The following is a 57671-nucleotide window of genomic DNA, read 5'->3' on the forward strand; positions in this document are numbered from 1 at the left end:
GTTCCTGCATTAATGACAGAGCGCGTGCAAGCGTGTTCAAAGATGTTTCAATTACCTAAATTTAAAATTGAAGCGTTGTTGCGCGGCATTGTTGCATTAGACGCCAATACGATGCAAAGAATCGCTGATGAGCTTGAAGTGAGTTCAGATTGGTTGTTTGGTGATGCGAAAGAGAAAGCGACACACCATTAAATAACTAAGGCCTGAATAATAACGACTCATCATTCAATACGCCTACGGTGGCAACACCGTGTGTCGCCAGCCAACGATTTACCTGTTTACGTTTGGTGTAAATGGGTAAATCATAACACATCGCCGTTTTAAGTATCTTGTTTACCACTTTATCAGACAGAAAATACTCGGGATAATTTTTACGTAAGTACTTTTTCAGATTTTTACCTTTGTCTGATAACCAAAATCCACCACCAAGTGATGCGGAAATGCAAATTTTTTTAATGTCTCCAAAACGTGAAAAACTAATGAGTTTGTGTATCGAGCGTTTACGAATGTAATGAGTTGTATGATGACCAAAAAATTGGGTTTTGCTATAACGTTCGGCAACTAAGCCTTTGGGCTTAATGAACCAGCCCGAAGGATGGCGTTCGCTTTTCTTTTCCAGTACCCCACCAAAAAAAAACCAAGTTCCTGCATAACCAGAATTTCTACCCGTTGAGCAATACCAAGGGGTGTTATTAATGACGGTGATTAAGCGGTGAGTTCCATTTTTCCACAAATTTGCTGAAATCATGGTGTACGAATGAGATTTTGAACGCCGATCGAAAATTATCATCGAAAATCAGTCCAATTTGGGTTAGTTAACTGAATGTCGCCAGTTTTTTTAATATTTAATACGAATATTTCTGATGCATTTGTGGTCATTCCCGTCTGGCAGGAATGACCCACTCCCTGATGCTCTTTAAGTCATTCTTTTTATCAAGACAGTCTGTGATACGTGTTAAGCCCATGGTTGAATACATCAGTGAGGTTCGCAACGCTGGGGATTGTCGAGTTACCGGAGAAAAACGCCAACCCTGCTTGGATCCCGCGTGCAATGTTGGCACCGGCAGCCAATTGATTTAATGAATTAGGGGCAATTGCTTCAAACGCATGAATTGCAACATCCGGTAGATACTCTATTGCTGCAGCTTCTGGGTTATTGATGTATTGAAACATAACAAGCCCAGCAACCAGTGCATTATAGCCTCGATAGACGGTGCTCCAGCTTAATAGGTTATACATACTTACAGGTTGTTGAGTCGCTTGTTGTTTTGCATAAGACATATCATTACTCCTTAGTATTTATAGATTAAAAAATTGTCCTTTCGTGTGTCATTATAAAGTAAGTTGTAAGTTTTTAAATAAGTCTAGCTCCCTCCGTAGATGATGGGGGCTTTACTTCAGTGCTCGAAATCAGCTCATTTTGTCTCAAGCGAGCGACATGTTAATGACCTGGTTCGCTAATGAAAAAACCTTATATTTTTTCCAAAAAATAAAGTTGAAGTTGAAAAAAAACTAGTTAAAATAATGACTTGCCGCTGGAAAACCTTAGTTAGAAAAGGAGGTAACATTTTCAGTAGCGCAAATCAATTCATGGATTAAATAAGCACTTAATCCCTTATTCATATTTCTTTATAAAAGGATTTAAAAATGCCTGGCTCAACCTCAAACATATTAGATCGCCTTCAAGCACGTGTACCGACCTCTTCTGCAGCCCATCGGAATGCGCAAAGAAGTAATGGAGGCTTATTAGTGACGCAAGGCACAGTACAAGCAGGGATGCAAATTACGAATACAATGAGCCCAATTCCTTTAATACCAATAGCTTTTGCACAGGTACTCAATTCCGGATATGCAGTAGCGCGTTCTGATACTCATCTTAATGAAAAATTGATTCAAGGGCTGCAGGCGATATTCTCGGCAGTGATCTTAGGGTTGGCAATCAGTTTGGTATTTCATGACGAGCAAATAGTGCAGCAAGTCATGTACTTATTTCAACTCCTCTACGGTTCATTATTCCTGGTTACATGGGGAGGCAGTGAAGTTTCTAAAGATCCCACTTCAACAACTACAGCCAATGCAGTGGCTCCGCAGCTACTTAAATCCATAATCAAGAGACCTGTTGATGAAGATTTAGAAAAAGGTGAGAAAAGTGAGTTGGAAGACGAAGTTGATGCAAGTGATGAGGAAAACGTGCACGAGATGAAAAAAATGTCTAAGTCTTAATGATGGTATTTGGGGGAGGGGCATTCTGTTTAAGATAGCCCCTCAGATGGTATGTTTTGGGACTATTTTACATTTGGTGAGAAGGTTGTTGATCCTCTCCAAGTTTGATACCGGTCAGTGTTTGTTGAAATATATCGAAATTATTGATTTTTGAACGGGTATTAATTATTGGGAACATAATATGTTGAAAAAAAGCCGCTCTTTTTTCAATTTCTTCAGCATAAATTTCGGCGACTAGTTCGGGCTCATTTCTAAATTCACCACAGCCCCAAGCTCCAAGTAGCACATTAGGTTGCTCTGCAAGAATTAATGTATCCAGTTGCGCTGCAATCCGTCGTCGCAAATCATCTTTATGTTGTTTGAGCACTGTAGGTTCTTGTGATTGTGATTCAGCAAAGTGTTCTGGAGCCGCAGATCTTAATTCATAAAAGGGAAAAATATGTTGGTCTGGAAGAAATGCGAAACTTAATCCAGAATCCGCAACCATATTTGGGGTATATTCATCCATTGCTAATGGAAGTGACACGATTGGACCTCTAAAGCAAATTCTGGGCTCTTCACTGAAAAACGTTTTATTTGCGTCCGGTGAATAGGCTTCTTTACAGCGTTTCTTTAGCATTTCAAGTTCCATTGGCAGCATTTTCTTTCTGCCTTCTACCAACTCTCTTCCTTCCGGAGTATAGAGGAATGTGTTTTCGTAATCCCTATCGCATATCACTATTTTATCCTTTAAGGATAGGGCACATGTGGTTCGGTGCCACATGTTTTCTTCTTGAGCACTTCCACCTTGCAATGCCGCCCCTCCAGGATAGAGCGAATTTGCCATGTTTAATACAGCATATAGTCTTCCATACTTTCGGGTTGCTTCTAGTGCTACATCACCCCAATCTTGATTTACCACCTCAACTTCAGAAGGAGGTTCTGCTTTGTTTGCTTTCCAATGATTTAGATTTGCTGTTGCCTGCTTTTTTAATTTTCTGAGTTTTACTGGGTCGGTTATTGTAGTTAATGTTTGGCCCATACTCTCATGACGCCAACTCTCTCCAGAAAGAGCGCCTCTGACTAGGCTTGGTTTTTGTGCTTCATACATATCCATAATAGCGGAAAACTCTGGATTGCTAGCAGTTTGCAGACCCCTTCTTCTAAAAAATTTTAGAAACATAATTCAAAATCCTTACTCTATTTGCACTCAATATATCATTTTTATTAAGCAATCTGATCTATACCTATTGCTTTAAATGAATAGGCAACAAAATTTGAGCACAGGGTTCTGCTGGAACCATCTTACTCAAGCGCCACAAGAGGCGATTCACAAACGAATCAATATGATTATACATTGATCATAGTGTATATGTTTTTTAATTCAAGAGAAACACTAGTCTTGTTAAGACAATAAACCATTCTTTCTCTTTTTAAGGGGGCATATACGAGAATCAGTGTTAAAAAAATCGTCGATATTGAGCTGAATTTATATTCCTTCAGCATTAAATAAGTTATATTAATGAAATCATTGAACAAGGAGAGTTTGTATGATGAAAAGCTGTGTAAAAAATATGATCGGAGTAGTTCTATTTTCTTTTTCAATTCATGCCTTTGCTGATGACACGATCAAAGTACAAGTCAAAACTGATGAGCAAACAGCAGCAGCTTTAGGTTTTATTGTGGATGGTAAAAAATCAGGTGCGCGTGGGAAATCCTATTCAGGCAAGGGACCTGCAAATAAGGTATATGTCTTTGGATACCGAAAAAATTCTGCATTTGGCAAGGATATTATGTGTGGTTCCCAAAAGTTGGCAAAAGACAGCACGGTGACCTTAGTAACTACAGGTGAGCATTGCACTATTCAAGTAGATTAAACGAAATCTAAAAGAATTGTTTGCAGGATGGACGTTTTCTCATATTTATCTGCTGAACTTAAAGAGCAGATAATCCTGCATCTGCAATCATCCGTTCGTAAATCAAAACCAAAACTGAACCTTGATGAATCTCCAAAACAATTTCTGAGTGCAGGGTTCGATTGAAACACGATGTTTGTCCTGGAAAAGAAAGCGTTGCGTTGTTGAGCTCCCACTGAAGTCCTGTTGAAGAAACAATTGCCGAGGGTATTCCCATTAACGAGATTTTTGTATGGATAGGTAATGCGCAATGCATACGGGAGTGTTCATTGAGAACAAAGCCACGCAGGGGCGGGGCATACAAAAGGCAGTTTGTTTCCATAAAGATATTAATATTATTCAAGATATGATCCAAATGCCCGCCATTTATTCCTACAATGATGGCGGGTAATAAATCATTCTCTTTTAAATAACTCATCGCTTTTTGAAAATCACTATAATTTTGATCTACTAAACGCAGAGAACGATGGTTTTCTAAAATGGCAGGCCGTACAGAGTCCAAATCCCCAGTGATTAATTGTGGGTGGACTCCACGTTCCAATAAGCTATTGGCTGCACCATCAGCTGCAATGACAGGCAAGTTCAGGCTAATGAAAAAAGAAGACTCAGGTAGATCGCCATTGAGGCAGAGAATCGATTGATAGCCTGTTAAATTAATTACATCGTGCATCATAATATCTTTTTAAAAGAATAAGCAGCAAACTGACAATCAAACCGACTACATTAGAACTGATTACAAAAAAGGAATCTGTATTGCTCCCATAAATAATCCATGCGACAGAGCAGATGAGGTAATTAATCAACATAATCATGGACAGATCTTGAGTCGATTTTGTTTTTAAGGATTTGACAATTTGTGGTAATAAACCAATAAATGAAGTAATAAACGCTATAAGACCTGAGAACATAACAATAGACACATTTTCCTCCGCTCAGACGAATGAGATCAGGTTCAAAGGGTTGGTTTATCCTCTCAGCCATAACCGGCACCCCTAATGTATAAATATTATTCTATCATGAAAGAGTCTAACCACCAAAGGTGAATTTAGAAAATAACCAATTGTTTTGTTCTGTGATTCATTTTCTCACTTATGATGGCTATTTTTTTATAACTCATGTGGCCAATTATGAGGAGGTCAGAGAGAGCGGCACAGGCTATGGGTTTTGGGGGAACATAACAGTGGGTTGTTCTGGAGGTTGTTTGCTCTTCAAAAATGCCTGTTCAATCAAAATCATTAATTGGGTTCTCGCCTCTTTTGACGGTAAGCATTTATCAAGCTCAAGAGGTAGAGTCTGAGTAACTTCAGGCTCTTCATCTTCAAGCTCAAAATGATCTGCCGAGAGCACTCGACCTTTCATGATTCCTTCTTTGATAGAGCCACATGTTGAAAAGGAAAAATATGTGTCAGACCAAGGATCAACAATATAGTCATCCACAATTAAAAAAGCATGATTTATACCAAATTCGGCTATTTGAATTTTTCCCGAAAATCCTCCGGCTCTTAATAGTAATCCGCTGGCGGAGGCCATTTCTTGACAATTACCACAGCCGGTTTCCATAGCGTTTAAACCTTGTTCATAGAGGCTTGATTTTTTGTTTTGATAAGCTCGTATTGTTTGTTCAATTTCTCCACTTTCAGGATAACCGTCAGGTTTTAATGATTCTCGGGTCGAACTTTTAGGAATCAGGTATTTAATAAGTCCAAGTATTGCTTCGATTTTTGTGGTGGTTGAGGACTCGCTTTCAAAACGAAATGTAGGAAGATTATTTGCCATAATAATTAAGATTATTATCCACTATGTATATTATATAGTTCATGTGTGCTTTAAATTCCAATCAACCTTTTGCCAGGATTTCTGCTGGTAGGATTTTCTCTAATTGGCAGACGCAATAACGCTGCCTTGCACCATTGGTAATGTCGTGCCTCTCTTTTATTTTCTTTCTACATGTCACAGATAAAACACTATGATAATTTTGATTTTTTATTGTGCAAAAAGCGAAGTTTTTTTATCTGTTCAAATGGTTTTCTTTTTAGCATAATGGGCGGCGGTGTCAGTTTGGTTTAAAAGTTTTTTATCTTCAAATTGTCATTAGAGTAAGTTATTGATCCTTAAAGATATGTTCCTTGAGGATGTTTTTTTCAGATAAGGAATGAAAATGAAAAGATTTGCTGTGTTAATCGCGGGATTGGCTCTAACTGGGTTGGCAGTGGCTGACAAACCTAAAGAAGAGGTACGTCATATTGTGACGCTCAATGGCCTGAAACAAGGTGATGGACGGTATATTCGTACCGATGTTGTTGAAAATGGTAAATATAAGTTTGGCTATTATTTTTGTGGTACCCGTCATAGCGTAGTTTATGGCGATATTGTTTTTGCTGATGAGGTGAGTGAGAACTATCGCGTAGAGCGATCCCTGAAATTTTCAATTTGTCAGGATGAGACTTTAACTGATTGCCAGGAATTTGCATCGGACCAGTTTACTATTTTTAAGAATAAAGATGGTTATCTGGAGACCGACAGTCGCCCTATTGTGCCTCTTAGTATTGCATCAGTAAAAGATGCGTATAAAGCATGTGAACCTAATCCAGCAGAAAATAATCGGATGAAAAAAATAATCCATGCAGGCAGCGATTATCTGATTCGTCAAGGTTAATTGGATATAGCTTGGGGGAGGCGCAGTAACCTGGGTTTCTGAAATGAATGAACACTTTAATCCCTGCTTATGCCGCGCTTCCCCAACGCTACATAAAAACTTGTTAATAACTGCAGATTTTTTTGCAGACCTAGAGCAAAAGCACAAAAATTTTACTATAATGCCCCGCTATTTTTTTATAAATTGAATATTATGTTGCAAACAAGAACCTCCATTGTATTTATTGGCTTATTAGCGGCTTTTTCTTTACTTACCTTTGATCTTTATCAACCTTCGTTGCCTTATCTCACCAATTTTTTTGATACAACACATGACTTAAGCCAATTAACCTTAAGTATTTATCTGTTTGTTTTTGGGGTTACTCAATTAGTCTGGGGACCACTCATCGATCATTTTGGGCGACGTCGTTTATTGCCTGCAAGCTTACTCATTGCAGTTCTTGCCAGCTTAATCTGCGCTTTTGCCCCGAATATTTCTGTGCTCATTCTCGGAAGGGCATTACAGGGGTTTGCCTTGTGCAGCGCTAATCTGATTGCGTTTTCAATCTCGCGAGACTTTGAAGATACGGTAGAGCGGGCCAAGGTTTTATCCTATGTGTCTATGATTGTTTCAATATCTCCCATTCTTGCTCCAGTATGTGGTTCGCTGATCTTTACCTATTGCAGTTGGCAAGCGAATTTTATGTTGATGGCTGTAATTGGCCTGGTGCTCTTGTTGCAAGCGCGCAAAGGATTATTTGAGTCACCATTTTGGACTCAACCCCAAGAACCTTTTAAGATAAAAAAGGTAATCAAAGCCTATCAAGACATCATTCCATCGCCTACGCTTTGGAGTGGTTCTTTTATTATGATGTTTAGCTTTGCTGCGGTCATGCTTTCCGTGATTAATTCATCCTACATTATTATTGATCAACTGGGTTTTTCACCCTTAATGTATGGCATTATCTTTATTATTAATGGATTAAATATTATTGTTGGGAATTACTTAGGCATTTGGCTGCGTAAGTATTTCAGTATGGCTGCCACCATTTATCTAGGTAGCTGGTTTATTATTAGCGGAGGTTTTGCGATGTTATTGTATGCAAACTTTGCTGAATTTGATTTATATGCTTTGTCTTTTGCATTAATTTGTAACTTAGGAATTAGTTTAACCGCACCGGCCACGATGTCGATTATGCTTGCAGACTATAAGGAAAATACTGGTCTCGCATTAGCCATAATTCATACCGTACGTATGTTTGGTTCATCTGTATTCACTATCATCAGTGCTTATTTACTGGTGCAAACACTTACGGCATTGCCTTTAGGCTTAATTGTTTGTGGACTCGGTGCTCTCTACAGCGCTTGGTATTTTAATCGCGTGACGATGAGTGACTCTGAGTTGGATGGGGCGGAAGCTGCTTAGTGCGTTAAGGTTCTAATATAAAAATTGGCAAAACGGGTAAACAGATTGTACACTTAAGGTGTTTAAAGGCTCATTCTTACTCAGGAACCTGACTTTATCAAGCATCATGGAGGATATAAATGAGAATATCGCGATCTGTTGTTGTTGGAGTTTCATTGCTCCTTTCATTAAATCAGGCTAATGCACAAGATCTTGACCCTAATGCGGACAGTAATAATATCACTAATTTTTCTCAATTAGTGAAAGCAGTTGAAAGTGGTGAAGATGTTCGAGGAATCATTCATTTTGATAACTGTGAAGCAACAGGACCACTTGCTACCCAAGCTATGAGACGATTAGAGGGGGCTACCACTCGTTTTAATTTCACCAACTATTTTCATGGTCAGGAAACTATTAATAACATATTGATAGATACGGTGACTACGTCTATGAAAATTTTTATACAAAACCCCTCAGGAGAATTCCTAACGTTATCAGGTCGTTTAAGTGTTTTTGACGATAATACAGTGACACTACACGTGAATTTTTTTGATCCCATTTTGCATAAGCAACAAATGGTAGTCGATTGGACTTGTAATTTTAATAAGGACGACGGTAAAAATGGTTTGGTGTTGTTTAACTCTTAGAGTGAACTACGAAATAAATAAATTGCCCCTCCTATTTTCCGTTCTTTGCTGTGGTGTACTTCGGTATGCACAGCGAAGAGTGGTCTTCTCATATTAGTATTTTAAGCCTATATTAGCTCTACGACTTACCAGAGCTAATTCTTAGAATTTAATACCGTATCTATGGTATCATTTTGTTTTAATAAACAATGATTGTGCACAATGAAAATAAAAGTTTTTTTTTATAGTTTGTTTCTATTAATGAATCTTGACGCAGTCGCTGCACCTCGTTTTATGCCGGCTGAACCGTCGTCTGCAACCCGTTATGAAATCAATGGGCCTGCTTTATGTGCTACCGCCAAAGAGACTTTGGCTTATTTAAATAAAGGCAGCCATTATGATCCTCGGGTTATTCATGAAGGCAAAGTGTTTAAAATCCCTCTTGTGCGAGTCAAAGCAACCTTAATATTTATTTGCCAACACCAAAACGAAATGAATAATCCTGCTTTTGTTAAAGCACACTTTGATTTTATGCGTTGGTATCCTGATCAAGAACAAGCGAAGCCACTGAGTATGCAAAAACCGCTTCTTGCGCATTTACCCAAAGATAAGATTTTAATGACTAAGTATTATGTTCATCGTGCTAAGGCATCAACTACACGCAACGCGGTTTATCCCTTTGCCCTTTATGGTCTTCCTAAGGATGAAGAATTACTGACTTTGGAGGAGGCAGAGGCTAAGCCTGGACTGATACGTTTCCAATATGGCAAGCAGGCTATTTTAAAAGGCGCATTAGCGAATAAAAATGTACCTGCTTTGGGTTATTTCAATCGAGAAGACATCGAAGCAGCATTAATGCAAGGTACCGTTGTTGCTGATTTTGGCTTGAACCATCCAACAAAAACCTTTAATGTGCATCGTTGTAATAACATTGCATATGACAAAGCCAAAAATCCCTATCAGCAAGAGCGTTATTGGTATTTTAAACCAGTAGCAGGCATCAAAGGCTATGGAAAAGATGCAGATCATAAAATTACTGTGAATACAGAAGTTACTTTTGCCGCTGATCTTACGCAGTTTGGTTTAGGTAAATTATTGATGGTGCAATACCCTAATCGTTCAGGAAACATGGTGACACGAGCTGGCATTTTTGCTGACACCGGAGGCGCATTTGAAAATAATTTGTATCAAGTTGACTTTTTAGCGGGCAGTTATGCTGGGAGAAAAGCGTTTGCGCAGGCAACCCATCATTTGCCAGATTATGTAACAGCATACTTTATGGTATTAAAAGAATAATATGAAAACTCTTCTACTTTGCTCATTTTTTATAAGTTCGCTGGTACATGCCTTTTCTTGTAATGACGCGCAAAAAATTCATAAAGCACCGATTCAATTTGATCTCCAACGTGTTGTGTTAACACGTCAGTATCAATTAACTCATTATGGAATCGATTCGAAGTCCATTGAAATTGAACCGAAAATGATTGTTTTGCATTGGACATGTATCCCTACGTTCAAAGCAACTTTTCGTGTATTTAATCCACCAACATTCCCCAAAAACTCACCGCGCATTAAAGAGTTGCCTGGAGACTTGAACGTCTCTACCCATTTTGTAGTAGATCGAGATGGAAGCATCTATCAACTTATGCCGGATCATTGGATGGCTCGGCATGTTATAGGCTTGAACCATTATGCTATTGGTATTGAAAATGTAGGTGGGATTGATAGCAAAGATGATCTCACCGAAGCACAGACAAAAGCAAACGCATTTTTAGTCTGTTATCTCAAAAAGAAATATCCGGAAATAAAATATGTTATTGGCCACAATGAATATTTAAATTTCAAAAATACGCCTCTTTGGCTCGAAAAGGATCCCAATTACCAAACGGATAAAGATGATCCAGGCCCCGATTTTCTTAGGCGAGTTATGAAGTTAGTACGTGGCAGCCAAGGCTGGCATCAACATCCAGAGCATCGACTTCAGGTTGCTGGCAGGAAATATCATGAGCAAGAAACCAGCGAAATCAATGCTTTTTTTAGCTCTATAGGGCTATGAGCAACTACGCTTAGTATATAATAAAGTTTAAAGACGCAGTGCAAATAATAGTGCTGAACCTAAATGATCTGATTCAATTCATGGAGTGAATATGTCTGATAAGTTATTGGATGTACTGGTAGTTGGCGCCGGCCCCGTCGGTTTATTTTGCGCAAATGAACTAACCCGCCAAGGTTTGAGTTGCCGGATCATTGATAAAAAGTCGACGCTCAGTGACAAGTCTAAAGCGTTGGCCATTCATATTCGTACACTTGATCTACTTAGGGATTGTAGTTTTCTTGATGAAATACTCATTGAGGGACAAAAAGTAGATGGAGTTATGTTTAAGTCTAAGGGAAAAGAGTTAATTCATGCAACGTATGCCAATGTTGAAGCAGATTATCATTTTGTTATTGATCTCCCTCAAAGTAAAACGGAACATATTTTTCATCAAGGATTAGCTGATAGAGGTTTGCAGGTTGAATGGCAAACTGAACTGATGGAAAGCGAACAATCAGCAACCCATATGGTATCTACTTTAAAGCATGTTGATGGCAGTATGGAACAGGTTCAATCGCAGTGGATTATTGCTTGCGATGGTTCACACAGTACCCTAAGAAAATTAGTGAATGCAGAGTTTATAGGCTCTTCCTTCAAACAAACTTGGTGGCTTGCTGATTTGCTTATTGATTGGGAGCTGCCAGAGAATAAATTTATAATCTATGTGAGTGCGGAAGGGCCACTAGCCTGTTTTCCAATGGGAGAGAAACGTTATCGTTTGGTCATGACTGCCCCAGAAAAAATCATGCATCAAGAACCTTCAATCGAAGACATTACAAGGGCTTTTAAGGCGCGTTGTACGGATTCAGCAACCCTACGTGATCCTATTTGGATTAGCCAATTTGGTATTGATCACAAGCAAATTCAAAACTATCGTTACGGACGCGTATTTTTTGCTGGTGATTCAGCGCATGTTCACAGTCCTATGGGTGGGCAAGGTTTAAATACGGGGTTGCAAGATATCTATAATTTGGCCTGGAAATTAGCGCTGGTGCAAAAAGGACTGGCAACCGATGCATTGCTTGATAGTTATCATTGCGAACGTCATCCCATTGCTGCAGAGGTATTAAAAAATACGGGAGCAATGACTCGTTTGATGATGATGAGTAATCCGTCGATGATTTCTCTGCGTAACTTCTTTTTACGCATAGCCATGTCGTTCGATTCGATTAAAAATTTTGTCATGTATAATTTGGCCGAGTTGTCAGTAAGCTATGCCAAAAGTCCAATAGTTAAAGTACTCGGCGAAAAGACAAAGTTTCATGTTGGTGAGCTTCTTATGAACTTCCCTTTACTTGATGCGCAAACTAAAGAAAAAAGAGAGCTGCAGCAAGCGACGCAAGGAACGCTGCATCATTTATTGTTGTTTGTGGGACTTGCTGATAATAACGCTCTGTCCGCTTTCGCTGAACTTGCTGCAACTGTTACGCAGCAATTTAAGGGGCTAATAAAAACTCATATTATCCTTCCGCATTCGGGAATGAATATAGCTGACAAAGGGATTTCAATATTGATTGATGAACATCAAAAGATGTACCAGCGCTTTAAAATCAGTCAACCTACCGTGGTGTTGATTCGGCCTGATAAATATATTGGTTTAACCCAGATGCCAGTGAATAAAGAAGAGTTAATGGAGTATTTAGAACATACCTACTTCCTTACGAGTTCTAAAATTTGATGCAAGATAGCCAGCATGATAAGTAAATAAAATAAGCCTTGATGGTTTTTTTGTGACTCTGTATGATTTGCAGCCATATTTTATAGGATTTAGGATTTTTTTAATGGTCGCGACTTCCAAACAGATAAAAATTGAAAAGGAGAAAAAAAAACACGCTTTGCAGGTCGCAGAAGCACTTACAAAACAAATCAAATCTGGAGAAGCGACAGGAGTTTTATCTGGGATTACAGATAATATTATTAAATTTGCTTTAAAAGCATCTGAATATATTGTGCAGTTTCAAGAGACTATGCCCATAGGCAACAAGAATGTCCCGATAAAGTTATTGGGTGGTTCTGCAATCCCTATTTATTCGATAACGTATAAAGATGTACCTGTTGTTTTCCGGGTTATTTCTGAACATGATATTGATTTTCCTGCATATATCAGAGCGCGCAAACATAACGTGTTAAACAAGCACTTCCCTGAACAATATGCGCTGGAAGAGTTCATGCATAGAAGCCAAAAATATTATTTAGAGGTTGTGGAATATTGTGGACGACAGGATTTGCGAGTAGTAAACAACGATTTTGTCAGTCGTATACAGTATGTTAGAAATATGTTGCAAATAATGGCTGATCTGCGTGCCGCAGGTTTTTGTTTTACAGACTTTAAACCCGGCAATTTTGTGATTGCTGATGATGGTCGTTTGGTTCTTTCAGACGTGAAATCTTTGCGAGACGTAACTGGAAAAGATGCGATTCCAGTAAATGAGCTGAGTAATAATATTTCTGTAGGGTATCAATTCTTGCTTGATTCGGTGAGTAATAACCCCGGCTCAAAACCCATGGTTTCTATACAGGAAATTGAGTACGAATCCCGTTATAGTTTGGGGATAAGTATTTATGAAGTGCTTACCGGTCATTTTATTGTATCAGAACATATGAAGGCACAGGCTGCAATCAAAGACTTAGTCAATAAATCAGAAACGGATGCAGACGAGCGCCCCTTCTCTTCTTTTTTGCAACAGCAGGCAACCACAGGCTTAGGTGAAACTCTTGAACGAATGCAAAAAGAGGACTTAAGTGAACATATGAATTTAGAGCATGAAGTGTTTCAAAGTCCTGTAGGTTTTGCTTTAAAAGAGATCATTCTCTCATTGACAAGTAAAACAAAGACACAACGAATGGAGGCGCAAGAGGCATTGACTCGTTTGGATCTTGCGATTGGTTTTACTCAGACCTCATCAGCACCGTCTTCTACTGAGGATGATCAAAGTGTGGAGGCATCATCTTCTAATTCTCCTGGATCTGTGAAAACCCCTGAGTCGAAGAAAATCGTGAAACAATATTCTCAAGCGGAGCTCCCCACAATGTTTAAGAGAGCCTCATCGGCTCCTGCACCGGAAAGGGAAGCACCAGGTACGCCAACTGTCAGCGACAAAGTAGATAAATTTAAGCGGTCGGGTAGTTTTTTGAGTAAGATTTTTAGCTCCCCGAAGAAGGAAAAGGCAAAGCCTGTGATGGAAGCAGAAAACCCGGCGCCATAGAAGATTATCTCATGAATTACTGAGTTCTGATTATTGGTTTTTGTTGACTAACAAGCCATTAAAAAAACAGGTTTTCAGTAATTCTTAAGAATTTATTTTATCCAAGCGTTTTACGATGCATGCCGTGGCGAGCATAAGTTGATCGATTTGGATTAATAATGATTAATTTATTGCCTAAGGTACACAAAAGATTGTAATCAATTTAAAAATAGAATAAAAATTTGCTTAATGATTGTATGGCTTATTGCTTGACAGTAAAAATTAGTCAAAAATGCGGTAAAAGAAAATTAAATACCTTATCAAGGTCACCAAACCTTCCTAACAAACTATGGACTGTTGCATGCTGATAGGGAAATTTCTAATGTACGTTTATCATACACTTTGAAATATGCAGTAATGAATGCTTTTCTGATTAGGCGCGCGTGAGCGATTACCTGATTATTGATGCTAAAAAATTGAATAAAAATAATGAGAAATGGATTAAATATCATATGAAAAAATTACTGGCGCAGCATACCAATACTCTAAGTATAAAAAGTACTGTAATGTGTTGGTTTTTGGGTTTTGTATTTTCAGTAAATGGTTTTGCTGCTCCGAGTGATGCGGAGCTGATTAGGAAGCTAAATGTTATTGAAAAAAAATCAAATACAATCATGGGGATTACTGCCATTTATATAGAGAAAAATAAGGTGATTGCACATAACAGCAATCAACGCTTTTTCATGGCAAGTACCATCAAATTACCGATCGCGATGGCTTTTTTACATCGAGTCGATGAGAAAAAAGACTCTTTGAATCGTGTGATTAAAATGGATGCGCGTAATTCGGTTCCTGGATCTGGAGCACTGCATTATTTATTCGAAAAGAAAAAACTGAATATTTCTTTAAAACAAATACTAATGCATACACTTAAGAACAGTGATAATAGTGCGAGTGATGCATTATTGCAGGCAGCAAATGGTCCTAAATATGTTGCACAACGCATGAGTGCGTTGGGATTCAATAATATTTTTATTAATCGCTCGATTATGGAAATGTTTGTGGATACAAATCATGTGGATCGTACCTTTTTAAAAAAACGCCAGCCGGTATATTCCTGGCAAAAAATATCGAATCGTGTGCCCCTGCGAGAAAAGCAGAAAGCCTGGCAACGTTTTGAAAATGACACTCGCGATACCACGACTCCGAATGATATGGCGAAATTGCTGGTGAAATTATATAAAAAGCAGGCACTTTCAGAATCAAGTACCAATCTTCTTATGAAGATCATGGAGCAATGCCGAACTGGTCGCAGCAGGATAAGAGGGTTATTACCTCCCAGTGTTAAAGTAGCTCATAAAACTGGAACGTGGTCCATTTATGAGCGAGATTATTTAAGATATCCTGGTTCTAAAAAACTGTATCGTTTCGTGAGTGACGTTGGCATTATTACGTTACCCAATAATAAAGGCCATATTGCGATTGCAGTATATGTTAAATCGAAATCAGCCAGTGATTACCCCCGCAGTCATGCCATAGCTCTTGCGAGCCGTGCTATTTATGATCATTTTATGAAGTCATAACCTTTACAACATAGCCTGGGTGCAGCGTGGCGGTACCCGGGTTAAAAAGAAGTTATTCTATCCCGAGCTCCGCCACGCTGCATCCAGACTACTACGCTGCACATTGTCCCCATTTTCATACATGGCCTAGAAAAGTTGCATTATTTCGTATACTCTGTAAAAAAAATTAACTTTAAATACAAGGAGGTTGGAATGCGTCGTTGTTTGATTTTGTTTTTTAGTGCACTCATCAATTGTTGCATGAGTTTTGGTTTATACGCGCAATTGCCTTGCTATTATCAGGAGCTATCTGCTGAAGAAAAGCGTGATTTATTATGGAGTGAAATTACTTTAAGCCACGAAGAAGATCCCTTGCCAGTACTTACTGGCAATAGTTTTAATGAAGTGCTCGAAAAACTAAAAGGATTGTTTAACTTAAACCCTACATTTGATTCTGCCAGTGATGAAATTCCTACCGGACGAGTAAAAATTATTCATGCCAATGGTTCAGTAGGTAAAATCGCTCTAGTTCCGGCCGCCGATCATCCTTTCACTGGTATTTATCAAACCGGAGGCGTAGGGGTTGCACGTCTTTCGTTAGCAACGCCTCCCGCTGATGATAATTATATTCCTGGCATGGCGATTAAATTTTTAATCGCAGAACATGCTTCTGTAAATTTGCAGGTGATGAATTTACTTGAGGGACAAAAAGACAATTGGAATTATTTTGCAAAAGATTTTTCGAACCAAATACCTCATGCGACAAATTGGACCTTGAAGGCAATTGAGAAAATATTTGAATGGACTCGTGACCCTGCCAATAATCTTCCTTTGTGGCATTTGGCTGCTTGGACGAGTGAAGGACGAGTGACGGGGATCCCTGTCTTTCCTGAACGGATCTATTTTAGACCAACGAGCTTGGTTAAGGATTTGATCCCTGAAAACTCACGAGAAGATTTTAGAGTGTCGCTCGCAGCGATACCTATGGGACCAATCTATGAAGTGTACGGAGAATATCAAGGTACAGAGTACCATATAGGTACCTTAATGTTGGAGAGTGCTTTGCTGGCTTCAAATTATGGCGATAAGAAATTATTTTTCCAACATCAAAGATAACTTGTAGTCCACGTATACGTTTATGTAGATATGATAGGTTGAGCCAAGGGCCAGCCTATCATATTATTCGGCGTGTGTTTAAAAATTAAACAACGCTCGTTCCTCTTGTCCTTCCGATGCCAGAATCAATTCTCTTGAGCAGGGCTTAGTTGTTGGTTCTTGCAATGCAACAAATGGAGTTGGCGCTGGCAATATTGATTTTCCCAAAAGGGCTAATTTTTTTATGCTGCCATTGATTTCATTATCTTGAATCTTCTTTATGGGGTTCAGTTTGCTTTGCTTATTGAATGCTAGGTCGTGCTCATCTGAATCAAACACTTTATATCTTAAAACATCACGAAGATAGGATTCTGAAGTTGTTTTATCTACGGCATTATTTTTATTTTCTGTGATAAAGCGAAATGCTTTGTCTATCCGTTCATTTTCAGTTTTTCGTGGTTCTTTGCCGCAAGGAGTATCTAAATTATAAATGTGCGGTAGGAGACTTTGAAAGCCATCATGCCCATGCACATAAGTAATATTATAGCCATTGTGTGTTGTGGGTCTTGCGGATTCTGTTTCTTTAATTGCATCCCAACGATTCCAAAATAGATAAATTAAAGGCCATGTTGCACGCTCTTGTTCTGACATATTGGTTCGGTCATGAATCGTGTCAGTATGAAACAGTGAGTGTGTGCTGTTGTTTTCAACATAGGTTTGAAACTGATGATTAATCTGTTCAATGGTTGCTGCTAAAGCTTCTGCGGTGGAGCCGTCATAAGGTACCCCAAGACTCGCTGCCATCAGTTGAATGCTATCGAAGCGAATTGGTGCATGACTAAATAAAGTAATGCCCTGTTCACTGAGCGTGTAATCTAGTACCTTTAAAGTGGGTTTATAGGTTTCATTGATTAAGTGGGTTAATTCCTCGGAGTTAATAATGTCATGTTCGAGTAACAGCTTAAGCCCCCAAAAAGAAGGGATTTGTACATCACCAATGTAACCCGGAGGGGCAAAAGCATGTCCGGCCATGAATTGTTCAAACGCATAAATAAACTCACTGCCATGGTTTGATATGAGAATGTTTAAGGGACAATGATTTCGACGTAGCAGATTAAGAATTCGTACTGTGAAATAATCACAATTTCCGCGATCGGCTATTTCATCACCAATAAGCCGAATGAGTGTTTGATTATCGCGTACTTCTATTTGCGACATGAAGTGGTTAAATTGACTCACAGAGTGAGACAGTTTTTCTTTGGGCTCAGCGAGTTTTTGTTTTAACTTCCTGTGTTCCTCTTCCGCCGCCTGTAGTTTTAAAAGTGTTTGTTCCCGTAATTGGGATAAGTTTTGTTGCGTTTGTGTTTCTGCATTTACCGCAGCTAATAATTGTTGTTCTAGATTTGCGATGCGTTCTTTTGCATTATCTATTTTGATTTGTGCAAATTGTAGCAGGGTGTGGTTCTCAAAATACTCCTCAAGAATTTCACCAAATTGTTCATACAGAGTTACAAATTGTTGATAGGCTTCCTCAACATTCGTCACTTCATGGTTAAATTGAATGATTTGATGACGGAAGAGAATGTGAATGAGTTTGATGGGATTGCCATGCAAATCGCCAAGCGTAATCGCCCCTAAATTGTTTTCCAGTACATTAGGATATTTATAAATATCAATATTCTTACTGATAAAACGTCTGGTCATCCTTACTCAGATCAGGTGATTTTTCATAGTAAGAAAAATAATGGATTCCAGCACAAATATCAATTTTTATGCTAACGAATTGTCAACAGTTCGAATTTTCTATAAAGACCAAAGGATACACAATGTGTGCCCCTTATCTGTTGAGAAAGAGAAGTGCTAAATTTAAAAGGGAGAGGCAGGCCATGACGCTAAAAGTCAAAATCATGCCGCGAGTGCGAAATTTTAGGTGATGGTTTGCTGTAAGAAATGCATAAGCATGGAAGATGCGTCCTAAGATAAAGAAAAAAATCAAAGTGCAAAGCACAATCCAGTTTGCGCTATTTACTTCAGCACAAAGAAGTAAGATGAGCGTAAGAGGAACATATTCTCCAAAATTGCCGTGAGCTCTGACTGCCATTTCTAAATCAGCAAATTCTTTACTTCCCATGCCAACTTTATATTTATGACGTAGCGTCACGACTTGGACTGAGAGATATATGTAGGCGAGGGCTAACAAGGAAGCAGCTAGGGTTGTCATTGGATACATTTCACTCTCCTAATAAGTAGGTTTCTGTATTGGTTGTTGCAGAATTCAGTTGCACGACAAAATCATCAAAGCAATGCTGAACCGCATCAAAAAACATTAACCAAGGGCAATGACCAGCTTTAGTAATTATTTTATGGGTACTATTTTTTCCTTGGAACTTTTTATTGTTCCTAAAAATTTGGGGTGGGCAAATAAAGTCATTTTCACTGGCAATGGTCATTGTTGGTATTGTCTCTGGAAACCATTTACAGTAAAAATCCGGGTAAAAATGTTCAATGGCATAATGATAAGCTGTATTATTAAAGGCAAAAAGAGGCATGATTTTTTCTCCCTCCGTCAATTCGTCAGCAGTAAAACAGTAGTATTTATAAGTATTCCAAAATTCTTTATAGGTTAGATCTGAAGGCGCCAAATGATATTCACTGGCAGCAGGAACTAAATCAGGTAAATGATGTTGCTGCTGCATCGCACTGACATGCTGAAAAAAACTGTTTTCAGTGGTGGTATTCATTAACACCAGGCCTGCAAGATGATGTTCTAATTCAGGTAAATTTAAAGCAAACATTCCTGAAAAACTGTGTGTCACTAATACTGGTTGAGGGAAGGATTTTAATAAATCAATTAAACCATCTTGCCAATGTTGTATATCCAGTGTGCCTTGTGAGTTAGTACCATCTTGCGGAAAATCTAAAAGAAAAATCGTTCCTGGTAACTGCAAGGAACTGCAAAAATTGCTGAGATATTCAGAGCCCAAACCAGGGCCTCCGGGTAAGCATAACCAGGTGTATCCTGGACCTTCCGTGATTTGTTGTATTTTATAACCATACTTTGTGTGTTTCATATTGGTACATACTTTTTTATCAGCTTGTAATCATAACACAGGGGTTAGTTGAATTTATGCGTGATTAGCATTTATAGTGGATTAAGTGGTTTTCCATTAACTCGAAATAGGCACAAATGCCGAACTATTGAAACAGGTGAGGGTATGATGAAAAAAACAGCGCATAGTGTTTTTTTATTCTGTCTTTTTTTAATTTCGGCGCAAGCGCATGCGACTGTTTTGAGGTATAGCGGTAAATGTCAATTTACTCTGACTCGGGATCGTTATGCTTATTGTTTAGAGAAGGAAATGGTTTTTTACGACGGTGAATTTAAAAGACTTTATAGCAACTTAACACCAGAAGCATCCCTACTTGCTTCTGAAGCATTAGCAACACAAATTATTGAACCTAATTGTGATGCTATAGCGCAAAAAATTGGTGCTGGTTTGGAATATCATATCGTTTTTCGAACCTGCATGATTAATATCACCAAAGAAAAGATTGCCTGCATCAAGAGATTTATTCCATGCCAAATCTGTTGGGGAAGGAAATTAGCGAATACGATAAAAAAACCTCTTTTGTTCCTAGAAGGAGTTTCTATCAATATCTCGGATCCTACTTGATTGAGGAACGCCAAGATGAGTAACCCTTATCCGCTCTGATGGACACCTTTTCTCCGGTAGGGATAAGGGATATGCTCTTAACTTAAATTGAGAGAAAATTCCCTTTCTATTTTGTGGGAGAGGACTAGGGGTAGGGCACATTTCTCTTGAGACGATGGGATGTTCTTTGAATTTGAATATGATGGTCAGAAGTAAGAAGTCCTCACTCCTGCTTTTGGGAAGAGTATGAGAGAACGCATTTTCCTTGGGGAGGAGAAGAAATCCCCTCTCCCATTTTGGAGAAGGGGGCAGGGGGAGGATATGAGATGCACTAGTAGTTAATTTGAAGATGGTTTGGAGGCAACAGCATCAGCAGAGCACGCATCTGCAACAGTATCGATCTCTGCATCATATTGTTTGTCGGTCATATCATTAGAGCGTTTGAGCAGATCGGTTAATTTAGGCTTAGCACATTCACAATATGCAGTAATTAATTTTTTATCTTCATCGGATTGTTTTGGATAGATAAGATCCCATCTGTTTTGGCAATAATCAGCTATATCACTGTCCTTTGCTTTACTTAAACCCACTTCATCTTCCAATGAATCCATTGCATCATGCAACAGGGTTCTTGACATACAGATATGGATTGCTTTTTGAACGGCAGCGTCATTGTCTAAAGGTAGTTTTGCAGCACAACCACAGTATTTTTCTCCAAAATTTTTAAAATCTACTTTATCTTTTGCATCATCGGCTTTTTTCATCCAGGAATTAGTACAATTAGTTTGAAAGTCCCCTCCTCCACCTGCGGCATCTGCATAAGTCGGTAAAGAAAACATCATGGCAAGAACAGAAATTGCGACTCCCTTACAGAAAAAATTCATGATTTGTTGCTCCTTTGCTTTGATTGTAATTTTACCCCTTCCTCATTGAGAATAGCTAATGTCTTTAAGGTTATCCATAATATTTTGAAAAAATTAAAGTCTATTGGCCTAATACTTTAGTTGCATTTTGCACTTACAGGTTGGGTGCCTAAATTTGTGACTTGGGCCTTGGTTCCAGGGTCTGCGGATATAGGGATTTGCTGCACGTTGGTTAAAGCGGAGACTAACGAATCACCTTGTTTTAGCGACGTACCATTGAACATTCCTTTTCCACTAATTATGCGAACGGAAACATAGTTTTGTGTGCTTGCAACCACATGTACTTCACATAATAGAGAAAGCACTTGATTATTTGTATTGGTTAAAATAACCGGTTTATTGGGATCAAGGCTGATTTCGACTGGTGTAGAAAAAACCACAGAACTCGTTAAAATCAGCATGCAAGATAATAATTTATGGATAGATCGATACATAATGGTCCTTTTTTTATTGATTATTCTTAGCGGTATCTGCAAAAAAATGACCGACATTTTTTTGCAGGTTTTTATTATCATGCAATCAATAACTGAAATAAAGAATCAAAGAAAAAAAGTAAGCGTTTATGCAATGCGTCAATTTAAGTGTAGCCTGGGTGAAGGTCCGAAACCCGGGTTTCACTTCGTTGCACCCAGGCTACAAGTATATTAATGAGCCTCTGATCATATTCAGATTTGTAAAGCAGGAGCTGCCTTAGCTTGAAGTGCATACACAAATTCAGTTATTGTCCGGACCTTTTGATCCACAAGCTCATCGGCTTTTCCAGACTTAATCAATGCGTTTAGTTCATTGCCTAATCTACCATCTATCAAAGTAGATAAATGTTCGATTAAATTAATCTCTTTTAGGCTAGGATCTCTTTGCTCTTTTGGCTTTAAAGCGTTTTGTACTGCGACAACTGCATCGTTTTTTTGTTTAAAACTTTTTTGCAAGCAGGTAAAAAAGCGATGGAAATACTCTTTAGTCTTGCCTGAGGAGTCAACCACTTTTTTTCTGTCTTCAAGATAGCCTGAAAGGAGCTTATTGATGTCATACTCTCTAAGTTTTTCCTGATTTTGAGCTAAAGCATATCCTTCAATAATCGATTTAACTCTGGCCTTATGTTTTGTGCGATATTCTTCAACTTTGTCATGATTTCCAGCAAAAGCGTAGCCTTGGGCAATATCATTAGCAGATATATTATATGTTGTCCGATATTCTTCGACTTTTTCATGATTTCCAGCTAACGCATAGCCATGAACAATCGCCACTGGATTTACCTGATACAGCATCCGATATTCTTCAACTTTGTCATCATTTCCAGCGATCGCATATCCTTGAGCAATAGCACTAGCACTTGCATGATGAGTCATGTAGTACTCATCTACTTTGTCGTGATTTCCCATGATTGCATAACTTTGGGCAATCACATCCTTATTGGCGTTAAGTCGAAAACGATATATTTCGACTTTCTCATCGTCTCCAGCTAAAGCATAATATTTAGCGATTGAATGCACGCTTGCATTATATGTGGTCCGATATTCTTCAACTTTTGTATGATTTCGAGCTAAAGCGTAGCCTTTAACAATGTCACTAGCACGTGCTTTATGTATCGTTCGATATTCTTCAACTTTGCCATCATTTCCAGCCAGAGCATAGCCTTTAGCAATTGCATGCACGCTTGCTTTATGTTTGGTTCGATACTCTTCTACTTTGATATGATTGCCAGCGGTGGCATAACCTTCAGCAATCGCATCAACGCTTGCTTTATGTTTGGTTCGATATGCTTCAACTTTGCGATCATTTCCGGCAAGAGCATAGCCTTTAGCAATCTCATCAATGTTTGCTTTATGTGTTGTCCGATATTTTTCAACTTTGTCATCATTTCCAGCGAGAGCATAGCTGTGTGCAATGGCATGTACGCTTGCTTTATATGTCTTGCGATATTCTTCAACCTTAGGAGCATTGCCAGCGAGAGCGTAGCCTCTAGCAATTTCATGCACACTTGCTTTATATATCCTTTGATATTCTGCAACTTTAGGACCATTTCCAGCTAAAGCATAACCTCTAGCAATTGCATGAACACTGGCTTTGTATTTTGTTCGATACTCTCCGACTTTCAGCGTATTGCCAGCAAAAGCATAACCTTCAGCAATTCGATCGACACTGGCGTTACAAGGAGGAAGCTGATACTCCATAACCTTACGATGATTTGCTTTCATAGCATAGGCACGTGCAATTTCATCAGCACTTGCTCCTAGCTCCCATAACCATTTTACTTTCTCGTGTTGCTCCTCTAATGCGAGACAAGCTGCTGCGGTGATTAACGGCTGCTTGATTTTTCTGGCATCAATGTGCCGGTCTTTTAACCGGGATGCTAAATCTTGTGGGCTAGTCGCTTCTTGTGTAGCGTGATAAATAAAATCGAACATAAGGGATATCTAATCAAATAAGATTTGGGCTTTTATTATACGACAATTATTTTTATTAGTCGATTTGTCTCCTATTATCCATGTAGCGTGGATTCATGATAATCAGGATTGAAAAGTTAAAAAGAGCATGTAAAAATTCTGTGTGAAAATTTTGGACTTAAATTTATAAAGGATGATCAAATGTTTACAAAACTTCTTATCAGTGTTTCATTTTTATTATGTTCTCTTTCAGCATACAGTATGCCTGATGAGGAAAGAGCTTATCTTGCGAATCAATGCCATGAATTATCACAAAAAATTGAAGAGTTAAGTGCGGAACAAACAAACAGTTGTTCTTCTTTGATGCATGAATCTGCACGCTTGGTAGAACAAACTGGTGCGTTCATTTTAAAAGAATACTGGTTTAATGCCCGCACCAACCTGCATCGTTCTTACAGAGTATTAGGGGATGCAAATCAAATGAACTGCAAAACCTCTTCAGTAATTTTAGCTGCCCGCAAAGGCATCGATGACATTTTAGAACAACTGTATGGATTAGAATAAGAACAGTAGAAAAGACTAATAAAGTTGATTGACCTCTAAAAGGAAATACACATGAAAGTTATAGTAATCGGTGGAACTGGGACAATAGGCAATGCGGTTTGTGACGAATTAGCACAACGTCACACGGTAGTTACCGTAGGGCATACGAATGGTGATTATCAAGTTGATATTAGAGACACTAATTCAATTGCATTACTTTATAAAGCACTTGGTTCATTCGATGCAGTGGTTGCTGTAACTGGCGAGGTATATTTTGAAGCGCTAAGCCAATTTACTGAGGAACAATATACTATAGGTCTGAATAGTAAATTAATGGGGCAGGTTAGGCTCGTGTTAGAGGGACTTAAATACATCAATAAAGGGGGGTCATTTACTTTAACCAGCGGTATTTTAAGTCATGATCCAATCCCGATGGGCACTTCTGCAGCCATGGTCAACGGTGCGATCAATTCTTTTGTAAAAAGTGCGGCGATTGAAATGCCTCATCATCTGCGTATTAATGCGGTAAGCCCTACTGTCCTTTCAGAGTCAATGAATCGATACGCACCTTTTTTTCGTGGTTTTGAATCGGTGCCAGCAAGTCGAGTTGCACTGGCGTATAGTAAAAGTGTCGAGGGAGCACAAACAGGCATGGTTTATTCTGTTGAATAAAAATTTCAGCTTTTGCACAATCAGGTTTAGGGGAAGGGGTTTAAAATGAAGATTAGAGTATGTTGGTTTATTTTGCTTGCCTATTTATTGGCTGCAAAAATTAGTGCGGCTGTTCCTGCTGCTTTAATGTTTCATGATAAACCCATCGATGCGCTGTGTTTTTTTAATGTAGAAGGAAAAGAAATTGATCTGAAGCAATGTGGATTAGCAAAAGCCAAATACGCAGTGAAAGGGCACAATGCCAGTCTCATCGAAAAGGGATATATAGGATATAACTGGCAAGATCCAGAATATCCGGGCCCTGCAGAAGGATACAGTTATTATAAATTTTTTAATGCCGGGAAAAACGTGTATTGGCTTTACACCATTAATAGTGGTGGCGGCACCGGAGATTTCACGGCCATTCTGCGAGTAAAGAGAAAAAGTACGGATATTTTAGAAATAGAAACTCTAGTAGATGGTGATCGCTGCAATGGTGGCGTGCAAGATGTCTCTGCCGTAAATGATCATTTAAGTTTTAGTCAGAATCTTACTGCCTACGATCTTATTGCACTATCTAAGAAAGCTGCGCCAGACGTTAAAGCCTATGATGATTTAGCGGCTTGTGCTATTTGCTGTGTTGCAAAAGCATATTATGAACTGGGTGGCAATGCGCAGTTGCAACTGAGTTATGTTGATTTAGATAAGGTTAAAGAGATCCAGGAAATGCCTGAACAAGGTACGCTCCAACCATGCTTGAACCAATTATTCACTTCTTATGCTACTGAAGGTAAAACGAAATTAAAGCACAATATGCTTGATGAGTTTGTCGCGAAATTTAAGCAAACGTGTATCCAGCATCATTAGGGTTATAAAATTTTATATACAAAACCCTTTTCTTTGCTACTGTTTCGAACGACAGAAACGCTTAATTAGGCTATGCTTATTCAATGCTTCAGCACGATATTGTGGATCAGGGAGAGTACTAAGAATGAGTTATTTTGATGTAAAGGACCCAATATGTGAGACCGAAGATTGTCCCAAGCACATCAGTGTGGAGTTAATTCCGAGAACGGTAGATCTCGGAGGGTTTCAAGTGGGACGTGTATTACCATCTAAGGAAAAGAGAACCGTGGGGCCTTTTGTCTTCTGGGATCAAGCCGGACCTAGCGAACTGCTTACGGGTAAGGGAATTGATGTTCGTCCACACCCTCATATTGGTTTATCAACGATGACTTATTTATTCTCTGGTCGACTGGAACACCGAGATACACTTGGGAGTCATCAAATTATTGTTCCAGGTGAAGTGAACTTAATGACTGCTGGACGAGGCATTGCTCATTCAGAACGTACACCACAACCCGATCGCTTTTATCCGCAACATTTTTTTGGCATCCAGTGCTGGCTTGCACTACCTCTTAATAAAGAGGAAACAAACCCTTCATTTAATCATTATGATAAAAGTGCAATTCCTATGGATAATGATAATAATATAAGTTTTTGGGTAATTGTTGGGGAATGGATGGGACTTAGATCTTCAGTTATTACGCAAAACGATGCACTTTTTGTTGAATGTAAGTTACAAGCACAGGCTGAATTGATTATTCCATCTACCCTGGAAGAACGCGCGATTCATCTTTTAAGCGGCAAGATAACCATTGATAATGTGAGCTATGATGCCACGCGAATGTTAGTTCTTAAGCCCGGGGCTGAACTGAAAGTGATGGCGGATTCGGCGGTGCATATGATTATCCTGGGGGGAGCTGCTTTAGAGGAGCGGCGGTACCTGTGGTGGAATTTTGTGTCCAGTTCGCGGGAACGAATTGAGCAAGCGAAATTAGATTGGAAGGAAGGAAAATTTGGCAAAATACCAGGTGATGAGAAAGAATTTATTCCTTTACCAGACTAAAGGGGCCTGTTTACATTTCGCTAGCTTGAGCCAAAATGTAAACAGGTCCTGCATTGCGGTGAAAATCTTATAAAACACTTAATATTATCAAAAAGGACCTTGAAATGAAAAAGTCGGATCACGAAGCTCAGTATCTCAAAGATGGTGTCATCAAAACAAAATTGACAGGATATAATCTGCTCAACAACTCCAGATTAAACAAAGGGACCGCGTTTACTAATAGTGAACGAGATATGTTTGCACTTCACGGTTTATTACCACCGCAGGTGAGTACCTTAGAAGAACAGCAAAAACGCCGTCATGATAGATTGACAGCATTCCCAACATCGTTAGACAAATATAGTTTCTTGCGTGATCTTCAAGATAATAATGAAACTCTTTTTTACTCGTTGATTATTAACAATATCGAGGAAATGCTCCCTATCGTTTATACCCCTGTAGTTGGCGAAGGATGCCAAAAATTCAGTGAGGTATTCCGCAAGCCGCGTGGTCTATTCCTTAGTTATCCCAACAAGAACATGATTGATCAAATTTTTTCTCATCCACGCTATGATTTGATTAAATGTATTGTCGTCAGTGATGGTGAACGCATTCTTGGTCTTGGTGATCAAGGTGCTGGAGGGATGGGAATTCCTATCGGAAAAATGGCGCTTTACACTGCTTTAGCTGGCATTCCCCCTCAATATTGTTTACCTATTTTACTGGACGTAGGTACTGATAATGAAGAGCGATTAGCTGATCCTCTTTATATTGGCTGGCGTCATAAGCGTATTCGTGGTGCTGAGTATGACGAGTTCGTTGAGTCATTTGTATCCGCAGTAAAACGTCGGTGGCCAAATGTTCTTCTGCAATGGGAAGATTTTGCGGGAATGAACGCGGCACGGTTGTTGACCCGTTATCGCGATCAACTCTGCACGTTTAATGATGACATCCAGGGAACCGCTGCTATGGCGACCGGTACGTTGCTTTCCGCTATTAATGTGACTGGAATTCCTCTGGCCGAGCAAAAAATTGTTTTCCTTGGTTTCGGAGGAACTGGTCATGGAATTGCTCAATTAATGCGCGGCGCTCTTATGGATGCAGGATTAAGTGAGCAAGAGGCTAGTGATCGTATCTATGCGGTGGACCGATATGGATTGCTTGTGGAAGGTAGCAAGGGATTGACTGAGGATCAAGCCGCTTTTGCTCGTAAGCGTTCTGAAGTAGCTGGGTGGCAGGTTGCCAATCGTGAGGAAATTGGCTTGCTGGATGTTGTGCGTCATGTGAAGCCTACTGCACTTATCGGGGTTTCGGCACAACAGGGTGCATTTACTGAAGCAGTGGTGCGCACCATGGCTCAATACACAGATAGGCCAGTTATTTTCCCTTTATCTAACCCAACGTCTCATAGTGAAGCAGTGCCTCAAGATCTTCTGACTTGGACTGAGGGACGTGCTTTGATTGGCACAGGAAGTCCTTTTGATCCAGTTAAATACAATGGAAAAGAGTTTCATATTGATCAGACGAATAATTCATACATCTTTCCAGGATTAGCTTTAGGTATTATCTCAGCGAAAGCAAAACGAGTTTCAGATGGGATGATTAAAGCTTCGGCGCTTGCACTTTCGGGATGTTCCCCTGCGAGGAAAGATAAGTCGGCAAACCTTTTACCACCTATTGCCGATCTTCGTGCCATTAGTCTTGAGGTAGCAAAAGCGGTGGGGAAACAGGCGATTTCTGAAGGCCTTGCTGGGGTCAATGAGGCTGAGTTTGAGAGTGAACTTGCTGCCAACATCTGGAACCCCATTTATATTCCTTATGACTTAGCTGACTGAGTCAGGCTTTGGACACTTCAAAGACGACTTGGAATAAAAAAATCCAAGTCGTCTTTTTATATATGCCAAATTAGAGTTTATATAAAAAAACATTATGGTATATATTAACTCAAATTATGTGACAATACTGTGCTATCATCTTCAGAGCGCAAAAACGGTTCTTTATGCGACAAACTGTATAAATCATAGAATGGATGACTCAATCAGAGGATACATAAATGATAAACTCCGAGATGCCTATCGATTTAAAAAAGAAATGCTTTGAGGATCTATTCGCAAATACACGCACCTGCCGAATCTCTCGTGAATATTTAATGGAATTACTCGACGTTGGGAAACTAAATATTTGGCAGTGGGATCTGAGTACAAATGAAGTCATTGACTTTGGTTATTCTGAGTCTTTATCCATTCTAACCCCAAACAGTGAAGTAGGACATATTGATCATTTTATAACGCGGCTTCACCCAGAACATCGTGAAGAAGTTGCTAATAAGTTAATCGATTCTCTTTCTTATTTTGAGGATTATAGAGCGGATTTTCGTATTCAATCGACTCAGGGACATTATGAATGGGTGTCAGCGCATGGTCGTTGTATTCGCGATGCAGAAAATAATGCGATTAAAATGGTAGGGACTTGGCATTTTATTACGGAACAAAAAAAGAACCAGGAATTAATTCGGTTACAACAGTCAACACTTGATCGCATCTCAAGATGTTATTTTTCAGGGGAGTCTGCATCCACCTTATCGCATGAGATCTCTCAACCTATATTGGCACTAAACTCCTATCTTCTTGGGAGTATTTTACGTTTGAAACAAGAAGGTAATGACGTTAATGAATTTATAGATGTACTGCAAAAAGCGTTAGAACAAGTTGAGTTAATCAATACGATTATTAAGCGAATGAGACGTTTTGTTACCCATGGCGAATTGCATTTTGAGCGAGTTGATTTGGCTTTATTAGCAAAACAATCAGTTGTCTTATCAAAATTTTATTCTAATTTTTCTGGAACTGTTCAATATGAGATTGATGAGCATTTGACAGAAGTTTCTTTAGATAGAAATCAAATGGGGCAGGTATTTTTAAACCTGATTAATAATGCATTTGAAGCCTTGGTTGATGCACAAACAAATAATCCTACCTTATTGATTAATATAAAAAATATCGATTCGGGGGTGTTGGTGACTATCACCGATAATGGACCAGGAATTACGCAAAATGTGCTCGATAATCTACTGGCTTCGTGTTACAGCACTAAGGAATATGGCTTGGGTTTGGGATTGAGTATTTGTAGAAAAATTATTGAGGGCCATGGCGGATGTTTCAAAATAGAAAAAAATACCGTAGGCGAAGGGACGGTGTGTTCTTTTAGACTGCCTATGCAAACTTCGGGATCTAACAATGAATAAGACTATTTATGTTGTTGATGATGATGAGAACGTATTGCGTGCTTTAAAATGGCTTTTTGAGTCTATGAGCTTTGAAGTGCAAACCTATTTAAGTGCAAAAATTTTTTTGGAACAATATAATCCGCTGCATGAGGGGTGTTTGATTACCGATGTTCGGATGCCTGATATGGATGGGCTTGAGCTATTCGACAAATTAAAGCGGCAAAACAGCATGCTTAAAGTAATTATTATTACGGCTTATGGCGACATTCCTATGGCTGTTAGAGCGATAAAAGCTGGAGCGATTGATTTTATCACTAAGCCCATCAATGAAAGTGATTTATTAAAGCTGATTAAAAAATGTCTTGAGCATTATCCAAACCTTACCACCAATGCAATGAACAAATATGAGCTTTTAACCGATAAGGAGTTGCAAGCCCTCGAGCTCATTTGGACAAATAGTTAAATACTCTTGCCTCAATAGCCCAATAATGTTCTGATTCGTTTGGTATAATCCTTTAGAGTTGTGTTCATCATAAATTCTTTTAGTGGTGTGTCGATATTAAAATAAAAAATGTTAGCTAAAAAACCATAACAACACGCATCCAAAGTATGTGGTGTATTGCCGAATATAAAATCATTATCGCCTACAATATGTTGAATGGTTTGTAAATCATCAATACCTGATTGATATATATCCTTGAAGGGATACCTACCAATACCTTGATAATGATATTTTTCAATATTGTATTTTCTTACATTTTCAAGTGAAGCGTCTGATAATTCAGAAAATTGTTTTAGGAACTCTGCTTTGAATAAAGGCCAAAATTGATCATCTTGCCAGCGCGAATAGGACATAACCCAATACAAATGATTATCTAACATGCGAGTCACTAAAAAATGAATGTTTTTTTGTTCTTTTGTTAGATCGTGATCCAAATCCACATATTTTTGTGACAGATATTGCAACATGTTATTACTGTCTGTAATGATTTGCCCTGCATCATGCAAATAAGGTAGCTGTCCTCGAGGTGCGTTCTGCGTATCAATAATATGCTCATGTTGATAATCTATGTGGGCTAAGCGAAGAAAAGTATCTACTTTTAAGCCAAAAGGATTGTTATCTGGAAGACCAAAAAGCTCAGGATAGGAATATAAAATTATCATAGAAAACTCCCTTTCTTACTTATGATAGCATAACCCATCCTTACCCCACGTTACATTGGGATGAGCAAAGCGCCGCGTTGCTGCATCCAAGCTGCGGAGGAAAAGGTTATTTCACCTATCAGACCTTATTGATTTACTCTTATTTAACAAAACAAAAGCATTTTTTTACAAAGGACTTTTTACAACTTAATATTTGTTTAATAAATACTCAGTATCATGTTTAGATATTCCCTTGCAAATAAGCCGGCAAATTCTAGGGGGGAGACTAATAAATGACAATAGCACTGAGTACTACCAGCCAAGAGCTAATTAAAAAAATATGTGGAAGCAGACCTGATCTTGCTGCCTTGTTGCAGAGCGTTACAACAGATATTGAACGAAAGACTTTGCTCGCCTGGTTTGCACTAACCTCCAAAACTAAGACTAGTGATGCAGACTTTTTTTTAATCGCCTCATTACAAAACTCGTTATTAAAGGATCTGAATAAGTCATTAAATCCTGGGAAGAAAGAAGATGAAACCAAAAAAGCGGGGGTTTCTGCAGCAGTCAAATACGGACTATTAGCACTTGCAGGAACAATTTATTTTGGTTGCGAGGGATTTGATGGTGTTACTGCATTCATGGGAATTTTTTCATCGATTCCTACGATTGCTATTTTCTTGGGGGGAACGCTCTTTTCAATCCTGTCCATGATTGTATTTTATAGCTTTGACTTGGTTGAAATTTCCAAAAACCTAGGTATTAAATCTTCAGAAACGCCGCAGTTGCTTGATATTTTACTTGAGCAATTCAAAGAAATAAAAGCGATTCGTGCGCGTATTAGCCGCGTTTCTGGGAAGTCCAAAGATGAACTGCAGGCTGATCTTGAACTTGCAAAAATGCTGTATCAGCGACATCTGGATTTAAAAGAAGCTCGAGATGAATTGAATGCTGCTTTGGACAACCCATACTTAAAAGCTGGAAAGTACATCACTGCAGGGGTTGCGGGCATTATCTTTTTCAGTGGTGGTTTTTTTGCTGGGCAAACTGTGGCGCTGGCTATTGCAGGTTTATTTGTTGCTTCAATGGCTGCAACAGCATGGCCTATTGTGGTCGCGAGTATTGCAGTTGGTATAGCTGCCTTGAGTGTTTACTGGTTTGTTGAACGTCCAGGAATTGAAAATCTAATTAGCCGTTGGCGAGGGCTGGATAAAGAAAAGATTGATAAATTATGCAAATCGGATGTTGTAGATAAAGAAACCGAGAAACTAAAAACATTAATTGATGAACTTGAATCTGGCGTTAGAAGCTTAGAGAAAGAAGAGGCAGCGCAATTGGAAATACAGACGTTAAGGCAAAAAGTATCGCAAATGGAGACCTTAGAAAAAAGAGCTTCTCGCGCTGACGAGTTGGAACAGACTGCATCACGAGTGCCTGAATTGGAGCAACAAGTATCTCGTTTACGTGGAGAGTTGAACCAACACACTCAAAGGGGAGAGCACGCATCTGCGCTACAAACATACTCTCATTTTAGTCATCTCAGAAGAACAAAGTCTGCCGATAATCTGCATCATCTGCACCAAATGGATGGTACGAATTCCTCTGCACTGCTGTAATGCGGATCTTCAGGTGTAGCCTGGGTGCAGCGTAGTGGAACCCGGGTTTTGGATAACAAATCATGCTCTTATAACCCGGGTTCAGCTGTGCTGCTCCGGGTTACAATTTTTCAGTATGGAAACTAAAAGTATCCGCAACCTTCATTTACAGCGAGGCACTTAATGTCGCTTCTGTATCTAAAGTAAGTTCTTGTTGCAAAGGATGCTCTTTTTTACTAGAAGTAGCCAATAACCCATTCTTGACTAGGCCTTTCATCACAACATGAGCGCTTGCAGGTTGCTGCCAAGCAGGAGTTGCGACCGGCTTTTGTCCAAGCACCGTTGGTGGTTGGGGTATCGGTTTTCTCCCTGGATTAAGTTGGTTTTCTTCCGCTGCCAATAATTTAAGTTGCTCGGCAGTAAGTGGTTGCATTTGGCTTGAGTAGGTAAAAGGAAGCACGCGCAGTTTAAGCACTAAAAAGAATGCTTCGAATGAATTACTGAGTTCAGTATACCCATGTTTTAACGGTGCAGCATAGGTTGCCTGTAATTGCGATGGAGATAATGTACCAATGCTATTTAGATCCGTACGATAATAAATTTTTCGATCATCACCTAACAGCAGCAAGGGTTGCGGTTGGCGATATTGATGATCAATATCGGGCATTTGCTCCAGCCCTCCATATTCTGCTTGCTCAGGAAGAGCACTTCCTTTAAATACCTGATGCAAATCCTGCAATGACTCGGTCATACCATTCAAACAGGCTTGTTTGTTAAAATCATTATTCGACGCATCAAAATCACCATCACCGCCTGCTTGAACTGGAGGTTCGCTGTTATCGGGAGTTGGGTCATAAACGCGTTTGGTGTAGACAGTTATTCGGTTTAATTCATCATGCAAATTATTGACTAAAATACTACCCCAAACCCCAAAGCGCTGTGGCAGTATGTCACGCAAGTCTCCCATAAATGAAATATGGCCTGCAGCGAAGTGATCGGTATAGTAGTGAAAGCAAAAAAACTCCATTCCCAAAGCCAAAGCTTGATAGCGATGGGCCATATCCTGCAGGTTATCCCGATTTAAACCACCTGGAGTTTGTTTCAGTGTATTGAGTAACTCATTGAATTCGCTATTTTTCGATTGATAATCTGCGTGCGCCATGAGTTGGGTTAGCTCATAATGAATGCGTGCGTATCTAAGCGCTATATGATGTCCAATGGTGTATACACGGACTGACCAAGGAGTGAAATGTGACAAGTTTCTATTTAAAATTTCACTATAGTTTTTTACCCTCAGGGCAAACATAAGTTGCTGCACATAAAAATTGAGCGTACTTGAAAAGGGGATGTAATTGGCATCATTTATTGTATAAATAGTCTTGATATCGCTTTGCTGTACGTCTTTATTTGCTAGTCGTTTATAAGAGCTAATTAATTTTTGTTCCTCGGGTTCAGTAACCGGCTTTTTGATTAAATAAGTCCCTAAGGTTCCGCATGCGCCTGTACTATCAAATTTTTTTGGTTTTGCATTAAACTCAGCTAAGCTTGGCAAATTTAAACAGACTTCTTGGCCGCCAAAATAGTCCCCAGACATGGCAACAATGTTGCCGGCGGAAAGATTTAATCCAATCGACTCAGGCAGGCCAAGTTCGTTAAATCCTTGCAGCTGTAAATGCAAGCCCCCTTTCTCATCAATAGTGACATAGGGATTATTTTTTAAAACCTCCCAATCTAAAAAACGTAATGCATCACCCAGTTCCGTGTGTTCAGTCGTATCCATAAGCAAGCTCCATTTTTCTTATTTTTAAGTTCGCTACAAAAACACAATGAATTTATTAAAGCTGTTCCAGCATTTATGGTGTAAAAAAGAAGGGCTAAGTATTAAATATAGAAGTGAGATGTAAAATTTTCAAATAGCCATTTGATGCTCTGTTCCAGCCGTTCAGCAAGGATTTATTATTCACATCTATAATTAAAAATAATGCGCAACTGGAGGTAATTATGGCCGATGAAAAAAGAGAAGCATTAGGAGTGCATCGTAATACCTTATTTTCTGCTCCTGAAAATAATACAGCCTCTTCTAAAGATCGCTTAAAGGATTTTGATGCAGCAAAACAGAGTCAATGGCTGGAATTTAGCAAAAACGTGATTCAAGATTTAGGACCGAGAATATCTGCTTTTCCGCAAGTACCACCAGTAGTTCATAAAGATATTCATTGTCCCCCAGATATGTTGCAATCTCGAGTGGGGTGCACATATGCTTGGTTGGCTGATAAGCGGCGCGAAATAGCCAAAATGTTAAAACAAGGTCCGTTGCGACATCAATTTGGATTAATTAATAAAGCAGGTTTTGTATCGACTGATGAGTTTAATTTGTCCCGAGATCTACCCACGCAAAAGAATTTGATCTATGAGCATCTAATCGTTTTAACTCAGAAAAATGAGGAACACATTGAGATTAACCGGCAACAACATCAAGCACAGGATGGTACAAAATATACGATTACGGTCAAGTTAACAGCTGAGGAACGTGAGCGCTTACATCAAAAAAATGCAGAGTCACCATCCCCATTTGTTGAAGATGATATTATTCTTACTATTACTTTTGACGATTATGGGAAAGATGACAGCAGAACATCCCTTGTAGTGGATCATCGTCCTACTCCTTTTAATCAAGATTATCGTGATAGTTCGAGCTATTTCCAGGTACAATTTGATTTGATCGAGCCTTATTTTCAGGCGTGCTGTGATTGGGAGTCCGATCATGATATTAAGGATTTTTTAGCTAATGCAGGAAAACTCGCGTATGGTCTTGCGCAATTACAGCCTGTAGGTCGAGGCAACTCAGCAATTGTTGAATGGATGATCAGAGGACTTGCTAAAGATAAGCATATTGAATTAGGGCCATTTAATCACAATGAATTGGGATGGGACTTTAAAGCATTCTTAACCCCAGATATCAATGTATATGCAGCTTGGTTTGCTGAAAAAGCATTTACACAGCCTGTGCTCGTAGAAGGCGAAGATTTAGCCCCTAGAGTGTTATAAGGCTCAATTACCTTTTACTCTAACCAGGCTTCGTAGGGTATCCATTACTCCCGCTTTAGCAAAAAGTAATTTAACTTATAAATTGAAACTAGGAACTGCTTTATGAAGAACTATACGGTAAGGTGGTTACATCCTGACGACAAGGAAAACTGGTTAACGATGTGGCAGGAATATATGGCGTTTTATCAAATATCGCTGCCGGCAGATGTAGTGGATAATACCTTGCGTACCTTGCTCTCAGATAATAAAAATTCAGGTTGTCTTATTGCCTGCGATCCTCAAAACGTAGCTGTTGGGTTTCTAACGTTTATTACCCACCTAAGTACCTGGGCCATAGAACCAGAATGTTATGTGCATGATTTATACGTAAAACCCGAGTGTCAAAGAGGGGGAGTGGCCAAAAAGCTCATGGATGAGTTAAAACACTTAGGTAAACTAAGGCATTGGAGTAGAGTGTATTGGCTCACCGGCCCCAATAATCGAGTGGCGCAAGCGCTTTATGATAACATTGCAAACCGCGAGCCTTGGATTGTTTATACGATGTTTGATTGAGTTGAGTATTGGTACGGCTTAATCCTGCGAGCGCAGAAAGGGTAGGCCTCTTCCCCGGCAGGAGAAGAGGGCTTGCCCTAAGCAGTCTCCACAAACTCAGCGATTTGAATCCGACTTGGTGGAACTGAGTTAAAAGGAGCATGTTCTAGCCACAAATTGCCATCCATGCCTCGTACAAATACTTGTAATTGATTTGACATCCTTGTTCTCCAAATGAGCATATTTTAATTAATACCAGGAAATCACCTTAAAAAGTCAAATAAGATTGGCATGAGCTAATGACTCCAGGCCATAAGTGCAGTATATATAACAAAAAAATAAACACTAATGGTAAAAAACAGTCGGTGTAGTTTTTTTTTCTCATGAGTAGAGGTATTGGAAATGCAGGTAAAGCAGGAGCTAGAGGATATTATCAATCCAGTAAAAGTAGAGCTTGGTTTTAGCGAAGATGGGAATCCTAAAGTAAAGTTCAAGGTGCTCGCAGAAGACGTACCATCGATTGATTTTTCAATTGCACGTGATATCGGTGTCGTAAGCCCATTTACCCCCAGTTATCCATCTATAGAAATTCGCTGTCATGTTGTGCAAGCCCTGATGCCTCAAGAGGATTATGAGTATGGCTTGATCCAAAATTTAATTTTCAGTAAGCGTGAAGCTTTATATTATGATATAGAGAGGAACACGACTTATAAATACTGTAAAAATCACAATGCCTCCTTAGGCCCAATCAGAGATGGTGGCCAATCAGAAGAGGATCCTTATTATGATGTGGCAAGCCGAAGTATTGCAGGTGATAAGAAAGCGACACTGGTATTAAAGGACTCACCAATGTTTTCAGCGCCACGAAAATCAGAATCTCATCGGGTTGCTCTTACATCCATGGAAATCAAAGAGGCATTTGATGTATGGTTTTATGCAAAACATTCCCGAACTGGAGACGAGTATTATAAAAAACTATATCATTGGGAAATCCAATATAGTTTAAGCTGCGAAGAGATCAATGCATTATCTACATTAGGTTCTTTAGCTCCAAGTATGGGACAAGTCACTTATCGTGTAAGCAAAAGTCACGATGAGGCGATGAAAACAAAACCGCATTATCTGGTGGTGCAAGGAGAAAGACCTGATGAAAAAATCAGGTTAATCGATACAGATAGACGCCGGGGAAGTGCGTTTTTTAAAGAGCTTAGAGAGTGTAAAGACGCAGATGATAGGCACCTAAGTCAAGCGGGCCCACGCTGATTCCTTATGAATGACATTTTCGCAATATGAGGCAACTGCTAAAGCCCCGCTCGCGCATGGATATGAGGATCTCACTCCTGGCAAAGCATTCTTGCTGGTTATAAAGCTTAGATTACTTGCTCCTTTTTATTCGCCTAAAGTTGAGCCTCTTAGAGCAGAAGAACAAGAAAGCATACTGAGAGATGAACAAGAATTTGCATCTAAGATCAAACTACAGAAAGTGCAAATGAAGCAATCTACTGTAAGTTCAGGGGCTACTCTTAAAAGAGATGACGGCTCCTTAGGCCAATGGCGTTTGAATCGCCCACAAGCCTCAATTCTGCCCTTAAGTTTTTTGAACGGGTCTGCAAAACAGTCTCTCGTTAAAGCCGAACGTTCTCTCGAACCTCAAGAGACATTATTAAAATCATCAACCAATTGATTGTAAATAAATTTATAATACATTAAATTGGTTGTTATCCTGCCAAGCCACAACGCGAGACGCTAATAGAACTTGATAAAGAATAAGGACATGTATCAATGCTCGATCTAATCAAACCGGCACTTTTCAATGCGCAGTTAATCAGAAGTTTAGGGTGTGCCACCTATCAAGGAGCCGAAATTGGTGAATGTCTTGCAATAGCGAATCAAATAGAACCTGGCAATAAAGAAAGCTGGTATACGCATTGGGCTGCTTTTGCTGATAGCAATTACAGCATGGCTGAAACTTATCGTGCTCAAGGATTACACGCCGATGCAAAGTTGGCCTTTCTGCGTGCCTCTACGTATTATCGAACTGCTTTCTTTTTCTTGGAAGATGAGCCTTCTGACCCTCGGATTGAACAGGCATTGCAATACAGTATTCGTGCTTTTCATCAGGCGCTTGAATTTTTTGAAACACCAGTGGAAAAGGTAGAAATTCCCTTCGAGAACACCACCTTACCTGGTTATCTTTATCTGAATAATTCTTTTCCGCAGGCGCCTAAACCCATTTTAATCGATACTGGCGGTGGTGATGGCACGAAGGAGGAATCTTATTTTAATACGGCAGCAGAAGCGTTAAGTCGTGGTTTTCATTGTCTGAATTTTGAAGGTCCTGGTCAAGGCAGTTTGCTGCGTTTAAATAAAATACCCTTTATCCCAGATTGGGAGCGAGTGATCAAACACGTTGTTGATTTTATTATCGAGCGTCCAGAAATTGATCCCCAGAAGATTTTCTTAATTGGACGCAGCTTTGGTGGATATCTTGCTGCGCGGGCGGTAACCCAAGAAAAACGAATTGCGGCCTGTATTGTTGATCCTGGGATATTTGATGCAAGTGGCAATTTAGAAGCCAAATTTAATTCGTTTAAAACGAAGGCTCCTGATTTAAAAGATGTTCCTTTAGAGCAAGCGATAACACAACTAATGCAAACGGATGAACATTTACGGTTTATGTTAGCAAGCCGAAAATGGCGATTTGGGGCTAAAACAATTGAGGAAATGCTCGCTAAAACGCGTGACTATACATTGCATGGCTTAGTCGAACAGATTCAATGCCCTATGTTGGTTTGTGATAATACTTTAGAATACATCACATTAGGCCAGGCAAAAAAACTATATGATCAGCTGCAATGCAAAAAGCACTATATTCTTTTTAATGAGACAGAGGGAACGGGTGGGCATTGCGAACCGCTTGCACCAAGATTATTTAGTGCAAAAGTTTATGCCTGGCTGAGGGGCTGTTGACTGATACTATCCTGGCCAATGTGATCCGATGTTTACATACTACCCTGTCATCCCAAAAGATGTTAGGTAATTCGTTGACAAAATGACAGGGGTAGGCTGGGCTGTTAAGCCCAGCATCCGCAGAGTTCATTAACACGTATCTTACTCATGGTGCTCCAGCTCATTGTTACATGCTGGGCTTAGCAACCCAGCCTAAGGTTAGTTAGCGTGAGATTGTCCTTGTGTTTCGGTACTCTAAAATCACGCCATTTTGGCTTAGTCAATAGCTAGGGCTAAGCCAGAGGATTGGGATATTTTTGTAAGTAACGTTTCCCAAATTGATAAGAGGCATAATCAGTAATATGGCCTACATCACGGTATATGGGAATGCCATTGATGTCTGCTTTACAGGTACTGTGCGCACATTGTACTTTTTTAGGGTCTATGATAATTAATTGCGGGTACTTGCGTTGCATTTGCTGAAATAACTGATTTAGCCATTGAACCTCATTAAAGGTAAAATCACATTCGTGCGGGATATATGCGGTTCTTTGTTTTATATGTTTAAAAAAACAGTCATGAAAATTATTTTGTATTCTCGCCGTTGCATGGATTAATACAGGTTTTGCTCCTGAGGCAATAATGATTGCAAGTGCTTTATCTAAGGCGTTGACCAATCTTTTTTGGGATAGGCGGTAAGAGCGTTTATCACCCAGGTTATTGATGATGTTGTCGGTAAAATAATTAACCCATAATTGTCCAATGATTACATAATCGTAGTGATTGTGTTGAACCATTTGATAATACTTTTGGGTCTGCTCATAACAGTGCGAATAGACTCGTCTTTTAAAATACCACCAATCATAAAGATAAATGTCGGGCAAGGTTAAGCAAGACGATACGGTTTGCATTAAAATAGAGACATTTGCTGCTTGCCCTAACTTATCCATAAAACCCCAATAATGATTGGCAAATGAATCCCCAATCATTAATGCGTGTTTACTGTCTGCTTTTTTTGCGCCAAGAAGACATTGAGTATTGTTTTTATTCTGAGAATCAGCCATACACAAAGCTCTTTGTGGACTGTTGTATTGGTTCAATTGTTGATAGATGGCTAATAGTTCATCATTAAAGCGCTGAGGAAATCCCTGATTTTTTCTAATCATATAGTCGCTCAGATGTAGCGCAAGTATAGGGACTAATAACAGGAGTACAACAGTGTGTCGCAACGGCATGTGTTTCCAGCGTTTTGCAGGTTTTTCAATAAAGCGCCAGGAAAGGTAGGCTAAAACAAAAGTAAGTCCAAAAGCACTTAATACAACAGGGGATGTCTCGACGATACTTTGATATCTCAAAAATGAAAAAACTACCCAATGCCAAATATAAAGAGAATAAGACAATAATCCTATGAAAACCAACGGCTTACTAGACAGTAATTGGCTCAAGATATTTTGAGGCGAATAGGTCCCTATGAGAATCAGTAATCCTGTTGCAATGCAAACGACAAAAGCATGTTCATCAGGGTAACCTGCCAATACAGGGTTAAGGCTGGCAAGATACAGTAATGTGATTAATGCCAAGCCTCCCACTAGGTTTAAAAGATATGTATTGCCAGCAAAAAAAGTCGCCGGTATGAAGGCGACACACGCGCCGATCAAAAACTCAAAGATTCTGCTCGAAAATAAGTAGTAGGTGTGTGCAGGTATGGTTTTCGCCTGATACAAGGAGCAGAGAAAAGCGATACAAGTCAAGCCAACGATAAGTGGTATCATGTATTTTTTAGGTGTAACACGATGCACACCGTAGATGAGGCAAGGTAAAAGCAAATAGCATTGCCACTCTATTGAAAGAGACCAGGTATGGAGTAAGGGAATCTGCTGGGTATCTGGTGCAAAATAGCCCGTGGTCGTTTTATCAAAAAACAAGTTAGATAGAAATAAAGAAGTTTTGCGTGCACTTCTACTGTATTGTATTAAATCATCAGGCAAAAAAAACAATAATGCTAATGCAGAAGTCACTAGGAGCAAACAAACAAAGACAGGTTGTAAACGCCATAATCTTCGATTGTAAAAGTTTAAAAAAGAAAAAGAACCGTTCTGAAGTGACTGATGAATGATACCCGTGATAAGGAAGCCCGAGATCACAAAAAATACATCCACGCCGATAAAGCCTGCAGGGAAAAAGGAGAGTCCTCCGTGATAAATTAAGACCAGTAGAATCGCAATCGCTCTGAGCCCATCAATATCGGGTCGGTATTTCATTTGTTCTCGAACAAAAATGCCAATGCTAGCATCTCGGTTACGGTTTATCTATAACCCATCTTGTTGTGATTGGCACGGCTAATTGTGAATAAACTCATGCAACTGAATGAACCAAATGAGTAAATATTTTTATTTTTTAATGTGTTAAGTATGTCTACAACTTGATCCCATATTTCAATTGTCGATGAGCCTTTGTTTTGAGAGGACCTGCTTTGGGAGTCGATATAACGAATAGAGTCTTCAAGTTTTTTTTCACTTAATTGTTTGCGTACCGCATTCATGATAATGGACGCTTCTACAGCAGATTTTGTTCTAATGATATAACCTAATGCCATGCCAATCGGCTCGATTGTGGAAATAAGATTGACATAATGGTTATAGCGCTTGGAAGTTTTCTATTCAGGAAAATATTTTTTCTGCGATGTTTTTTTTATACAACGTAATGTGTGGCACCTTGTTGCTAACATACTTGAATAGATGATCAATATGGGAAAGACAACCTTCTAGGAATTCGAGTTTTTCTTGTGTGCTCTTAAGAATCATTGTAATTCTCCACTATCCATATAGTCTTATTCACGCTAAGTGCACATTCAATTCTATTTGGTCAATTTAGATACTATTATAGTATATATATCCAGCTTCAATTATTTTGATGCAGGATACTTAAGGATGTTTCTTACGGTGCAGCGTCTTAATGAAATACATACTGCTTTTGTGAGGGAATAATGCCGTCAATACGCGTTTTTTTTGCAATTACTGTTCCAAGTAAAACACAAGCTAAACTATCAAGATGTTTAAATTCTTTACAAAAAAACCTCTCTTCGGATTATATTCGTTGGGCTCATGTTGAAAAAATGCATATAACATTACAATTTTTAGGTGATTTGCCACAAGAACAGTTAGTACCGGTGATAGAACATGTGCGCGCTGCAATAAAAAATCTACCCGTATTTCAACTCGAATTAGGGCATTTGGAATGGTTTCCTTCATCACATCGTCCTAAAGTTATTTCTTTGTCAGTGCAACCACAAGCGACTTTAGCTACACTGTCTGAGACAATCGGAAAGGCGCTTATTGCATTGCATGTTCCTGTGGAGTCACGTCCATTTCGAGGGCATTTAACTATGGGACGATTGATTCGACATGGGATCCCTCATGAGCCTTTAGAAACGATAAAAGTGCCGATTATGCCGCCTATTACAGTAGATAAGATTTATCTGATTGAAAGTAGACCTGAAAAAGGGATGCAAAATTACTATTCATTGGCGGAATTTAAACTGGCTTAGAATATTGTCATCCACGAAAATTATTAACCATAAACACGCAACAAATATTCCATGACAGCACGTAGCCCCATAACCTCGCCACCCTCTGGTTTGCCCGGTTTGCTTTGTTCGCTCCAGGCCATAATGTCGAAATGTATCCACGGTGTTGTTTTGGTGATGTAACGCTGGAGAAACAATGACGCAATAATAGCTCCAGCATAAGGATGATCACTGCAGTTGGTCATATCTGCAATCGAAGAGCGTAGAAATTTTTCATAAGGTGCAAACAGCGGCAAGCGCCATACCGGATCAACTGCTTTATGAGATGCATCAATTATGCCTGTGGCCAATGCTTCGTTATTTGTAAAAAATGCTGACATTTCAGTACCTACAGAAACACGAGCTGAGGAAGTTAATGTGGCGAAGTCAATCAGTAGATCGGGTTGCCCTTCACATGCTTTAACCAAAGCATCGGCTAGAATCAATCGTCCTTCGGCATCCGTATTGTCTAATTCTACTGTTAAGCCATTGCGCATCACTAAAATATCACCTGGTCTGTATGCATTAGGACCAATGGCGTTTTCCACTGCAGGAATAAGCAGATGTAAGTGAATAGGTAAGTTATGTGCCATAATCCACTGAGCTAAGCCTATCACATGTGCTGCCCCGCCCATGTCCTTTTTCATTATCCGCATGCCATAAGCTGATTTAATATTCAGGCCTCCTGTATCATAACAAACGCCCTTACCCACCAAAGCAATACGAGGATTTTCTTCATTACCCCAGGTTAACGAGAGCAAACGTGGTTCTGACTGGGCTGCACGGCCAACGGCGTGGATGGCTGGAAAATTATCGTGTAACAGTTCATTACCAATCCATTGTTCAAATTTAGCATTATATGTATGGGCTAATGTAGCAACTGCATCGGCCATTTCTTTAGGCCCCAGGTCGCTGGCTGGCTCATTGATTAGATCACGTACTAAGAAGTGCGTTTGCGCCAATTGGAGCACCTCATCAAGCATTTGTGGCTCAACCACTAAAATTCGAGGAGCAGTCGAGTTTTTTTTGTATTTTTCAAAACGATATTGTGCTAATGCCCAATATAAGACAGCTTCCTGAGTGCATGTATCTTGAACTTGATACGTGTTCACAGGCAATAATTCCGCGGCATGTGCCATTGCCAATACCTGATTATCATCGCCGGTGCCTATATATGCTTTTTCTAATAAACCATCGGCATTATAAAACAAGCAACAATCACCAAGTGTCCCATTAAATTGCATTTGCTCAAAGTAGTTATGCTCTACTGCCGTTAATGTGGGGCGTTGTTCCTCCCACTGTTTTGGGGACATGAAATAAAGAGGGACAGGTCTGGTGCTATCTACTGTATAAAAGAGATCTGCTTGCATGTTTATTTCTCGGTTAATTTAGTGATTAGTTTTTATTTGTAACTGATGATTAATTATTTGTTCTGATTTATTTTTTGTCAAAGATTAATAAATCTAATTTTTTTTGCAAAATTTTTTTACGAAGAACATATTTCACTAAAAGTTGATATGCTTATTTAAAGATAGCTTAATTTTATCATTAGGAACTTGGGCAAAATGAACATGAGGAACGAACGGAAGCTTGCTGCGGATTCTTTAGGGATAGGCGAATCCATCGTTATGGGAACAGCAGGATCTGCGCCCGCTTTTAGTGTTGCTGCAGCAACCGCTACACTTGTCGTTACAGTGGGTACCTTAGCCCCAGCAAGTATTTTGTACTGCGGGTTTATCATGTTTGGTATTTCCCTGGCATTTATTCATCTGAATAAGGTCATTGTTAATGCTGGTGCGTCCTATGCATGGATATCCAAAATTTTTGGGGTGTATTTAGGCTTTTTTACTGGATGGGCTGTTTTAGCTTCTTCAGTAGTCTTTATGGTCTCGGGCTCTATTCCCGCAGCCACAGCAACTTTACTACTTGTCGCACCTGATTTGGTAAACAGCCCTGGCTGGGTTGCATTTACCAGTATACTCTGGATAACTATGATTTCAGCAATAGCGATTGTGGGAATTAAACCTACTGCCTATTTGCAAATTCTGATGACTGGTTTCGAAGTGCTTATTCTATTTGCAATTATTGGTGTGGGGCTGGTCAAGTTCAGCCATCTTCCTGCTCATCATTTCTCTTGGTCTTGGCTTTCTTTTACCAGCTTTACGCCCGATTTATTTGCAACAGGTGCATTAACTGCAGTGTTTTTTTATTGGGGCTGGGATGTTACCCTTAATTTAAATGAGGAAACAAAAAATACGCGACACGCGCCAGGAATAGGGGCCTTCTGGTCTGTACTGATTATTATATGCATCTATGTCAGTTTTGCTGTTGTCACACTTTTGGCACTTTCTGATGCAGAAATAAAGCATGCTGGAACAAATGTAATCTTTGCAGTTGCAGAAAAAATAGTGCCGCGTCCATGGAGTTATTTGGCGGTTTTTTGTGTGATGCTCAGTACAATTGGTACCTTGCAGACCACCATTGTGCAATTTACGCGAACTCTTTTTGCTGAGGCACGTGATGAAATAATTCATCCGCGTTATGCGACTTTACATCAAACCCGAAATACGCCATGGATAGCAATTCTTTTTATCTGGTTTTTAGGGGTGATTCTCTTGTTTCTATCCTCTAATTATTCAACGGTAAATCTTATTATTAAAGATTCAGTGCATGCGCTTGGTCTTTTGGTTGCTTTTTATTATTCCTTAACTGGATTTGCTTGTGCTTGGTACCATCGCTCTTTGTGGAAAAATACTGCTGAATTACTAGGCTATATCATTTGGCCTACTTTTAGTGCCTTATTTTTAGTTTTTATCGCAGGATTTAGTATTCCTAAATTTGATTTGGTGACCGATATTGTTGCAGTAGGAGGGATTCTTTTGGGGTTTGTACCTTTATTAATTCGTTTTTATACAAAAAAAGCCTCACAAACCAAGTGATAGCGGGCGAGATAGACTCTAGATGAGTACAAAAGGAGTTAGGTATGTTAAAGCAATTTGTAAAAACATTATTTCTGTGCTTTTTGGTGTTTTTATCTTCTGTTCTCACGATTAGACTGGTCTATGCAGACAATGAGAAACATTTGCTATTGCATACTCTGAAACCAGGAACACTCATTGTGGCTACTTATTTTACCAATCCGCCTTTTGAATATTTACACAATGGAAGGGAAATTGGTTTTGAAGTGGATTTGATCAGAGAGGTTGCCAAACGCTTGCATGTACATCTTGAGTTTAGAAATACGCAATGGGAAAAAATTATAAATGAGTTAAAAGAAAATCATTATGACCTAATAATGGGGGCGATTACGATTACTAAGGAACGTGAACAACTCATCGCATTTTCTAAGCCCTATATGACTACTACCCTAAGTATCGTGATTAATACAAATAAAACACCCCAGGTAAAAAACATTAATGATCTTGGCAATCTTACTATGGGCGTCCAAGCAGCAACAACAGATTTTGATATTGCCCAACTCATGCAAAAAAAGGGACAAATTCATGGAATAAAAATATATCCTTTTAAAAATTTTAACCTAGCAATAGAGGACTTAATGGCCGGCAAGGTAGGGGCGGTGATGAAGGTATTTCCCGTTTCTTATTATTATGTTCAATACCATCCTGAATTAAAGATTCTTGCCGCAGTCCCCAATGCACCTCAGCCATTGGGGTTTGGTATGAACCAAGCCAATCAGGACATGGTTAAAGCTGTTAATCAGGCTCAAGCAGAAATGCAAGCCGATGGAACCTATGAAAAAATTTACAAAAAATGGTTTGGAAATGGTGCAAAATAAGGACACAAAGTGTAGCGCGGGGCGTATCCAGAATCCCAAGTTCGGCTGCGCTACACATAGTAATCAGTCCCGTTGTAATCACTGAGCAGGAGCATTATTTTTAAAGTTTTGATACAGTCCAATCAACTCTGCGCTGCCAATAACATGTCCCGTCATTGTGTCTAAAACGATTTCACGAGTGGTACCATCACCCAAATTTAATACGGTATCCAGAGCATACAATTTGAAATGATAACTATGTGCTCCTAAGGAAGGGCAAGGACCTCGATATCCTAAGCCACCCCAACTGTTTTTTGCATTTGCAGCTCCAGGAGGAGTGGGAGCTCCAGCGCCCAACTCGGTTACTGTGGGTGGTATATTAAACACAATCCAGTGTGTCCAAGTGCCGTCAGGTGCATCCGGATCATCAACAACCAGAGCAAGAGACTGTGTATTGGGTGGAATGTTTTGCCAGCTTAAAGGGGGCGATTGGTCTGTTCCATTACATGTAAACTGGTCTGGAATCATGGAATTCATTTTAAATGCTGAGCTTTTTAGGGTGAACGCATTTGCAATACTATGGCAGTAAAAAAAAGAAAGGGTTAAGAATAAAAGCAGAGAATATTTTTTCATTTTTATTTTCCTCCAACCTATTAAAAAAGTAGATCATTGAGACAATAAAGCACCGCTATGAATTCACGAATTAGAAAAGTTAATAATATTGCAGTGCTTACTTATCTTCAATCAGGTACTTCCATATTCATTTGAACAAAAAAAAAATCCAGATGCAAAGATTTTAAAGATTGATATAATCCACGCCCCTAAGTTTCGCTTAATCTTTTGTCACACAATAAAATTTATTGGCATGTTGGTCTAGATATTCATCTGTAAATCATGGTTGTTGGCAGTTTATTTTTCTGTACTCTGCACATAAAAAAAGATGAATTGATTGGAATGAGTTGTTTTTTTATAGGAAATGGTAATGGAAAAAAAAATTGAAAAATCGAGACATGCAAAAAAAGAAGGAACAAGTATTAACTCAACATCTCAAGAGCTACAAATCGGTGAAGTAATCATCAATGTTCCTGAAACTTCTAAGGCTGTTGAGGCATATGTTGCTCCTGAACAACAGAATCAGCTAGAAGATGTTTCATTAGAAAATGAGGGGTATGAGTCAATAGCTCCAATTACTGATTCTGACGAGACAGATGATGATTCATACGGGCTTTGGGAGGTTTTCAAATCGCTAAGTGCGCTTTCTGTTCCTATGGCGCTTTCATTTACCTTTAGCTTTGAGATTTTTTTAATTGTTCTATTACTTAACTCGCTCAGTGAAAACGAAGACGAAGTGGCTTCCGCTACGTTAATCTCTACAATGATCAATACTCTTTTAGTCATTGGTATGGCTCCTTTGTTTTCTATGAGTGTGGTCGCCAGTAAGAAAATTGGTGAGCTTACTGAAGCTGAAGAACAGGGGGAAACCAACGAAGTTGTCTTGCAGGAAAAACGTGAATATATTGCCGGTATCAACCGGAATGGTCTTTTGATGTCGGCTGTACTTACTCCAGCAATTATGGCGGGAATGATTTTTTCTAAACCTTTATTAACTACTGTTTTTGGACAGAATGACCATGTTGCGGAAATTACACAGAATTTTTTACGTATTTATTCACCTGCAGTAGTAGGGCTATTGACACGCATATCTACGGAACAAATGATGTTTAGCTTTGGACGTGCTAAACCAGCAATGTTTATGGGATTAGCAAACCTTGCTGTAGGAACAGGAATTTCTGCCTGGCTTGGATTTGGCGGTCTAGGTGTACCAAGGCTAAGGGGGACTGGAATTGCTATAGGTTATGTCATTGAAGCGTATTTAACATCGATAGCTTATGCGCTTTATTTAGCAAAACATAAAGATTTTAGTCAGTACGAATTTTTCAATATTTTTAAAAAATTTTCCGGGCAGTTCGCACAGCTTAAAGAACTTTTGCAAATAGGTGGCTCGATTACTTTGTCGGTTGCAAGTGAAATGGCAATGTCTCTTTCTGTAAGTGTTCTGTCGGGGATTTTGGGGACAAAGGAACAAGCAGCCATCACTGCTTTAAATCAGTATGTCTTCTTTAATTTTTTATTATTAGCAGGGTTTGGACAAGGGAATTCACAGGAGCTTAATCGTCTAATTGGCGCCAAAAAATATGAAAATGCTAACCGTATGGGGAAATATGGATTATTAACGACCCTGCTTTATACCACTCCTATTCCTTTATTTTTTGCGGTGATGCCAGGTGTGCTGGTTATGGGCAATAATCCCGCTCAAGTAAAAGATATTCTTAAATATTTGGCACCCATTATGTCGGCTGGAGTCATTTTGGATTCGGTACGCTATGATTTGTTACAACAATTACGAGTTTTGAATGATCTCAAGGGGTCAACTATTATTTCAGTTTCTGCATTATCTTTGGGGATCACTGGCTCCGCTCTTCTTGGACTTAAAACGAAGTTAGGAATATATGGCATCGCTGCGGGGTATACAGGGGGTGTTATTATCGCTATTCCCGGATTAGCCTATAGATGGAGCAATCGCATCAATGCGGGAAGAATAGAAGAAATTGCTGAAGAGCCACCGCAGATTGTTGAGGAAGCCGCTCAAGTTACTGAAGAGCCTTCTCGTGCACTTACATCCTCTGCACATTGCATGGATGGTTTTTTTAGCCAACTCCTCAAGAAAAATCCTAAGGATGAAAAAGAGAGTTTGTTAGAACATAAAGGAGCAACATATAATGCAATGAGTAAAATACAGATCGTTTAAATCATAAATTGGGTGAATAGGGATATAAAAATGACCATTGGCTGTGTTATTGATTTAATTGTAGAAAAAAAGGAAAAAGCATTGATTGTTTTTGAAGACGAGGGTTTTATCGCTTTTTTGGACTCTCGTCCACTTTTTCTGGGGCATACCTTATTAGCTCCTAAGATGCATATTCAAACACTATATGATTTGCCTGACTCAATGCTATCCCCACTTTTTTCATTAACACAAAGAATAGGCAGGGCTGTGGAAAAAGCAATGGGGGCTGCAGGAAGTTTTATTGCAATGAATAATACCGTTAGCCAAAGTATCCCTCATCTGCATATACATATTGTTCCCAGGAACAAACACGATGGGCTTAAAGGTTTTTTTTGGCCACGCACCCATTATAAAGATGAACAGCATATGCAGGAAGTACAAGAACAAATTAAGCACCAGCTGAATGTCGATTAACAGATTTTTCGAGGTATGTTTGAACTAGGTGAGATGCCGTATTTGTGCGAAATTCGGTATTGCTTGCAATGCCCGATCAATCATATATGATGGATGAGGATTAGACATCCCAGCAATTCAGTTTCACAAAGAACATAAGGGATAACCATGCGTTTTCTAACCTTTTTACTAGGATGTTACATTATGACTTCTAATATCGCTGCCGCTGATTCATCTAAACTCAATGATAATGCCTATGATTATGCATTTCATACATTGCGTGGTCATGAACCATTGCCACTCTCATCATTTCAAGGCAAGGTTTTAATTGTTGTGAATACGGCTTCAAAGTGTGGTTTTACCCCACAATATGCGCGGTTAGAGAAGCTTTATGAACAGTATAAAGATCGCGGTTTGGTAATACTGGGTGTTCCTTCAAACGATTTCGGTGGCCAAGAACCAGGAACCGAGCAAGAAATTGCTAGTTTTTGCCAAGTCAATTATGGTGTCACTTTTCCAATGGCTGCTAAAGAAGTGGTTTCAGGAAAAAATGCACATCCATTTTATCTGTGGGCGAGACAGAAATTAGGATTTGGCACAGCACCAAAATGGAATTTCCATAAATATCTTATTAATCGCAAAGGGGAGCTGATTGATTATTTTTATTCAACGACTTCTCCTGAAGCAGGGCGTTTGGTCAAAGTAGTTGAAAAGGCTCTTGACGAAAAAGCATAATTATTGATGGGCATATATAACTACCTGTAGACTGGGCTGTTAAGCCCAGCATGTAACAATGTCGACGGATGAACACCATGGATAAGTTACTTGTTAATTGAGATTTCAGTGGTAGTTTTTATAATGGACATTTTGAAGAATAAGAATTAACACAGCAAACGCTGGGCTTATCAGCAGCCTACCTTGCTGACTACCTTAAGCAACATCATATCCGCCTGCCACCTCGTTATACACTTGCACAATACTATCAAGTAATTGCGCTTTTTCTTGAATTAACGTCAATTTACTGCGATCAAGATTAATTTTTGCATTGAGCACATTGCGATAGTCTTTTGCTCCTGACTTATATTGAGCTAATGCAACCGCATATGCCCTTCGTGCTGCCATATAGCCTTTTTGAGTTTGCAAATAGGATAAATTGTTTTTCTGTTCATTGGTAAGAGCATCATCTACATCCGCAAATGCGGTGTGGAGGGTGTTTAAGTATTCATAATAAGTTGCCTTGAATCCAGCCTTCGCTGATTTGATATTTTCATAGGTGCTGGCATTGAAAATTTTTGTTGAAGCAGCCGCTTCTGCAACCCAAATATTCGTACTCAATTTTAGAATATTTGTTAAATCAACAGAAGCACCCCCAATTAAACTGGTTAATGCGATGGTTGGAAAAAAAGCCGAATAAGCGACTCCAACTTGTGCCTGGGCTATTTTTAAATTGTTTAACGCAATCATGAGATCTGGACGATTTTTTAAAACCGATGACGGCAATGATTTAGGGATCACCTGATTTAAGTTCAATGCAAGCAAGCTGCGATGCGTGGTAATCGGGCCAGGATTTTGATTCAACAACAGGCGGATGGTATTTTCACTTTGCGCGATAACGCTTTCAATTTGCGGAATCCTGGCCTCCTCCTGTGCCAGTTGTTGATCAATGTTTATTGGTACTTCGATATTGCTGGCCCCTTTCTTGAAACGAATTTGTTCCAGGTGGTGTTGCTTTCTTAAATCATCAAGCAGTTCTTTTTCAACAGCCAATTGTTCGCGCTGGCTTAAGAGCATAAAGTAGGCTCCGCTCATTTGGCTGATAATTCCTAATTTTGTTGATTGAGCTTGTGCTTGCTCCATGGCTAAAGAAGCTTTGGCTGATTTAACATTATAGATGTTATTTAAGATATTCACCGTGTATTTTGGCGTAAAGCCGGAGTAGTATCCTCTAAATTTGATGTTGGAAAGATGCGAGAAAAAGGGATTATTCGCTAATTGTCCTCTGGGAGTAATATGTGAGTTCCAGGTTCCTCCAGCAAAACCGGTGGCTGTTGCATCCAGAGTTGGGATCCACGCAAATTGAGCTGCTTTAAGTTGTGCTTGTGCTTGCTCAATCGTTGCATACGAACTTTTAATTGTGTCATTAGAGGTCAATGCTTGCATAATCAGCTGATTAAGTTCCGGATCCTGCAGCTTTTTCCACCATGCAACTCGGCTTAAGTCCTCCGCTTTATTATCGGTGTATTTTATGCCGCCGCGTGAATTTTTAGGATAATTCACTTTTTCAGGAATAACGCAGTTTTTGCAACAAGCTCCAAGCAAAATAGCGAATAGATGTAACAAGATAATTTTTAGTTTCATAGTTTAGTCAACAACCCCTAGTCGAGCTTTGTTTTAAATATTTTTCCCGTCAAAAAAATCAAAATAATGGCAATTAATACAATAGGTAAAATATTAGGAACAATCTGCGTGAACGTGTTTCCCTTCAATAAAATCCCACGTGTAATACGAATAAAGTACGTCATAGGTACGCAGTACCCTATCATTTGTGCCCAAGTAGGCATGCCATAAAAAGAAAAAATATAGCCTGACAAAAACATTGACGGTAATTGGTAGAAAACACTGAGTTGCATTGCTTGCATCGGAGTACGTGCCAGCGTGGAAAAAATCATCCCCACCATTAAATTGGCAATAATAAATGGGGCAGACGCGATATAAAGCAAGAATGTACTTCCTTCGGTAGGAATATGAATTAAGACTTTACCAAAAATTAAAATACTGGTTAGTTGCAAATAACCTAAAACAATGTAGGGTATTACCTTACCTAAAATGATTTCTGTTGGTTTCAATGGCGTACTTAACAACATTTCCATGGTTCCAGACTCTTTTTCTGAGGTGATGGCCGTTGATGTAAGCATTACCATGGTAAGCGTGAGTAGTACCCCAATTAATCCTGGAACGATATTGTAAGAGCTGGTATTCGACTCATTATAAAGTCGGTGAATGGTGAGATTGACACCTCGCTGTGTATTAGTGGCGTTGGGGGAGCTTAGCCCTTGTTTGTTAAATGTATCTAGAGTTTGATTCAGTATGGGGAGTGCATTACTGAGCGCACTGGCACTACTTCCAGGATCTGAACCATCGATTTCAACCAGTAACTGTGGATTTTCATTGCGAATATATTTGCGTGTAAAATTAGGAGGGATGGTGAAGGCGAAGCTTATTTTGCCATTAGCGAAATCTTGATTTTTTTTACGTTCACTCATTTGTTCATCATGAATGATTCTAAAATACCCCGAGGCCTCAAGAGCACTTACATATCCTCGAGTTAATGGGGAGTTATCATAGCTAATAATGGTCGTGGGAAGATGTTTAGGATCAAATTCAATAGCAAAACCAAAAAGAATCAGCAACATAATCGGTAAGACGACTAACATCGCTATAGTACCGCGATCGCGTGTGATCAACACAAATTCTTTACGTATTAGGCCAATAAGACGAGTAAGGGATATTCCATGTATAAAATGTTTGTACTTCATCGCATTAGTCCAATAAAAACTTCTTCAAAGGAAGGGGTAACCTCTTTAAATGAAAAGTGATTATATTCTTGAGTCAGTTGCTTCAATGGTTGATGATCACGTGATGAAATTCGCAATTCATTATTTACAATTGAGGCCAAGAGCTTGGGATATGTATCCTGTATTTTTTCCATTAATGGAGTTTGCTCTTTTCTCTCGACTTCCAATACGTACGTTTTGACTTTGGAGTAGGGAATTAAATTTTGGGTACTGCCTGTATACAATAGTTTTCCTAGATTGATGTAGGCCAAATCAGTACATTTTTCGGCTTCATCCATATAGTGAGTTGTGACCAGAATGGTTGTATTATCACGTGAGGAAATTTTATGTAAATAATCCCAAAACTCTTTACGCGCTTTGGGATCAACTCCCGCAGTAGGCTCATCTAAAAATAATAATTGTGGCTTATGCACCAAACTACATGCTAGGGCTAAGCGTTGTTTCCATCCTCCTGATAAATTAGCTGCTTGAATCTTGCGATAGTCTTCAAGTTCGAGATCTTTTATAATGTCTTCTATTGCTTTAGCTGAATTTTTTATCTGAAAAATATCGGCAATAAAGCGCAGATTTTCATGAACCGTTAGTCCTGCATAAAAACTAAATTTTTGTGGCATATAACCCGTACGTTTTTTTATCTCATCACTTTGACTGCGAATATCATATCCAAGACAGGCTCCCTCTCCATCAGAGGGGGTTAAAAGCCCACAAATCATGCGGATAGTGGTCGTCTTACCACTGCCATTTGAACCTAAGAATCCAAAGATGCTGCCTTTTGCTACTTGTAAGTTAATGTGATCTACAGCGACTTTTTCAGCGAATTTTTTTGTTAAGTCTTTAACATCAATTGCAAACTCACTCATGCAGTCAATTCCAAGGTAACAGGTTGGCCGAGGTGAATTTTTTCAAGATCGGGGGCGTCAATTTTGGCTTCTACTCGGAATACAAGACGCTGACGTTCCTCACGAGAATAAATGATGGGCGGAGTGTATTCAGCAATATTGGAGATGTAGAAAATTTGACCCGATGCAAAATCAGCATTGTGATCGGTCTTGATTTTAATTCGTTGATTCAGGCGTATGTTTTCGAGCTCTTCCTCGGGAATGAAAAATACGGCTTTAATATTATTTTTGGTAATTAAGGAAAGAACAGGAGCTGCTGCTTGGACAAACTCACCTTTGGTATGATAAGTATCAAATATAATCCCATTATCCGTTGCAAAGTTTTCCTTGCGCGTTACTTGCCATTTTTTGTCAGCAGTATCGATTTGATTACTTTTAATTTTGGCATCAATATCGGTAAGCTGTTCTTTGGAAATGTTTAAATCTCTTTGTGCTGCATCGAGGTCATTTTGACTGGCTGCATTTTGTTTGCGCATGTCTACGATACGGCGGTAATTGATGTCATTGTATTGGAGTTGGGTCAAAATTTGTTGTCGTTGAGCGAGCAGGTCTTTTTTGTTTAACTTGCTTATTTGTACATTGTAAAGTTCGCTGGTTTGTTCAAGCCTAAATAGAAATTGATCGGTTTTAACTCGTTGTCCTCTGACTATGGCAAGATCAGTGAGTCGTCCACCAAAGTCTGCAGACAAATAGACGAGGTCCACATCAATATACCCACTAAAAGCTTTATTCTCTTTCCCACAGGCTGTTAGTAGTAAGAAAGTCAACCCAATAAACAGCAATTTATGCATTTCAAACCCATCCTGAGCTTTGGTACGCATCCATGGAATGGCGTCAGCTTAAGAGTAGACTCAGTGTCCGGTCTGCAAGATTGCGACCTAAGTTTCACTCCGACTACATATACTCATCCTTAAGTTGAGCCATTGCCTGAACAGGTACAGATTTTTTAATACTGCGGGAATATCAGCAGATATGCTATCTGAGGCAATAAGTACGTATATTAAGCTCAAGAATTCCGTGTGTCAAAAGAGTTAGTCACTTGATTTAAATCAGAATTAATAATGCACGTTGCTTAAGTTATCCAGCAGGAAATTGATACCATTTGACCTTATCCTGGTAACATGTTAAACAACCACTCGGTATCAAAATCACTGAGCATTTAAACATTAGCAAGGAGTATCTTAATGAGTTTTAAATCGTTTTTTTGCGCTACAATTGCACTTTCTTCTTTATTTACCCACGCGGTTGTTGCTGCGCCAAAAGAAATTACTTATAAAAATGAAAGAGGTTCAATTTTAACCCTTAATTTCTTGGCTGATAATAAAATCGAAGGGTATTTCACCACGGCAGTTGCTTCTAAAACCTGTCCACAGGCAATTAATCAAAAAAGACCGATTACAGGTTATATGGTTGGTAATGTACTTTCTTTCAGTGTTGTTTACCCAATGTGCGAGTCTGTATTGAGTGTTAGTGGTCACCTCGATAAAAATCTACACGCTATTGATGCAATTTCCATACTGAACAAACAAGCAAGCGACATTACTCATGAAGGTCCTGGAGCCCGTTTTATTGGTCATGATTCCTATAAAAAAATAGGATAAATGCATGTGGCGGTGTGGCGAATCGAGTATGCATCTTGAGCGTCGTCCGAGATGGTATGTGTTAGGCGATTCGGTAGGCTGGGCTGTTAAGCCCAGCATGTAACAATGCACCAAAGTACATGGATAAGATGCTGGCTAATTGGCGACAAGAATTAATTCAGCAAAACGCTGGGCTTCCAACCTACGCTTGCCAATCGGGATGGCAAAATTTTAAGCGTATGAATAAAAAATTCATTATTAAGATGAGACGTTTTCGAAGCAAATTAATTTGTGTCATAATGTGGAAATATTGAACAATTGAGGTACCGTCAATTGAATAAATGTAAATGTTTTTTCGCGCTGTTCATATTCTTCGCAATGCCACTATTGGCACAAGCAACTCAAAGTCACCTGAACGCAAATGACGATGACTTGGTTTATTTCCAGATGGAAGCACAGGTACTCCACAAGCCTGCACCAATTGTTATTAATGGAAAACGTTATTTAACTTATGAGATTTTTCTTTCGAATATAGGTCAACACCTGTTTTCTTTAGAAAAGGTCGAGATTTTTGATGGCAAAAATCCTAATCATCCTATCAGTTCTTTTGATCATGAGCAGTTAAAAAAAATGTTGCATTCTTTTGCAGCAAAAGAAATGAATAACAATGAGGAGTTAATCGCACATCCGGGAATTCGCCATGTCATATATCTCTCAATTGAGTTGAATCAGGGTAGAGAACTCCCCAGAACAATCATGCATCGGTTTTATCTTAAGTCACAAGAAGAATCTGGAAGAGCAGATTGGTTTACTCTTGCTGCAGCACCTACTGGTATTAACCGGGATGAACCATTACTCATGGGCTCACCTTTAAAAGGCGAGCATTGGATGGCAATCAATGGTCCATCGAATACCTCGAAACATCGACTGGCTCATGTCACTGCTCATGGTATTACCCATTACCCTGAACGTTATGCGATTGATTTTATGCAATTTGGGGCAGACGGAAATTATTACAAAGACAACCCCAATAAAAATGAAAATTATTATAGTTACGATGCTCCTCTTTATGCTGTTGCCGACGGCAAGGTAGTCGAGGTGCTGGATGGTATTCCCGATAATGCCCCCTTAGGACGTGATTATCCAATTACCTTAAGCAATATAGCGGGTAATTATGTCATTATTGATCTTGGAAATCACAAATATGCATTCTATGCGCATTTGATACCTAATAGTGTTAAGGTACATAAAGGAGATAGAGTAAGTAAAGGTCAGATCATTGGTAAACTAGGAAATTCTGGTAATTCTGATGCACCGCATTTACATTTTCATATTATAGATAAACCATCACCATTGCTTGGTGAGGGCATACCTTATGCTTTCGAGCATTTTATAACGCAGGATTACTCATTTTCTGACAATGACGAGCCCCCCTTAATTTATAAAGACAATAGGGTGCCACATCATGATGAAATAGTGTATGAAAACACGTTGATGACATTTGAGAGTAAGTAACCTGTAACGCCAGAGTATTCACTATGTTATACACTATAAATTTTCTTCGCTTGTACGCAATAATTGTTTTAGTTATCTATGATTGGCATTATTTTTTTAGTTTATGCTATAAAAAAGGCGCAGGCTTCACGATGCAATTTGTGCCTTTTTACATTAACCAAGAGTGTCTGTATTGGGCATTCTTCTCAATATTTGCCACCTATTTGCTTCTATTTTTTATGACTGCACTGGCAAGATATGTTTTTTCCCTTATTTTAGGAAAAA

The 57671-nt window shown here is 39.1% G+C and carries 57 protein-coding genes and 1 riboswitch; of the genes, 34 read left to right on the plus strand and 23 right to left on the minus strand.

Annotated features, from left to right (window positions below):
* Positions 1-192, plus strand: a 192-nt coding sequence (locus tag Lste_RS00930) for a hypothetical protein (RefSeq protein ID WP_058509214.1), incomplete at its 5' end; no start/stop codon positions are given.
* Between the two features lie 4 nt (positions 193-196).
* Here Lste_RS00930 and Lste_RS00935 read toward each other — a convergent pair.
* Both Lste_RS00935 and Lste_RS00940 read right to left on the minus strand, forming a co-directional pair.
* The gene (locus Lste_RS00935) at positions 197-790 is read right to left on the minus strand and encodes a hypothetical protein (RefSeq protein WP_058509215.1); all 594 of its coding nucleotides are present in this window, start codon (positions 788-790) and stop codon (positions 197-199) included.
* 143 nt (positions 791-933) lie between these two features.
* Entirely contained in the window at positions 934-1281 is a 348-nt protein-coding gene (locus Lste_RS00940) for a hypothetical protein (protein WP_058509216.1), read from the minus strand.
* 366 nt (positions 1282-1647) lie between these two features.
* Here Lste_RS00940 and Lste_RS00945 point away from each other — a divergent pair, with 366 nt between their 5' ends.
* Entirely contained in the window at positions 1648-2223 is a 576-nt protein-coding gene (locus tag Lste_RS00945) for a hypothetical protein (RefSeq protein ID WP_058509217.1), read from the plus strand.
* A 67-nt stretch (positions 2224-2290) separates the two neighbouring features.
* On the opposite strand, the gene Lste_RS00950 is transcribed toward Lste_RS00945, so the two are convergent.
* Positions 2291-3385 carry a poly(ADP-ribose) glycohydrolase domain-containing protein gene (locus tag Lste_RS00950; RefSeq protein ID WP_058509218.1) on the minus strand — a complete coding sequence of 365 codons (1095 nt, stop codon included), beginning with the start codon at positions 3383-3385 and terminating at the stop codon, positions 2291-2293.
* A 367-nt stretch (positions 3386-3752) separates the two neighbouring features.
* Between Lste_RS00950 and Lste_RS00955 the strand changes: the two genes are divergently transcribed.
* Positions 3753-4079, plus strand: coding sequence for a hypothetical protein (locus Lste_RS00955; RefSeq protein WP_058509219.1), 327 nt, complete (start codon positions 3753-3755; stop codon positions 4077-4079).
* 58 nt (positions 4080-4137) lie between these two features.
* On the opposite strand, the gene Lste_RS00960 is transcribed toward Lste_RS00955, so the two are convergent.
* The 3 genes from Lste_RS00960 to Lste_RS00970 form a co-directional block, all read right to left on the minus strand.
* Positions 4138-4788 carry a thiamine diphosphokinase gene (locus Lste_RS00960; RefSeq protein WP_058509220.1) on the minus strand — a complete coding sequence of 217 codons (651 nt, stop codon included), beginning with the start codon at positions 4786-4788 and terminating at the stop codon, positions 4138-4140.
* Positions 4772-5038: a SemiSWEET family sugar transporter gene (locus tag Lste_RS00965; RefSeq protein ID WP_058509221.1), complete on the minus strand. Its 267-nt coding sequence runs from the start codon at positions 5036-5038 to the stop codon at positions 4772-4774. The genes Lste_RS00960 and Lste_RS00965 overlap by 17 nt, the downstream gene beginning before the upstream one ends.
* Positions 5025-5122: riboswitch (TPP riboswitch) on the minus strand. Its footprint overlaps the gene before it by 14 nt.
* Before the next feature lie 151 nt (positions 5123-5273).
* Positions 5274-5894: a hypothetical protein gene (locus Lste_RS00970; RefSeq protein WP_058509222.1), complete on the minus strand. Its 621-nt coding sequence runs from the start codon at positions 5892-5894 to the stop codon at positions 5274-5276.
* 382 nt (positions 5895-6276) lie between these two features.
* On the opposite strand from Lste_RS00970, the gene Lste_RS00975 reads away from it, so the two are divergent.
* The 9 genes from Lste_RS00975 (at position 6277) to Lste_RS01015 (ending at position 16741) form a co-directional block, all read left to right on the plus strand.
* Complete coding sequence (locus Lste_RS00975) at positions 6277-6774, plus strand: hypothetical protein (protein WP_058509223.1); 498 nt, start codon at positions 6277-6279, stop codon at positions 6772-6774.
* A gap of 192 nt (positions 6775-6966) precedes the next feature.
* A complete protein-coding gene (locus tag Lste_RS00980) occupies positions 6967-8178 on the plus strand; it encodes a multidrug effflux MFS transporter (protein WP_058509224.1) in 1212 nt (403 codons plus the stop codon).
* A 119-nt stretch (positions 8179-8297) separates the two neighbouring features.
* Positions 8298-8804: a hypothetical protein gene (locus tag Lste_RS00985; RefSeq protein ID WP_058509225.1), complete on the plus strand. Its 507-nt coding sequence runs from the start codon at positions 8298-8300 to the stop codon at positions 8802-8804.
* A 201-nt stretch (positions 8805-9005) separates the two neighbouring features.
* Complete coding sequence (locus Lste_RS00990) at positions 9006-10079, plus strand: hypothetical protein (RefSeq protein WP_058509226.1); 1074 nt, start codon at positions 9006-9008, stop codon at positions 10077-10079.
* Position 10080: 1 nt separating this feature from the next.
* Entirely contained in the window at positions 10081-10839 is a 759-nt protein-coding gene (locus tag Lste_RS00995) for an N-acetylmuramoyl-L-alanine amidase (RefSeq protein ID WP_083503888.1), read from the plus strand.
* A 91-nt stretch (positions 10840-10930) separates the two neighbouring features.
* A complete protein-coding gene (locus Lste_RS01000) occupies positions 10931-12556 on the plus strand; it encodes an FAD-dependent oxidoreductase (RefSeq protein ID WP_058509227.1) in 1626 nt (541 codons plus the stop codon).
* Positions 12557-12659: 103 nt separating this feature from the next.
* Positions 12660-14084 (plus strand): protein kinase family protein, encoded by a 1425-nt coding sequence (locus tag Lste_RS01005; RefSeq protein ID WP_058509228.1) that lies wholly within the window; start codon positions 12660-12662, stop codon positions 14082-14084.
* Positions 14085-14575: 491 nt separating this feature from the next.
* Positions 14576-15646: a class A beta-lactamase gene (gene bla, locus Lste_RS01010; RefSeq protein ID WP_058509296.1), complete on the plus strand. Its 1071-nt coding sequence runs from the start codon at positions 14576-14578 to the stop codon at positions 15644-15646.
* A 192-nt stretch (positions 15647-15838) separates the two neighbouring features.
* A complete protein-coding gene (locus Lste_RS01015; RefSeq protein ID WP_058509229.1) occupies positions 15839-16741 on the plus strand; it encodes a hypothetical protein in 903 nt (300 codons plus the stop codon).
* Between the two features lie 78 nt (positions 16742-16819).
* On the opposite strand, the gene wip is transcribed toward Lste_RS01015, so the two are convergent.
* From wip to Lste_RS01030, 3 genes are all read right to left on the minus strand, one after another.
* The gene (gene wip, locus Lste_RS01020) at positions 16820-18424 is read right to left on the minus strand and encodes a Dot/Icm T4SS effector Wip (RefSeq protein WP_058509230.1); all 1605 of its coding nucleotides are present in this window, start codon (positions 18422-18424) and stop codon (positions 16820-16822) included.
* 133 nt (positions 18425-18557) lie between these two features.
* The gene (locus Lste_RS01025; protein WP_058509231.1) at positions 18558-18950 is read right to left on the minus strand and encodes an MAPEG family protein; all 393 of its coding nucleotides are present in this window, start codon (positions 18948-18950) and stop codon (positions 18558-18560) included.
* Position 18951: 1 nt separating this feature from the next.
* Positions 18952-19791: an alpha/beta fold hydrolase gene (locus Lste_RS01030; protein WP_058509232.1), complete on the minus strand. Its 840-nt coding sequence runs from the start codon at positions 19789-19791 to the stop codon at positions 18952-18954.
* A gap of 144 nt (positions 19792-19935) precedes the next feature.
* Between Lste_RS01030 and Lste_RS01035 the strand changes: the two genes are divergently transcribed.
* On the plus strand, positions 19936-20394 hold the full coding sequence (locus tag Lste_RS01035; RefSeq protein ID WP_058509233.1) for a lysozyme inhibitor LprI family protein: 459 nt from the start codon (positions 19936-19938) through the stop codon (positions 20392-20394).
* Between the two features lie 317 nt (positions 20395-20711).
* Here the strand turns inward: Lste_RS01035 and Lste_RS01040 are convergent, their stop codons facing one another.
* The 3 genes from Lste_RS01040 to Lste_RS01055 all read right to left on the minus strand — a co-directional run bounded on the left by Lste_RS01040 (position 20712) and on the right by Lste_RS01055 (position 23704).
* The gene (locus tag Lste_RS01040) at positions 20712-21257 is read right to left on the minus strand and encodes a hypothetical protein (RefSeq protein ID WP_058509234.1); all 546 of its coding nucleotides are present in this window, start codon (positions 21255-21257) and stop codon (positions 20712-20714) included.
* Positions 21258-21373: 116 nt separating this feature from the next.
* Positions 21374-21730, minus strand: coding sequence for a hypothetical protein (locus tag Lste_RS01045; protein ID WP_058509235.1), 357 nt, complete (start codon positions 21728-21730; stop codon positions 21374-21376).
* Between the two features lie 231 nt (positions 21731-21961).
* A complete protein-coding gene (locus Lste_RS01055) occupies positions 21962-23704 on the minus strand; it encodes a hypothetical protein (protein WP_058509237.1) in 1743 nt (580 codons plus the stop codon).
* A 180-nt stretch (positions 23705-23884) separates the two neighbouring features.
* Here Lste_RS01055 and Lste_RS01060 point away from each other — a divergent pair, with 180 nt between their 5' ends.
* The 7 genes from Lste_RS01060 to Lste_RS01090 all read left to right on the plus strand — a co-directional run bounded on the left by Lste_RS01060 (position 23885) and on the right by Lste_RS01090 (position 30454).
* Entirely contained in the window at positions 23885-24247 is a 363-nt protein-coding gene (locus tag Lste_RS01060) for a hypothetical protein (protein WP_058509238.1), read from the plus strand.
* Between the two features lie 51 nt (positions 24248-24298).
* On the plus strand, positions 24299-24898 hold the full coding sequence (locus tag Lste_RS01065; protein WP_058509239.1) for a short chain dehydrogenase: 600 nt from the start codon (positions 24299-24301) through the stop codon (positions 24896-24898).
* 45 nt (positions 24899-24943) lie between these two features.
* Positions 24944-25744 carry a hypothetical protein gene (locus Lste_RS01070; RefSeq protein ID WP_058509240.1) on the plus strand — a complete coding sequence of 267 codons (801 nt, stop codon included), beginning with the start codon at positions 24944-24946 and terminating at the stop codon, positions 25742-25744.
* 124 nt (positions 25745-25868) lie between these two features.
* Entirely contained in the window at positions 25869-26786 is a 918-nt protein-coding gene (locus tag Lste_RS01075) for a pirin family protein (protein WP_058509241.1), read from the plus strand.
* Between the two features lie 104 nt (positions 26787-26890).
* The gene (locus Lste_RS01080; protein WP_058509242.1) at positions 26891-28600 is read left to right on the plus strand and encodes an NAD-dependent malic enzyme; all 1710 of its coding nucleotides are present in this window, start codon (positions 26891-26893) and stop codon (positions 28598-28600) included.
* A gap of 218 nt (positions 28601-28818) precedes the next feature.
* Complete coding sequence (locus Lste_RS01085) at positions 28819-30009, plus strand: sensor histidine kinase (RefSeq protein WP_058509243.1); 1191 nt, start codon at positions 28819-28821, stop codon at positions 30007-30009.
* Positions 30002-30454, plus strand: coding sequence for a response regulator transcription factor (locus Lste_RS01090; RefSeq protein WP_058509244.1), 453 nt, complete (start codon positions 30002-30004; stop codon positions 30452-30454). Before Lste_RS01085 ends, Lste_RS01090 begins: the two co-directional genes overlap by 8 nt.
* An 11-nt stretch (positions 30455-30465) precedes the next feature.
* On the opposite strand, the gene Lste_RS01095 is transcribed toward Lste_RS01090, so the two are convergent.
* Positions 30466-31155, minus strand: coding sequence for a glutathione S-transferase family protein (locus Lste_RS01095; RefSeq protein ID WP_058509245.1), 690 nt, complete (start codon positions 31153-31155; stop codon positions 30466-30468).
* 272 nt (positions 31156-31427) lie between these two features.
* Here Lste_RS01095 and Lste_RS01100 point away from each other — a divergent pair, with 272 nt between their 5' ends.
* The gene (locus Lste_RS01100) at positions 31428-32750 is read left to right on the plus strand and encodes a hypothetical protein (RefSeq protein ID WP_058509246.1); all 1323 of its coding nucleotides are present in this window, start codon (positions 31428-31430) and stop codon (positions 32748-32750) included.
* 145 nt (positions 32751-32895) lie between these two features.
* Here the strand turns inward: Lste_RS01100 and Lste_RS01105 are convergent, their stop codons facing one another.
* Positions 32896-34509: a hypothetical protein gene (locus Lste_RS01105; protein ID WP_058509247.1), complete on the minus strand. Its 1614-nt coding sequence runs from the start codon at positions 34507-34509 to the stop codon at positions 32896-32898.
* A gap of 221 nt (positions 34510-34730) precedes the next feature.
* Here Lste_RS01105 and Lste_RS01110 point away from each other — a divergent pair, with 221 nt between their 5' ends.
* Both Lste_RS01110 and Lste_RS01115 read left to right on the plus strand, forming a co-directional pair.
* Entirely contained in the window at positions 34731-35777 is a 1047-nt protein-coding gene (locus tag Lste_RS01110) for a hypothetical protein (protein ID WP_058509248.1), read from the plus strand.
* A gap of 102 nt (positions 35778-35879) precedes the next feature.
* Positions 35880-36329, plus strand: coding sequence for a GNAT family N-acetyltransferase (locus tag Lste_RS01115; protein ID WP_058509249.1), 450 nt, complete (start codon positions 35880-35882; stop codon positions 36327-36329).
* Between the two features lie 77 nt (positions 36330-36406).
* Here Lste_RS01115 and Lste_RS19705 read toward each other — a convergent pair whose 3' ends face one another.
* Positions 36407-36529 (minus strand): hypothetical protein, encoded by a 123-nt coding sequence (locus tag Lste_RS19705; protein ID WP_272947109.1) that lies wholly within the window; start codon positions 36527-36529, stop codon positions 36407-36409.
* A 181-nt stretch (positions 36530-36710) separates the two neighbouring features.
* Between Lste_RS19705 and Lste_RS01120 the strand changes: the two genes are divergently transcribed.
* From Lste_RS01120 to Lste_RS01130, 3 genes are all read left to right on the plus strand, one after another.
* Complete coding sequence (locus Lste_RS01120; RefSeq protein ID WP_058509250.1) at positions 36711-37571, plus strand: hypothetical protein; 861 nt, start codon at positions 36711-36713, stop codon at positions 37569-37571.
* A 10-nt stretch (positions 37572-37581) separates the two neighbouring features.
* Positions 37582-37992, plus strand: a complete 411-nt coding sequence (locus tag Lste_RS01125; RefSeq protein ID WP_058509251.1) for a hypothetical protein — start codon at positions 37582-37584, stop codon at positions 37990-37992.
* A gap of 98 nt (positions 37993-38090) precedes the next feature.
* Entirely contained in the window at positions 38091-39278 is a 1188-nt protein-coding gene (locus tag Lste_RS01130) for an alpha/beta hydrolase family protein (protein WP_058509252.1), read from the plus strand.
* Positions 39279-39550: 272 nt separating this feature from the next.
* On the opposite strand, the gene Lste_RS01135 is transcribed toward Lste_RS01130, so the two are convergent.
* Both Lste_RS01135 and Lste_RS19365 read right to left on the minus strand, forming a co-directional pair.
* Positions 39551-41518 carry an acyltransferase family protein gene (locus tag Lste_RS01135; protein ID WP_058509253.1) on the minus strand — a complete coding sequence of 656 codons (1968 nt, stop codon included), beginning with the start codon at positions 41516-41518 and terminating at the stop codon, positions 39551-39553.
* A 44-nt stretch (positions 41519-41562) separates the two neighbouring features.
* The gene (locus tag Lste_RS19365) at positions 41563-41853 is read right to left on the minus strand and encodes a hypothetical protein (protein WP_058509254.1); all 291 of its coding nucleotides are present in this window, start codon (positions 41851-41853) and stop codon (positions 41563-41565) included.
* Between the two features lie 390 nt (positions 41854-42243).
* Here Lste_RS19365 and thpR point away from each other — a divergent pair, with 390 nt between their 5' ends.
* Positions 42244-42804 carry an RNA 2',3'-cyclic phosphodiesterase gene (gene thpR / locus Lste_RS01145; RefSeq protein WP_058509255.1) on the plus strand — a complete coding sequence of 187 codons (561 nt, stop codon included), beginning with the start codon at positions 42244-42246 and terminating at the stop codon, positions 42802-42804.
* Between the two features lie 23 nt (positions 42805-42827).
* Here thpR and Lste_RS01150 read toward each other — a convergent pair whose 3' ends face one another.
* Positions 42828-44192 carry a leucyl aminopeptidase family protein gene (locus tag Lste_RS01150; RefSeq protein ID WP_058509256.1) on the minus strand — a complete coding sequence of 455 codons (1365 nt, stop codon included), beginning with the start codon at positions 44190-44192 and terminating at the stop codon, positions 42828-42830.
* Positions 44193-44387: 195 nt separating this feature from the next.
* Here Lste_RS01150 and Lste_RS01155 point away from each other — a divergent pair, with 195 nt between their 5' ends.
* Both Lste_RS01155 and Lste_RS01160 read left to right on the plus strand, forming a co-directional pair.
* Complete coding sequence (locus tag Lste_RS01155) at positions 44388-45761, plus strand: APC family permease (protein WP_083503889.1); 1374 nt, start codon at positions 44388-44390, stop codon at positions 45759-45761.
* Positions 45762-45805: 44 nt separating this feature from the next.
* On the plus strand, positions 45806-46618 hold the full coding sequence (locus Lste_RS01160) for an ABC transporter substrate-binding protein (RefSeq protein ID WP_058509257.1): 813 nt from the start codon (positions 45806-45808) through the stop codon (positions 46616-46618).
* A gap of 78 nt (positions 46619-46696) precedes the next feature.
* On the opposite strand, the gene Lste_RS01165 is transcribed toward Lste_RS01160, so the two are convergent.
* Positions 46697-47230: a YbhB/YbcL family Raf kinase inhibitor-like protein gene (locus tag Lste_RS01165; RefSeq protein ID WP_058509258.1), complete on the minus strand. Its 534-nt coding sequence runs from the start codon at positions 47228-47230 to the stop codon at positions 46697-46699.
* A gap of 349 nt (positions 47231-47579) precedes the next feature.
* On the opposite strand from Lste_RS01165, the gene Lste_RS01170 reads away from it, so the two are divergent.
* The 3 genes from Lste_RS01170 (at position 47580) to Lste_RS01180 (ending at position 50573) form a co-directional block, all read left to right on the plus strand.
* A complete protein-coding gene (locus Lste_RS01170) occupies positions 47580-49406 on the plus strand; it encodes an MATE family efflux transporter (RefSeq protein ID WP_058509259.1) in 1827 nt (608 codons plus the stop codon).
* Positions 49407-49436: 30 nt separating this feature from the next.
* The gene (locus tag Lste_RS01175; RefSeq protein ID WP_058509260.1) at positions 49437-49859 is read left to right on the plus strand and encodes an HIT family protein; all 423 of its coding nucleotides are present in this window, start codon (positions 49437-49439) and stop codon (positions 49857-49859) included.
* A 183-nt stretch (positions 49860-50042) separates the two neighbouring features.
* On the plus strand, positions 50043-50573 hold the full coding sequence (locus Lste_RS01180) for a glutathione peroxidase (protein ID WP_058509261.1): 531 nt from the start codon (positions 50043-50045) through the stop codon (positions 50571-50573).
* Between the two features lie 195 nt (positions 50574-50768).
* Here Lste_RS01180 and Lste_RS01185 read toward each other — a convergent pair whose 3' ends face one another.
* The 4 genes from Lste_RS01185 to Lste_RS01200 are packed head-to-tail and all read right to left on the minus strand — an operon-like array spanning position 50769 to position 55103.
* Entirely contained in the window at positions 50769-52196 is a 1428-nt protein-coding gene (locus tag Lste_RS01185) for a TolC family protein (RefSeq protein ID WP_058509262.1), read from the minus strand.
* 17 nt (positions 52197-52213) lie between these two features.
* Entirely contained in the window at positions 52214-53374 is a 1161-nt protein-coding gene (locus Lste_RS01190) for an ABC transporter permease (protein ID WP_058509263.1), read from the minus strand.
* Positions 53371-54273 (minus strand): ABC transporter ATP-binding protein, encoded by a 903-nt coding sequence (locus Lste_RS01195; protein ID WP_058509264.1) that lies wholly within the window; start codon positions 54271-54273, stop codon positions 53371-53373. The genes Lste_RS01190 and Lste_RS01195 overlap by 4 nt, the downstream gene beginning before the upstream one ends.
* Positions 54270-55103, minus strand: coding sequence for an HlyD family secretion protein (locus Lste_RS01200; protein ID WP_058509298.1), 834 nt, complete (start codon positions 55101-55103; stop codon positions 54270-54272). The genes Lste_RS01195 and Lste_RS01200 overlap by 4 nt, the downstream gene beginning before the upstream one ends.
* A 393-nt stretch (positions 55104-55496) precedes the next feature.
* On the opposite strand from Lste_RS01200, the gene Lste_RS19045 reads away from it, so the two are divergent.
* Together Lste_RS19045 and Lste_RS01210 are read left to right on the plus strand one after the other, a co-directional pair.
* Positions 55497-55913, plus strand: a complete 417-nt coding sequence (locus Lste_RS19045) for an avidin/streptavidin family protein (protein WP_193393369.1) — start codon at positions 55497-55499, stop codon at positions 55911-55913.
* Between the two features lie 312 nt (positions 55914-56225).
* On the plus strand, positions 56226-57407 hold the full coding sequence (locus Lste_RS01210; RefSeq protein WP_157070675.1) for a M23 family metallopeptidase: 1182 nt from the start codon (positions 56226-56228) through the stop codon (positions 57405-57407).
* The last annotated feature ends 264 nt before the right edge of the window (positions 57408-57671 follow it).

It is taken from the genome of Legionella steelei, from assembly GCF_001468005.1.
GTDB classification, from domain to species: domain Bacteria; phylum Pseudomonadota; class Gammaproteobacteria; order Legionellales; family Legionellaceae; genus Legionella; species Legionella steelei.

Coding starts and splice junctions, on each gene's coding strand:
- Lste_RS00935 (WP_058509215.1), bottom strand. CDS start 790: ATGATAATTTTCGATCGGCGTTCAAAATCTCATTCGTACACCATGATT.
- Lste_RS00940 (WP_058509216.1), bottom strand. CDS start 1,281: ATGTCTTATGCAAAACAACAAGCGACTCAACAACCTGTAAGTATGTAT.
- Lste_RS00945 (WP_058509217.1), top strand. CDS start 1,648: ATGCCTGGCTCAACCTCAAACATATTAGATCGCCTTCAAGCACGTGTA.
- Lste_RS00950 (WP_058509218.1), bottom strand. CDS start 3,385: ATGTTTCTAAAATTTTTTAGAAGAAGGGGTCTGCAAACTGCTAGCAAT.
- Lste_RS00955 (WP_058509219.1), top strand. CDS start 3,753: ATGATGAAAAGCTGTGTAAAAAATATGATCGGAGTAGTTCTATTTTCT.
- Lste_RS00960 (WP_058509220.1), bottom strand. CDS start 4,788: ATGCACGATGTAATTAATTTAACAGGCTATCAATCGATTCTCTGCCTC.
- Lste_RS00970 (WP_058509222.1), bottom strand. CDS start 5,894: ATGGCAAATAATCTTCCTACATTTCGTTTTGAAAGCGAGTCCTCAACC.
- Lste_RS00975 (WP_058509223.1), top strand. CDS start 6,277: ATGAAAAGATTTGCTGTGTTAATCGCGGGATTGGCTCTAACTGGGTTG.
- Lste_RS00980 (WP_058509224.1), top strand. CDS start 6,967: ATGTTGCAAACAAGAACCTCCATTGTATTTATTGGCTTATTAGCGGCT.
- Lste_RS00985 (WP_058509225.1), top strand. CDS start 8,298: ATGAGAATATCGCGATCTGTTGTTGTTGGAGTTTCATTGCTCCTTTCA.
- Lste_RS00990 (WP_058509226.1), top strand. CDS start 9,006: ATGAAAATAAAAGTTTTTTTTTATAGTTTGTTTCTATTAATGAATCTT.
- Lste_RS00995 (WP_083503888.1), top strand. CDS start 10,081: ATGAAAACTCTTCTACTTTGCTCATTTTTTATAAGTTCGCTGGTACAT.
- Lste_RS01000 (WP_058509227.1), top strand. CDS start 10,931: ATGTCTGATAAGTTATTGGATGTACTGGTAGTTGGCGCCGGCCCCGTC.
- Lste_RS01005 (WP_058509228.1), top strand. CDS start 12,660: ATGGTCGCGACTTCCAAACAGATAAAAATTGAAAAGGAGAAAAAAAAA.
- bla (WP_058509296.1), top strand. CDS start 14,576: ATGAAAAAATTACTGGCGCAGCATACCAATACTCTAAGTATAAAAAGT.
- Lste_RS01015 (WP_058509229.1), top strand. CDS start 15,839: ATGCGTCGTTGTTTGATTTTGTTTTTTAGTGCACTCATCAATTGTTGC.
- wip (WP_058509230.1), bottom strand. CDS start 18,424: ATGACCAGACGTTTTATCAGTAAGAATATTGATATTTATAAATATCCT.
- Lste_RS01025 (WP_058509231.1), bottom strand. CDS start 18,950: ATGTATCCAATGACAACCCTAGCTGCTTCCTTGTTAGCCCTCGCCTAC.
- Lste_RS01030 (WP_058509232.1), bottom strand. CDS start 19,791: ATGAAACACACAAAGTATGGTTATAAAATACAACAAATCACGGAAGGT.
- Lste_RS01035 (WP_058509233.1), top strand. CDS start 19,936: ATGATGAAAAAAACAGCGCATAGTGTTTTTTTATTCTGTCTTTTTTTA.
- Lste_RS01040 (WP_058509234.1), bottom strand. CDS start 21,257: ATGAATTTTTTCTGTAAGGGAGTCGCAATTTCTGTTCTTGCCATGATG.
- Lste_RS01045 (WP_058509235.1), bottom strand. CDS start 21,730: ATGTATCGATCTATCCATAAATTATTATCTTGCATGCTGATTTTAACG.
- Lste_RS01055 (WP_058509237.1), bottom strand. CDS start 23,704: ATGTTCGATTTTATTTATCACGCTACACAAGAAGCGACTAGCCCACAA.
- Lste_RS01060 (WP_058509238.1), top strand. CDS start 23,885: ATGTTTACAAAACTTCTTATCAGTGTTTCATTTTTATTATGTTCTCTT.
- Lste_RS01065 (WP_058509239.1), top strand. CDS start 24,299: ATGAAAGTTATAGTAATCGGTGGAACTGGGACAATAGGCAATGCGGTT.
- Lste_RS01070 (WP_058509240.1), top strand. CDS start 24,944: ATGAAGATTAGAGTATGTTGGTTTATTTTGCTTGCCTATTTATTGGCT.
- Lste_RS01075 (WP_058509241.1), top strand. CDS start 25,869: ATGAGTTATTTTGATGTAAAGGACCCAATATGTGAGACCGAAGATTGT.
- Lste_RS01080 (WP_058509242.1), top strand. CDS start 26,891: ATGAAAAAGTCGGATCACGAAGCTCAGTATCTCAAAGATGGTGTCATC.
- Lste_RS01085 (WP_058509243.1), top strand. CDS start 28,819: ATGATAAACTCCGAGATGCCTATCGATTTAAAAAAGAAATGCTTTGAG.
- Lste_RS01090 (WP_058509244.1), top strand. CDS start 30,002: ATGAATAAGACTATTTATGTTGTTGATGATGATGAGAACGTATTGCGT.
- Lste_RS01095 (WP_058509245.1), bottom strand. CDS start 31,155: ATGATAATTTTATATTCCTATCCTGAGCTTTTTGGTCTTCCAGATAAC.
- Lste_RS01100 (WP_058509246.1), top strand. CDS start 31,428: ATGACAATAGCACTGAGTACTACCAGCCAAGAGCTAATTAAAAAAATA.
- Lste_RS01105 (WP_058509247.1), bottom strand. CDS start 34,509: ATGGATACGACTGAACACACGGAACTGGGTGATGCATTACGTTTTTTA.
- Lste_RS01110 (WP_058509248.1), top strand. CDS start 34,731: ATGGCCGATGAAAAAAGAGAAGCATTAGGAGTGCATCGTAATACCTTA.
- Lste_RS01115 (WP_058509249.1), top strand. CDS start 35,880: ATGAAGAACTATACGGTAAGGTGGTTACATCCTGACGACAAGGAAAAC.
- Lste_RS19705 (WP_272947109.1), bottom strand. CDS start 36,529: ATGTCAAATCAATTACAAGTATTTGTACGAGGCATGGATGGCAATTTG.
- Lste_RS01120 (WP_058509250.1), top strand. CDS start 36,711: ATGCAGGTAAAGCAGGAGCTAGAGGATATTATCAATCCAGTAAAAGTA.
- Lste_RS01125 (WP_058509251.1), top strand. CDS start 37,582: ATGACATTTTCGCAATATGAGGCAACTGCTAAAGCCCCGCTCGCGCAT.
- Lste_RS01130 (WP_058509252.1), top strand. CDS start 38,091: ATGCTCGATCTAATCAAACCGGCACTTTTCAATGCGCAGTTAATCAGA.
- Lste_RS01135 (WP_058509253.1), bottom strand. CDS start 41,518: ATGAAATACCGACCCGATATTGATGGGCTCAGAGCGATTGCGATTCTA.
- Lste_RS19365 (WP_058509254.1), bottom strand. CDS start 41,853: ATGGCATTAGGTTATATCATTAGAACAAAATCTGCTGTAGAAGCGTCC.
- thpR (WP_058509255.1), top strand. CDS start 42,244: ATGCCGTCAATACGCGTTTTTTTTGCAATTACTGTTCCAAGTAAAACA.
- Lste_RS01150 (WP_058509256.1), bottom strand. CDS start 44,192: ATGCAAGCAGATCTCTTTTATACAGTAGATAGCACCAGACCTGTCCCT.
- Lste_RS01155 (WP_083503889.1), top strand. CDS start 44,388: ATGAACATGAGGAACGAACGGAAGCTTGCTGCGGATTCTTTAGGGATA.
- Lste_RS01160 (WP_058509257.1), top strand. CDS start 45,806: ATGTTAAAGCAATTTGTAAAAACATTATTTCTGTGCTTTTTGGTGTTT.
- Lste_RS01165 (WP_058509258.1), bottom strand. CDS start 47,230: ATGAAAAAATATTCTCTGCTTTTATTCTTAACCCTTTCTTTTTTTTAC.
- Lste_RS01170 (WP_058509259.1), top strand. CDS start 47,580: ATGGAAAAAAAAATTGAAAAATCGAGACATGCAAAAAAAGAAGGAACA.
- Lste_RS01175 (WP_058509260.1), top strand. CDS start 49,437: ATGACCATTGGCTGTGTTATTGATTTAATTGTAGAAAAAAAGGAAAAA.
- Lste_RS01180 (WP_058509261.1), top strand. CDS start 50,043: ATGACTTCTAATATCGCTGCCGCTGATTCATCTAAACTCAATGATAAT.
- Lste_RS01185 (WP_058509262.1), bottom strand. CDS start 52,196: ATGAAACTAAAAATTATCTTGTTACATCTATTCGCTATTTTGCTTGGA.
- Lste_RS01190 (WP_058509263.1), bottom strand. CDS start 53,374: ATGAAGTACAAACATTTTATACATGGAATATCCCTTACTCGTCTTATT.
- Lste_RS01195 (WP_058509264.1), bottom strand. CDS start 54,273: ATGAGTGAGTTTGCAATTGATGTTAAAGACTTAACAAAAAAATTCGCT.
- Lste_RS01200 (WP_058509298.1), bottom strand. CDS start 55,103: ATGCATAAATTGCTGTTTATTGGGTTGACTTTCTTACTACTAACAGCC.
- Lste_RS19045 (WP_193393369.1), top strand. CDS start 55,497: ATGAGTTTTAAATCGTTTTTTTGCGCTACAATTGCACTTTCTTCTTTA.